The sequence below is a fragment of the Salinispora pacifica CNR114 genome, assembly GCF_000514775.1.
GTDB lineage: Bacteria > Actinomycetota > Actinomycetes > Mycobacteriales > Micromonosporaceae > Micromonospora > Micromonospora pacifica.
Window position 1 is genome coordinate 114,374 of the sequence record NZ_AZWO01000007.1, and the last position, 56,167, is coordinate 170,540.

General features: G+C 70.5%; 51 protein-coding genes, 1 tRNA gene and 3 pseudogenes (2 of these 55 cut by a window edge). 34 read left to right on the forward strand and 21 right to left on the reverse strand.

The window, feature by feature from the left end:
- Positions 1–547 carry the 3' portion of a type III polyketide synthase gene (locus B118_RS0106135; protein WP_033660422.1) on the forward strand. 515 nt of this gene lie to the left of the window's left edge, so only the last 547 of its 1,062 coding nucleotides appear in the window; its start codon lies beyond the left edge, outside the window; the stop codon is at positions 545–547.
- Here B118_RS0106135 and B118_RS0106140 read toward each other — a convergent pair.
- Positions 527–1,189, reverse strand: a complete 663-nt coding sequence (locus tag B118_RS0106140; protein WP_018222263.1) for a hypothetical protein — start codon at positions 1,187–1,189, stop codon at positions 527–529. The two genes, B118_RS0106135 and B118_RS0106140, sit on opposite strands and share 21 nt — an antisense overlap.
- A 320-nt stretch (positions 1,190–1,509) precedes the next feature.
- Here B118_RS0106140 and B118_RS0106145 point away from each other — a divergent pair, with 320 nt between their 5' ends.
- Genes B118_RS0106145 through B118_RS0106160 form a run of 4 tightly spaced genes read left to right on the forward strand, consistent with a single transcriptional unit; the run spans position 1,510 to position 4,282 of the window.
- A complete protein-coding gene (locus tag B118_RS0106145) occupies positions 1,510–1,995 on the forward strand; it encodes a CarD family transcriptional regulator (RefSeq protein WP_012015454.1) in 486 nt (161 codons plus the stop codon).
- A 56-nt stretch (positions 1,996–2,051) separates the two neighbouring features.
- Positions 2,052–2,747 carry a 2-C-methyl-D-erythritol 4-phosphate cytidylyltransferase gene (gene ispD, locus B118_RS0106150; protein ID WP_018222264.1) on the forward strand — a complete coding sequence of 232 codons (696 nt, stop codon included), beginning with the start codon at positions 2,052–2,054 and terminating at the stop codon, positions 2,745–2,747.
- Between the two features lie 13 nt (positions 2,748–2,760).
- Complete coding sequence (gene ispF, locus B118_RS0106155) at positions 2,761–3,246, forward strand: 2-C-methyl-D-erythritol 2,4-cyclodiphosphate synthase (RefSeq protein WP_018222265.1); 486 nt, start codon at positions 2,761–2,763, stop codon at positions 3,244–3,246.
- 10 nt (positions 3,247–3,256) lie between these two features.
- The gene (locus B118_RS0106160) at positions 3,257–4,282 is read left to right on the forward strand and encodes a tetratricopeptide repeat protein (RefSeq protein ID WP_018222266.1); all 1,026 of its coding nucleotides are present in this window, start codon (positions 3,257–3,259) and stop codon (positions 4,280–4,282) included.
- 3 nt (positions 4,283–4,285) lie between these two features.
- On the opposite strand, the gene B118_RS0106165 is transcribed toward B118_RS0106160, so the two are convergent.
- On the reverse strand, positions 4,286–5,452 hold the full coding sequence (locus B118_RS0106165) for a homogentisate 1,2-dioxygenase (RefSeq protein ID WP_028192512.1): 1,167 nt from the start codon (positions 5,450–5,452) through the stop codon (positions 4,286–4,288).
- Positions 5,453–5,538: 86 nt separating this feature from the next.
- On the opposite strand from B118_RS0106165, the gene B118_RS0106170 reads away from it, so the two are divergent.
- The 5 genes from B118_RS0106170 (at position 5,539) to B118_RS0106190 (ending at position 9,927) form a co-directional block, all read left to right on the forward strand.
- The gene (locus tag B118_RS0106170; protein ID WP_028192513.1) at positions 5,539–6,402 is read left to right on the forward strand and encodes a hypothetical protein; all 864 of its coding nucleotides are present in this window, start codon (positions 5,539–5,541) and stop codon (positions 6,400–6,402) included.
- Positions 6,399–7,595 carry a fumarylacetoacetase gene (gene fahA, locus B118_RS0106175; RefSeq protein ID WP_018222269.1) on the forward strand — a complete coding sequence of 399 codons (1,197 nt, stop codon included), beginning with the start codon at positions 6,399–6,401 and terminating at the stop codon, positions 7,593–7,595. Before B118_RS0106170 ends, fahA begins: the two co-directional genes overlap by 4 nt.
- Before the next feature lie 251 nt (positions 7,596–7,846).
- On the forward strand, positions 7,847–8,056 hold the full coding sequence (locus B118_RS0106180) for a DUF397 domain-containing protein (protein WP_018222270.1): 210 nt from the start codon (positions 7,847–7,849) through the stop codon (positions 8,054–8,056).
- A gap of 99 nt (positions 8,057–8,155) precedes the next feature.
- A complete protein-coding gene (locus B118_RS0106185) occupies positions 8,156–8,653 on the forward strand; it encodes an SRPBCC family protein (RefSeq protein ID WP_018222271.1) in 498 nt (165 codons plus the stop codon).
- 20 nt (positions 8,654–8,673) lie between these two features.
- Positions 8,674–9,927 (forward strand): outer membrane protein assembly factor BamB family protein, encoded by a 1,254-nt coding sequence (locus tag B118_RS0106190; protein ID WP_028192514.1) that lies wholly within the window; start codon positions 8,674–8,676, stop codon positions 9,925–9,927.
- A gap of 39 nt (positions 9,928–9,966) precedes the next feature.
- Here B118_RS0106190 and hisC read toward each other — a convergent pair whose 3' ends face one another.
- From hisC to hppD, 3 genes are all read right to left on the reverse strand, one after another.
- Positions 9,967–11,070, reverse strand: a complete 1,104-nt coding sequence (hisC, locus tag B118_RS0106195; RefSeq protein WP_018222273.1) for a histidinol-phosphate transaminase — start codon at positions 11,068–11,070, stop codon at positions 9,967–9,969.
- On the reverse strand, positions 11,067–11,993 hold the full coding sequence (locus tag B118_RS0106200) for an RDD family protein (protein WP_028188155.1): 927 nt from the start codon (positions 11,991–11,993) through the stop codon (positions 11,067–11,069). Before B118_RS0106200 ends, hisC begins: the two co-directional genes overlap by 4 nt.
- 94 nt (positions 11,994–12,087) lie before the next feature.
- The gene (gene hppD, locus B118_RS0106205; RefSeq protein ID WP_028192515.1) at positions 12,088–13,293 is read right to left on the reverse strand and encodes a 4-hydroxyphenylpyruvate dioxygenase; all 1,206 of its coding nucleotides are present in this window, start codon (positions 13,291–13,293) and stop codon (positions 12,088–12,090) included.
- A 154-nt stretch (positions 13,294–13,447) separates the two neighbouring features.
- On the opposite strand from hppD, the gene B118_RS0106210 reads away from it, so the two are divergent.
- Positions 13,448–14,014, forward strand: a complete 567-nt coding sequence (locus B118_RS0106210) for an Lrp/AsnC family transcriptional regulator (protein WP_027657591.1) — start codon at positions 13,448–13,450, stop codon at positions 14,012–14,014.
- Here the strand turns inward: B118_RS0106210 and B118_RS0106215 are convergent.
- On the reverse strand, positions 13,969–14,958 hold the full coding sequence (locus B118_RS0106215) for an ArsR/SmtB family transcription factor (RefSeq protein WP_028192516.1): 990 nt from the start codon (positions 14,956–14,958) through the stop codon (positions 13,969–13,971). The two genes, B118_RS0106210 and B118_RS0106215, sit on opposite strands and share 46 nt — an antisense overlap.
- A 64-nt stretch (positions 14,959–15,022) precedes the next feature.
- Here B118_RS0106215 and B118_RS0106220 point away from each other — a divergent pair, with 64 nt between their 5' ends.
- From B118_RS0106220 to B118_RS0106245, 6 genes are all read left to right on the forward strand, one after another.
- Positions 15,023–16,294: an MFS transporter gene (locus B118_RS0106220; RefSeq protein WP_028192517.1), complete on the forward strand. Its 1,272-nt coding sequence runs from the start codon at positions 15,023–15,025 to the stop codon at positions 16,292–16,294.
- Positions 16,218–17,591 (forward strand): PQQ-binding-like beta-propeller repeat protein, encoded by a 1,374-nt coding sequence (locus B118_RS0106225; protein WP_043541054.1) that lies wholly within the window; start codon positions 16,218–16,220, stop codon positions 17,589–17,591. The genes B118_RS0106220 and B118_RS0106225 overlap by 77 nt, the downstream gene beginning before the upstream one ends.
- Before the next feature lie 67 nt (positions 17,592–17,658).
- Positions 17,659–19,326 carry a fumarate hydratase gene (locus B118_RS0106230; RefSeq protein WP_028192519.1) on the forward strand — a complete coding sequence of 556 codons (1,668 nt, stop codon included), beginning with the start codon at positions 17,659–17,661 and terminating at the stop codon, positions 19,324–19,326.
- A 189-nt stretch (positions 19,327–19,515) separates the two neighbouring features.
- A complete protein-coding gene (locus B118_RS0106235) occupies positions 19,516–22,488 on the forward strand; it encodes an AfsR/SARP family transcriptional regulator (protein ID WP_018811547.1) in 2,973 nt (990 codons plus the stop codon).
- Positions 22,489–22,541: 53 nt separating this feature from the next.
- The gene (locus B118_RS0106240) at positions 22,542–23,942 is read left to right on the forward strand and encodes a class II fumarate hydratase (protein ID WP_028192520.1); all 1,401 of its coding nucleotides are present in this window, start codon (positions 22,542–22,544) and stop codon (positions 23,940–23,942) included.
- A 554-nt stretch (positions 23,943–24,496) separates the two neighbouring features.
- On the forward strand, positions 24,497–25,834 hold the full coding sequence (locus B118_RS0106245; RefSeq protein WP_028192521.1) for a CAP domain-containing protein: 1,338 nt from the start codon (positions 24,497–24,499) through the stop codon (positions 25,832–25,834).
- A 454-nt stretch (positions 25,835–26,288) separates the two neighbouring features.
- Here B118_RS0106245 and B118_RS0106250 read toward each other — a convergent pair whose 3' ends face one another.
- Positions 26,289–26,909 carry a TetR/AcrR family transcriptional regulator gene (locus B118_RS0106250; RefSeq protein ID WP_196231355.1) on the reverse strand — a complete coding sequence of 207 codons (621 nt, stop codon included), beginning with the start codon at positions 26,907–26,909 and terminating at the stop codon, positions 26,289–26,291.
- A gap of 181 nt (positions 26,910–27,090) precedes the next feature.
- Here B118_RS0106250 and glsA point away from each other — a divergent pair, with 181 nt between their 5' ends.
- Positions 27,091–28,731: a glutaminase A gene (gene glsA / locus B118_RS0106255; protein ID WP_018222286.1), complete on the forward strand. Its 1,641-nt coding sequence runs from the start codon at positions 27,091–27,093 to the stop codon at positions 28,729–28,731.
- A 96-nt stretch (positions 28,732–28,827) separates the two neighbouring features.
- The gene (glnII, locus tag B118_RS0106260; RefSeq protein WP_018810339.1) at positions 28,828–29,847 is read left to right on the forward strand and encodes a glutamine synthetase; all 1,020 of its coding nucleotides are present in this window, start codon (positions 28,828–28,830) and stop codon (positions 29,845–29,847) included.
- 278 nt (positions 29,848–30,125) lie between these two features.
- On the opposite strand, the gene B118_RS0106270 is transcribed toward glnII, so the two are convergent.
- The 3 genes from B118_RS0106270 to B118_RS0106280 form a co-directional block, all read right to left on the reverse strand.
- Positions 30,126–30,416, reverse strand: coding sequence for a putative quinol monooxygenase (locus B118_RS0106270; protein WP_018222288.1), 291 nt, complete (start codon positions 30,414–30,416; stop codon positions 30,126–30,128).
- Between the two features lie 211 nt (positions 30,417–30,627).
- Complete coding sequence (locus B118_RS0106275) at positions 30,628–31,170, reverse strand: dihydrofolate reductase family protein (RefSeq protein WP_272945069.1); 543 nt, start codon at positions 31,168–31,170, stop codon at positions 30,628–30,630.
- Positions 31,171–31,346: 176 nt separating this feature from the next.
- Positions 31,347–31,646 (reverse strand): hypothetical protein, encoded by a 300-nt coding sequence (locus tag B118_RS0106280; protein WP_018810336.1) that lies wholly within the window; start codon positions 31,644–31,646, stop codon positions 31,347–31,349.
- A gap of 548 nt (positions 31,647–32,194) precedes the next feature.
- Between B118_RS0106280 and B118_RS0106285 the strand changes: the two genes are divergently transcribed.
- From B118_RS0106285 to B118_RS0106295, 3 genes are all read left to right on the forward strand, one after another.
- On the forward strand, positions 32,195–33,007 hold the full coding sequence (locus tag B118_RS0106285; protein WP_028192523.1) for a helix-turn-helix domain-containing protein: 813 nt from the start codon (positions 32,195–32,197) through the stop codon (positions 33,005–33,007).
- The gene (locus B118_RS0106290) at positions 32,998–33,180 is read left to right on the forward strand and encodes a DUF397 domain-containing protein (RefSeq protein WP_018810334.1); all 183 of its coding nucleotides are present in this window, start codon (positions 32,998–33,000) and stop codon (positions 33,178–33,180) included. The genes B118_RS0106285 and B118_RS0106290 overlap by 10 nt, the downstream gene beginning before the upstream one ends.
- A gap of 284 nt (positions 33,181–33,464) precedes the next feature.
- Entirely contained in the window at positions 33,465–33,653 is a 189-nt protein-coding gene (locus B118_RS0106295; RefSeq protein WP_026270476.1) for a DUF397 domain-containing protein, read from the forward strand.
- Between the two features lie 24 nt (positions 33,654–33,677).
- On the opposite strand, the gene B118_RS0106300 is transcribed toward B118_RS0106295, so the two are convergent.
- From B118_RS0106300 to B118_RS0106335, 8 genes are all read right to left on the reverse strand, one after another.
- Positions 33,678–34,715, reverse strand: a complete 1,038-nt coding sequence (locus tag B118_RS0106300; protein WP_028192524.1) for an ABC transporter ATP-binding protein — start codon at positions 34,713–34,715, stop codon at positions 33,678–33,680.
- Entirely contained in the window at positions 34,712–35,548 is an 837-nt protein-coding gene (locus tag B118_RS0106305) for an ABC transporter permease (protein WP_028192525.1), read from the reverse strand. The genes B118_RS0106300 and B118_RS0106305 overlap by 4 nt, the downstream gene beginning before the upstream one ends.
- Positions 35,545–36,402 (reverse strand): ABC transporter permease, encoded by an 858-nt coding sequence (locus B118_RS0106310; protein ID WP_018810330.1) that lies wholly within the window; start codon positions 36,400–36,402, stop codon positions 35,545–35,547. The genes B118_RS0106305 and B118_RS0106310 overlap by 4 nt, the downstream gene beginning before the upstream one ends.
- Complete coding sequence (locus tag B118_RS0106315; RefSeq protein ID WP_028192526.1) at positions 36,399–37,610, reverse strand: ABC transporter substrate-binding protein; 1,212 nt, start codon at positions 37,608–37,610, stop codon at positions 36,399–36,401. Before B118_RS0106315 ends, B118_RS0106310 begins: the two co-directional genes overlap by 4 nt.
- A gap of 17 nt (positions 37,611–37,627) precedes the next feature.
- The gene (locus B118_RS0106320) at positions 37,628–38,251 is read right to left on the reverse strand and encodes a CDP-alcohol phosphatidyltransferase family protein (protein ID WP_028192527.1); all 624 of its coding nucleotides are present in this window, start codon (positions 38,249–38,251) and stop codon (positions 37,628–37,630) included.
- Positions 38,251–38,970, reverse strand: coding sequence for a TVP38/TMEM64 family protein (locus B118_RS0106325; RefSeq protein ID WP_028192528.1), 720 nt, complete (start codon positions 38,968–38,970; stop codon positions 38,251–38,253). The genes B118_RS0106320 and B118_RS0106325 overlap by 1 nt, the downstream gene beginning before the upstream one ends.
- On the reverse strand, positions 38,967–40,415 hold the full coding sequence (locus tag B118_RS0106330; protein ID WP_028192529.1) for a dihydrolipoyl dehydrogenase family protein: 1,449 nt from the start codon (positions 40,413–40,415) through the stop codon (positions 38,967–38,969). The genes B118_RS0106325 and B118_RS0106330 overlap by 4 nt, the downstream gene beginning before the upstream one ends.
- A gap of 123 nt (positions 40,416–40,538) precedes the next feature.
- Positions 40,539–41,084 carry a CGNR zinc finger domain-containing protein gene (locus B118_RS0106335; protein ID WP_026185640.1) on the reverse strand — a complete coding sequence of 182 codons (546 nt, stop codon included), beginning with the start codon at positions 41,082–41,084 and terminating at the stop codon, positions 40,539–40,541.
- A gap of 83 nt (positions 41,085–41,167) precedes the next feature.
- On the opposite strand from B118_RS0106335, the gene B118_RS0106340 reads away from it, so the two are divergent.
- The 3 genes from B118_RS0106340 to B118_RS0106350 are packed head-to-tail and all read left to right on the forward strand — an operon-like array spanning position 41,168 to position 44,626.
- Positions 41,168–42,130, forward strand: a complete 963-nt coding sequence (locus B118_RS0106340; protein WP_018222302.1) for an EamA family transporter — start codon at positions 41,168–41,170, stop codon at positions 42,128–42,130.
- Between the two features lie 19 nt (positions 42,131–42,149).
- Positions 42,150–42,869: an HAD family hydrolase gene (locus B118_RS0106345; RefSeq protein ID WP_027646593.1), complete on the forward strand. Its 720-nt coding sequence runs from the start codon at positions 42,150–42,152 to the stop codon at positions 42,867–42,869.
- Positions 42,870–42,922: 53 nt separating this feature from the next.
- On the forward strand, positions 42,923–44,626 hold the full coding sequence (locus B118_RS0106350; protein WP_018810324.1) for a S8 family serine peptidase: 1,704 nt from the start codon (positions 42,923–42,925) through the stop codon (positions 44,624–44,626).
- A 123-nt stretch (positions 44,627–44,749) separates the two neighbouring features.
- On the opposite strand, the gene B118_RS0106355 is transcribed toward B118_RS0106350, so the two are convergent.
- Positions 44,750–45,421, reverse strand: a complete 672-nt coding sequence (locus tag B118_RS0106355; RefSeq protein ID WP_027657580.1) for an IclR family transcriptional regulator — start codon at positions 45,419–45,421, stop codon at positions 44,750–44,752.
- A gap of 62 nt (positions 45,422–45,483) precedes the next feature.
- On the opposite strand from B118_RS0106355, the gene cysS reads away from it, so the two are divergent.
- Positions 45,484–46,899, forward strand: coding sequence for a cysteine--tRNA ligase (cysS, locus tag B118_RS0106360; RefSeq protein ID WP_018222306.1), 1,416 nt, complete (start codon positions 45,484–45,486; stop codon positions 46,897–46,899).
- Positions 46,899–48,044, forward strand: coding sequence for a 23S rRNA (guanosine(2251)-2'-O)-methyltransferase RlmB (rlmB, locus tag B118_RS0106365; protein WP_018810322.1), 1,146 nt, complete (start codon positions 46,899–46,901; stop codon positions 48,042–48,044). The genes cysS and rlmB overlap by 1 nt, the downstream gene beginning before the upstream one ends.
- 72 nt (positions 48,045–48,116) lie before the next feature.
- Here rlmB and B118_RS0106370 read toward each other — a convergent pair whose 3' ends face one another.
- Complete coding sequence (locus tag B118_RS0106370; RefSeq protein ID WP_018222308.1) at positions 48,117–49,214, reverse strand: ABC transporter ATP-binding protein; 1,098 nt, start codon at positions 49,212–49,214, stop codon at positions 48,117–48,119.
- Positions 49,215–49,521: 307 nt separating this feature from the next.
- Here B118_RS0106370 and B118_RS0106375 point away from each other — a divergent pair.
- The 6 genes and pseudogenes from B118_RS0106375 to B118_RS33840 form a co-directional block, all read left to right on the forward strand.
- Positions 49,522–49,595 (forward strand) — tRNA-Thr (locus tag B118_RS0106375).
- 131 nt (positions 49,596–49,726) lie between these two features.
- Positions 49,727–49,915: a hypothetical protein gene (locus B118_RS32690; protein WP_238323867.1), complete on the forward strand. Its 189-nt coding sequence runs from the start codon at positions 49,727–49,729 to the stop codon at positions 49,913–49,915.
- Between the two features lie 393 nt (positions 49,916–50,308).
- Positions 50,309–50,599, forward strand: coding sequence for a tyrosine-type recombinase/integrase (locus tag B118_RS32695; RefSeq protein WP_028185586.1), 291 nt, complete (start codon positions 50,309–50,311; stop codon positions 50,597–50,599).
- A gap of 523 nt (positions 50,600–51,122) precedes the next feature.
- Positions 51,123–51,299 carry a hypothetical protein gene (locus tag B118_RS32340; RefSeq protein WP_196235208.1) on the forward strand — a complete coding sequence of 59 codons (177 nt, stop codon included), beginning with the start codon at positions 51,123–51,125 and terminating at the stop codon, positions 51,297–51,299.
- Positions 51,300–51,559: 260 nt separating this feature from the next.
- Positions 51,560–52,549, forward strand: coding sequence for a hypothetical protein (locus tag B118_RS0106395; protein ID WP_028192530.1), 990 nt, complete (start codon positions 51,560–51,562; stop codon positions 52,547–52,549).
- A gap of 80 nt (positions 52,550–52,629) precedes the next feature.
- Positions 52,630–53,061 (forward strand): annotated as a pseudogene (locus B118_RS33840) (transposase); the annotation flags it as partial.
- Between the two features lie 177 nt (positions 53,062–53,238).
- On the opposite strand, the pseudogene B118_RS33845 reads toward B118_RS33840, so the two are convergent.
- A pseudogene (locus B118_RS33845) lies at positions 53,239–55,780 on the reverse strand (RCC1 domain-containing protein).
- A 360-nt stretch (positions 55,781–56,140) separates the two neighbouring features.
- Here B118_RS33845 and B118_RS27985 point away from each other — a divergent pair.
- A pseudogene (locus tag B118_RS27985) lies at positions 56,141–56,167 on the forward strand (IS110 family transposase) (its annotated part continues 636 nt past the right edge of the window); the annotation flags it as partial.

A 56,167-nucleotide genomic window follows, 5' to 3' on the forward strand; every position in this document is an offset into this window, starting at 1 on the left:
CATTCAGCCCGCCACCGCCCGGGTGGACACCCAGCAGATCGTCTCGCACGCGCTCTTCTCCGACGCCGCGGTGGCCGCCGTGGTCGTGCCCGGTGGTCCCGGGTACGCGGTGCGGGCGGTCACCTCGGTGACCGACACCTCCACCGCCGATCACATGACCTGGGATGTCACCGACACCGGGTTCCGGATGGGGCTGTCGCCGAAGGTGCCGCAGGTGCTCTCGACGCAGGTACGGGCGCTGGTGGACGGCTTGCTCGCCCAGCATGACCTGCGGCGGTCGGAGGTGGACGGCTGGGCGGTGCACCCGGGCGGCCCCCGCATCCTCAACGTGGTGGAGCGGGAACTCGCCCTGCCGTCGTCCGCCCTGGCGGCGTCCCGGGAGACGTTGGCCGAGCGGGGCAACTGTTCGTCGCCGACGGTGCTGTTGGTGCTGGACCGACTACACCGATCGGTCGTGCCGGCGCGACGGGTGGTGATGTTGGCCTTCGGCCCGGGCCTGACCCTGTACGCGGGCCTCCTCGAACGGTCAGCTGGCGAGGCGGGCTAGCTCGGGTTCGTAGTCGGCGGTGGAGCGGAGCTCGGGGAGCACCTTCCGTACCGTCCCGGAGCGGTCCACGAGCAGCGCGCTGGCCACGCCGGCCCGGGGCGGCAGGCGAAGGAAAGCGCGTAACCCGTCGGCCGGGTCGTCGAGCGCGTGCAGGGCGGTCTCCGGAGCGGGGGGCGACTCGCGTACGGCGGGGGCGGGGTTGACGATGATCACGGTGACCCGGGGTGGCGCGACGGCGACGGTGTTGGCCACCTCGGCCGGGCAGGCGCACGCGTCGGTGAGGACGATCACGGCGGGCAGCAGGCCCCGCAGCGGCACCGGTTTACCGTTGTCCACCAGGTCGAACGCGGGCAGGGTTCGCCCGATCAGGTCCGCGGGGGTGGCCGGGGTTGACGCCGGTGGGGTGGGGGCGGGTTGGGCCCAGAGGGTCGCGTTCAGCCCGGCCAACACGGTGACCATGGCGATTAAAAGTGTCAGCAGCGCCGGCAGTATCGAACGAGATCGGGCCGGCCGGTTCAGTTCCCGGCGGAGCTGTTCGGCCTCGGCCGAGAGCTCTGCGGCGTTGTCCGGTACGACCACCCGGCCCCATTCGGGTGGCAGGTCTGGCAGTCCGGAGTCGTCGTCCGCGGCGGGCCTGCCCATCGAACCCCCTGGATTTTTGGCGAGCCTGAGGCGGGCTCTTGTTCAGCCTGCCGTACCGGGACCGCTCCCGCCAGGCATGGGCGAGCGCCCGGGTGCGGGCTACCATGAGTCGAGCGCATCGCCTTGGATCCGGGTTCCGCCCCTCAGCCGTGGTGGCATAGTGCCGTCACGGAGCGTGTTCAATACTTCGGTCTGACGGCCTGTCAAGCTGAAGAAATCCCTCTCACAGGGCCCCTGAGCTGCGCCAACGGTCAGGGCAGCGGTGAGACACCGGTGTCTGAGCGTGTTACCCTAGACACAGCGAAAGGGGTTTCGAACCTATGGTTTTCAGTGTCGGCGAGACCGTTGTTTACCCCCACCACGGGGCCGCACTCATCGAGGCAATCGAGACTCGGGTCATTAAGGGCGAGGAGAAGCAGTACCTCGTTCTCAGGGTCGCGCAGGGTGACCTCACGGTCCGGGTTCCTGCGGAGAATGCCGAGATCGTGGGTGTGCGCGAGGTGGTCGGCGAAGAGGGCCTCGGCAAGGTCTTCGACGTTCTCCGGGCTCCGCACACCGAGGAGCCGACCAACTGGTCACGGCGTTACAAGGCAAATCTTGAGAAGTTGGCCTCCGGTAATCCGCTGAAGGTGGCCGAGGTCGTTCGCGACCTGTGGCGGCGGGAGCGGGAGCGGGGGCTGTCCGCAGGCGAGAAGCGCATGCTCGCCAAGGCCCGCGACATTCTCGTCGGCGAGGTCGCACTGGCCGAAAAGAGCACCAAGGACGAGGCGGAGACGTTGCTCGACAAGGTGCTGACCGAAGCCTGATCCGCACCTGATCGTCGTACCCGATCTGCCATGAGTAAATCACCGAGGACCGCGACGTGACCGCGCAGCTCGATCCGCGCGGTGACGTCGCGGTCCTCGTGCCTGCGGCCGGTGCCGGCGTACGACTGGGCCCTGGCCGGCCGAAGGCGCTTCGGCTGCTCGGTGGGGAGCCGCTACTGGTGCACGCGGTCCGCCGGCTCGCCGCCGCCGCATCGGTGCACACCGTGGTGGTGGCCGCTCCGGCGCCCGATCTCGTCGCGGTCCGCGAACTGTTGGCCCCGGTGGCGCCGGTCACCGTGGTGTCGGGCGGAGCGCAACGGCAGGCCTCGGTCGCTGCCGCGCTCGCCGCGGTCCCTGCCGGCCCGGAGATCGTGCTGGTGCACGACGCGGCCCGAGCGCTCACCCCGCCCGGGCTGGTCGAGTCGGTCGCCGCGGCGGTCCGCTCCGGTCACGACGCGGTGATCCCGGTGCTGCCGGTGGTCGACACCATCAAAGAGGTCGGCGTCAGCGAGGAGGTCCTCGGCACGGTCGATCGCTCCGCGCTGCGGGCGGTGCAGACGCCGCAGGGGTTCCGGCGGGCGGTGCTGACCACCGCGCACGCCGCCGCCACCGACCCGCTCACCGACGATGCCGGCCTGGTCGAGAAGCTCGGGGTGCCGGTGGTCTGCGTACCCGGCTCCGAATACGCCCTGAAGGTCACCCGCCCGTTCGACCTGGCGTTGGCCGAGCACCTGCTGGCGACTGACCGCTGACACGTACCCTCGGATGGTGATCGTTCCGCGGGTTGCCATCGGCGTTGACATGCACGCTTTCGAATCCGGCCGGCCTTGTTGGGTCGCCGGCCTGCACTGGCCCGGGCAGGACGGCCTGGCCGGGCATTCGGATGCGGATGTCGCCGCCCACGCCGCGTGCAACGCGTTGCTCTCCGCCGCCGACCTGGGCGATCTCGGCGCCAACTTCGGGGTGGGGCAGCCGGAGTGGTCCGGTGCCTCCGGTGCGGCCCTGCTCGGCGAGAGCGCCCGCCGGGTGCGCGCGGCCGGCTACACGATCGGCAACGTTTCGGTGCAGGTGATCGGGAACCGCCCCAAGATCGGGCCGCGTCGGGCCGAGGCGCAGCAGGTGCTCTCGGCGGCGGTGGGCGCCCCGGTGAGTGTCTCCGCCGCCACCACCGACGGGCTCGGCTTTCCCGGCCGGGACGAGGGTCTGACCGGCATCGCGGTGGCCTTGGTTTACGCAGCCCCGGCCGCTTAGGCTCGCAGCGATGTCCAGCGAACCCACCTCTGACCGCTCCGCCGCCGACGGGTACCTGCAGCGGGCCCAGCTCCTCGCCGAGCTCGGCCGCTACGACGAGGCCATCACCGAGTTGGGGTTCGCCCTAGCCCTTGATCCCGCCCACGCGGCGGTGTCGACCGAGCTCTCCCGGGTGCAGCTCGCGGCGGGGCGGCCCGCCGACGCGCTCACCGCCGCCGACAACGCGTTGGCGGTCGCGCCGGACTCGGTCTCCGCCCTGGTCGCCCGGGGGATGGCCCTGGCCGACCTGGCCGACCACGGGGAGGCGGCCCGGACCGCGGATCGGATTCTCGCGCTGGGGCCGGCGGACGCGTACGCCCAGCGCAACGGCGCGGCGATCCTGGCTGGGTCCCGTAATGGTCAGCCCGCGTTGAACGCGGCGTGGCGGGGGGTGGAGTTGGCCCCACAGGAGCCGGCGGGGCACCTGGCGCTCGGGTTGGTCGCGGCGAACCTGCAGCTGTACGACTTGGCCGAGCGGGCGTACACCGAGGCGCTGCGGCTCGACCCGCAGCTCGCCGAGGCGCGGCACGACATCGGGGTGCTGCGGCTGGAGCAGCGCCGGTGGAGTGAGGCGCTGGAGCACCTCGCCGAGGCGGCGGCGATCAGCCCTGGTCGGATCAATTCGGTGCGGACGATCTCGGTCGGCCTTCGTCAGCTCGTAGTGTTTGGTGCCGGTTGGTCCATGGTCGCCGCGGTGGTGATCGCCTGCTTCGCGGTGGGCAGCCCGGGGCTGTCCCGGGCTGTCGCGGCGGCGGCCGCCCTCGGTGCCGGGCTGCTGGTGTGGCGGTACGCGGCGAAGCTGCCCGGGGTGGCCCGCACGATCCTGCCGGAGCTGCTGCGCTCCGACCGGCCGTTGGCGCTGGCCGGATATGCGACTGCCGCGGCGCCGGTGCTGCTCCTGCTCTACACCCTCGTCGGCACGGTCTGGCCGCTGGTCCTGGCGATCGCGGTGGCGGCCTTCGCCGTCGTTACCGCGCTCGCCCGTTCGGTGCGCTGAGGGCTACCCGCGCCGCGCCCAGGTCCAGGCGTACGCGTCGTCTTCGCAGGCGGCGGCGGCGTCGCAGAGCTCCAGCGGGCGGAAGGTGTCGACCATGACGGCGAGCTCGTCGAAGTAGTCAACGCCGATCGACCGTTCGGCGGCGCCGGGCTGCGGCCCGTGGGTGAAGCCCGACGGGTGTAGGGAGATCGACCCCTGGCCGATGCCGGAGCCGCGCCGCGCCTCGTAGTTGCCCCCGGTGTAGAAGAGCACCTCGTCGGAGTCGACGTTGTGGTGGTTGTACGGCACCGGGATCGCGTCGGGGTGGTAGTCCACCTTGCGGGGGACGAACGAGCAGATCACGAAGTTCGGGCCCTGGAATGTCTGGTGCACCGGCGGGGGCTGGTGGACCCGGCCGGTGATCGGCTCAAAGTCGTGGATGGAGAAGGCCCACGGGTAGAGGTGCCCGTCCCAGCCGACCACGTCGAACGGGTGATTGGCGTAGACGTGCCGGGTCCAGCCGCGTCGGTGCCGGACCAGAACCTCGACGTTCTCGCCGGCAACGAGCAGCGGTGTGTCCGGTCCGCGGACGTCCCGCTCGCAGTACGGCGAGTGTTCCAGGAACTGACCGCGCACCGACAGGTAGCGCTTGGGTGGGCCGATGTGGCCGGCCGCCTCGACCGCCAGCAGCCGGACGGGCTCGGTGCCGGTGGGTACGAGCCGGTGGATGGTCGAGGTCGGGATGATCACGTAGTCGCCGGCGACGACGTCGAGGGGGCCGAAGGGGGACTCGACCCGCAGGGTGCCGGATTCGACGTAGAGGCAGTGGTCACCGGTGGCGTCGCGGAACAGCGGGGAGGGCTGGTCGGCCAGCACGTACGCGATCCGGACGTCGTCGTTGCCGAGCAGGTGGCGCCGGCCGAGCACCGGGTCGGCGCCGGGCCGGTCGAGTTGGTGGGTGCGCAGGTGGCGGGGCTTGAGTGGGAGGTTCGGCAGGCAGGTGACCGCCGGTGGGGTGAACTCCTCGGCGGCCGCGATCGCGGTCGGCGCGTGCCGGTGGTAGAGCAGCGAGGAGTCGTCGGAGAAGCCTTCCTGGCCCACCAACTCCTCGGCGTAGAGGCGGCCGTCGGGCTGACGGAACTGGGTGTGGCGCTTGCGCGGCACCTCGCCGACGCGGCGGTAGAACGGCATCTCGCCCTCCCCGAGCAGATCATCCAGGGTGTCCGAAAATCGGACGCTATTGTCCGCTCCTTTAGCGTCCCGTAGATTGTTGTCTCGTGTCAACGAAGCTGCCCCGACTCCTCGCCGGCCTCGTCGACGACGCCGCCGTCTTCCCGCCCGGCAGTGCGTCGCTGCCCGACGCCGTTCCGGCGCACCGGCAGCACCGCTCGTCCTGGTATGCCGAGCTCGTCGGCCCGCTCCTGGTCCCCGCCTCCACAGTGCTTAATCGGGAGCTGCATGCCCTGGTCGATCCAGCCGAGGAGCTCGTGGTCGGGCTGATCGGAGACACCGGAACAGCCGGCCTCCCGGCTGCCCTCGCCGCAGTGCCCACCGGCGTCACGATCCAGCAGGTCGAGGTCGCCGTCGCCGCCCGCGGCGCGGACCCGCAGCCGGGCCTGGCCAGGCTTTTCCCGGTGGCGGAGCAGCTCGCCGGCCGCACCGTCTACGCCGAGATTCCGCTGACCTTCGGCTTGATGGAGGCGCTGGACCGGCTCGTTGAGGCCCGCGCCGCCGGGCTGTCAGTGGCCGCGAAGTTCCGGACCGGCGGGCTCGCCGCCGAGCTCTTTCCCACCCCCGCCGAGCTGGCCGCGGTGATCCACGGATGTCAGCAGCGGGGGCTGCCGTTCAAGCTGACCGCCGGGCTGCACCACGCGGTGCGACACCTGGACCGGGAGACCGGCTTCACCCACCACGGCTTCGCGAACGTACTCGCCGCCGCGCTCGTCGCGGCCGGGGGCGCCGAGGTGGAGCGGGTCACCGAGCTGCTTCGCGCCACCGACCCGCGGCCGTTGCTCGCGCCGATCGAGCAGCGGCTGGACGCGGCGCGTCCGCTCTGGGTCGGCTACGGCTCGTGCAGCATTCTGGAACCACTGACCGATCTGATCCAGCTGGGGCTGGTGAACGGGGGTACCGACGCATGACCTGGGTGACCGGCCTGGAGGGCTCGCCGTACGGGCTGCACAACCTGCCGTACGGGGTGTTCCGCACCGCCGACGGCGAGCCGCGGGTGGGCGTACGCGTCGGCACCCACCTGCTGGACCTCGGCGGCGCGGAGCAGGCCGGCCTGGTGCTGGCCGCCGGTACGCTGAGCCGTCCGCGGCTGAACGACTTCATGGCCCTCGGTCGTCCGCAGTGGACGGTAGTGCGGCAGCGGATAGTCGAGCTGCTCACCGACAGCTCCCACCGGACGGCGGTCGAGCCGCTGCTCCGGCCGCTGTCGAGCGTAGAGCTCCTGCTCCCCTTCGACGTGGCGGACTACGTCGACTTCTACTCCTCAGAGCAGCACGCCAGCAACGTCGGTCAGATCTTCCGGCCGGGCCAGCCGCCGTTGCTGCCCAACTGGAAGCACCTGCCGATCGGCTACCACGGTCGGGCCGGCACCGTGGTGGTCTCCGGCACCCCGATTGTCCGGCCGTGCGGGCAGCGGGCTACCCCGCAGGGTCCGGTCACCGGCCCCTCGGTTCGCCTCGACATCGAGGCGGAGGTGGGCTTTGTGGTGGGTGTGCCCAGTCCGCTGGGCAGCCGCGTCCCGGTCGGTGACTTCGCCGACCACGTGTTCGGTGTGGTCCTGGTCAACGACTGGTCGGCCCGGGACATCCAGGCCTGGGAGTACCAACCCCTGGGACCGTTCCTCGGTAAGTCCTTCGCCACCTCGGTCGCGGCCTGGGTGACGCCGCTGGAGGCGCTCGGCGCGGCGTTCGTGCCGGCGCCGGAGCAGGATCCACCGGTCGCTGACTACCTGCGCGACGAGCCCCATCTCGGGCTTGATCTGCGCCTGTCGGTGGAGTGGAACGGTGAGCGGGTGAGTGAGCCGCCGTTCGCCACCATGTACTGGACCCCGGCGCAGCAGCTGGCCCATTTGACTGTCAACGGAGCCGCGCTGCGCACCGGCGACCTCTACGCCTCCGGCACCGTCTCCGGCGCCGAGCGCGGTCAGGTCGGTTCGTTCCTGGAGCTGACCTGGGGCGGGGCGGAGCCGGTTCGGGTCGGTGGCAGCGAACGTACTTTCCTGGCCGACGGCGACACCATCACCATCACCGGCACCGCGCCCGGCCCGGACGGCACGGCTGTCGGCCTCGGCGAGGTCACCGGCACCATCGTCGCTCCCCGCTGACCAGCGAAGCCCCTTCCGTCCGGTCGGCGCCACCCCGGTTGCGCCGCGCGGCCGGAGCGATACCACCGGTGCGCCCACGTCCGCCCGTACCGAGCGAGAAACCTCCACCGGTACGGGCGGATCGCACAGGTCGTCCGATCAGGCTCCCGTCCTGTCACGTTGATCGACCGGATCCGTCGCCACGCGGTACGGGCCTGCTCCCCGGGTCGGGCTCGCGGCCGGTTGGCGGCACGGCGACAGGAGGGTGAAGGATGAACGACTTCCCAGGTGCGGTCTGGCGATCCAGCAGCCGCTCCAACGACCAGGGGCTCTGTGTGGAGGTGGCCGACAACCTGGTCCAGGCGCTCGGCGTGGTGGCCGTACGTGACTCGAAGGACAAATCTGGTCCGGCCCTCGCGGTGGGGGCTCCGGGATGGGCGAGGTTCATCCGAGCGGTCCGGGCCGGAGAGCTCGGGAGCTGAGTGGTGCGGGGGCCGTGCGGGGCAGCTGTCAAGCAATAGCCGGCGGCGGGACCCCGCGCGGCGGTCACGGCGCGTACCGTCGACGCCACGGGAGGTGGTATGTCGCGGGTGACGGTCATGCGGTCTATCCAGGCGCAGCCGAACGACGTGTGGCGCCTGCTCACCGACCTGACCATGCGCACCCACGCCGCCCCGGGTCGGGTGGTCCTGACCCACGGCGAGTTCGGCCCGGGCACCGCCTGGCGGGAGGTCCGCTCCCAGCCGGACGGGGCGGCGCTGGTTGAGGAGTTCGTCGTGGTCGAGGCCGTGCCGCCACACCGGCTGGTACTCGCCTCACCCGGCCGGGGGGTGGACTATCGGACCACCTGGGCGCTGCGTCCGGCCCGGTGCCGAGGCGAACGCAACACGGTGGTCACGGTCACCCAGGAGGCGATCCCCGCCGGTACCCGCGGCCGGATCGTCGCGTTCTTCCTCGGCGGGCTGGCCGCTCGGGCGGTCGCCGGTGCGCTGCGCCGCGATCTCGCCGAGCTCGCCGCCGCCGGTCGGGCCGCGCCGGCCCGGCAACCACGCCGCAGCCGGGCGCCGCGTGCTGGGTAGGGTTCCGGGCGGAGGTGCGCATGGTTTTCCCGACAGGCCGCCGGCTGTTCGCAGTGGCGGCGGTGGTCGTGGTGGTGGTGCTGATGGCGGTGGCGGCCACGGTTTACCGGGTGCTGGCCCCGGCCGAGGTCAGCACCGCGGCGGCCGGCGCATACCCGACGGCGGCGACTCCGTCCCCCGGCCTCGTCGCGCGGCTGCCGGTGGCGCCACTGGTGGTGGACGGCCGAATCCGGGTGTACGCGGCCGAGCGCCAGGTTTACGCCGACGAGCCGGTCGAGTTCAAGCATCGAAGTACCCCGTACTGGTCCTTCCGTCGCTGGCCCGCCCAGCTGGAGGGCGTGGTGGCGAGCGGCCACACCGTGGTGACCCAGTGGTCGGACGGCCAGGTGGTGGCGTTGGACGGGCGTACCGGCCAGGTCGCCTGGCGGGCGGAGGGGCCGGTGCCGGAGCACGACACCGAGTCCCGGCGAACCGGTGCGGAGACCGTGTGGAACCCGGCGGGGCTCTTCGTCGCTTCGGCTGCCGACACCTCGGTGGTACTCGCTGCCGGCGGGGATGCGTTGGCCGGTTGGAACCTGGCCGATGGGCAGCGACTCTGGCAATCCGACGTCCGGCCGGGGTGTCAGCAGGCGATCGGCACCACCACGGCGGGTGGTCTGGTGAGCGTCGACTCCTGCGGCTCGGTGGCGACCATCGACTTCCGGGACGCGGTCACCGGCGCCGTTACCCGCTGGAGCCCGCCGGGCGGCGGGGAGACGCTGGTCGTCACCCCGCTCGGCTGCCACTCGGGTCGATCCGGCTGCGCCGGCCTCCGTACGGCTGTCGGACCGGGTGACGACGCGGCTCGGGGCTGGCTCTTCGGCTCGGGAGAGCCGGTGGCGGCCCCGGTGCTGGACGCGCCCGACACCCGGCTCGCCGGTGACGTCGCCGTCGGCGTACGAGACGGTGCTTTGGTGGCCCGCGAGCCGCGGACCGGGAGCGAGCAGTGGCGGCACGAGGATATGGGCGGGGCTCGGGTACTCGCGGTGGAGCCGGACCGGGTGCATCTGGTCACTGACAGCAATAACCTGATCACGTTTGATGCGGGCAGTGGGGTCCAGCGGTCCCGGTTCCAGCTTTCGCTCGGCACCGACAGCACCTCGTGGGCCCCCGGCACCGCGTACGCGGTCGATGGCTACCTGGCGGTGGAGTGCCTCCGCCTCCCGGTCGACGCGGCGGCGGACGATCAGCGTTACTTCCTCACCTCGCGACCGGTTCTGCTCGCCGCGACCTGAGCGGGCCGTCAGCTCGCGGCGAGCAGAAACCGCCGTGGCTCAGCCGAGCGCGGCCTCGGCCGCGGCCAGGAAGGCGTCGTTCTCGGCCGGGGTGCCGATGGTGACCCGGACTCCGTCGCCGGGGAAGGGTCGGACGATCACGCCGCGCGACTCGCAGGCCCGACCGAACTCCACCGCCTGGTCGCCCAGGGGTAGCCAGACGAAGTTGGCCTGGCTGGTCGGTACGTCCGGGACCAGCTTCCGTACCGCCTCGGTGACCCGGCCCCGCTCGGCCACGACCAGGGCGCAGCGCCGCCGCACCTCGTCGGCCTGGGCGAGGGCCGCCAGCGCGCCGGCCTGGGCGGCCGCGCTGGCGGAGAAGGGCGTGACCACCTTTCGGATGGCCGCGGCCACCTCCGGCTGGGCGACCAGGAAGCCGATCCGCAGCCCGGCCAGGCCCCAGGCCTTCGACAGGGTCCGCAGCACCGCCACGTTCGGTCGGTCCAGATAGCTGAGGCCGTCCGGCACCTCCGGGTCGGTGACGAACTCCCGGTAGGCCTCGTCGATGACCACCAGCACGTCGTCCGGGACCTGGTCGAGGAAGTGCTCCAACTCGGCTCGGCGTACCGCGGTGCCGGTGGGATTGTTCGGGTTACAGACCAGGACCATTCGGGTGCGGTCGGTTATCGCGGCGGCCATCGCGGTCAGGTCGTGCCCGTGCCCGGCGTCGTTGCTGACCCGTACGCTGGTCGCCCCGTTGGTCGCCGCGATGATCGGGTACGCCTCGAACGAGCGCCAGGAGTAGAGCAACTCGTCACCGGGCATGCAGGTGGCCCGGACCAGGTGATCGGCGAGCGCCACCGAGCCACAGCCGGTGGCGATCCGCTCGGCGTCCACCCCGTACTGCTCGGCGAGGGCCGCGCGCAGCGCCACCACGCCCATGTCCGGGTACCGGTGGGCGCCGGCGGCGGCTTCGGTGACCGCCGCCACCACCCCGGGCAGCGGTCCGTACGGCACCTCGTTGCTGGCCAGTTTGATCGCCTCGGGCAGGCCCAACTCGCGGGCCAGGTCGGCCGGGCTGCGCCCCGGCACGTAGCTGGGCAGGACGTCCAGGTCGGCGCGGGTGAGCCGGGGCGCTGGCCGGCGTTGTCCGGTGTCGGTCATGCGGTGTCTCCCGGGGGTGCGGGGCGGTCGTTCGGGACGGGGGTACGGGGTAGCTGAACCACCACGGTCTGCGCCCGCTTGTCGTGCAGGGCCTGCCGGAGCGGACGGTCGAACAGTGGGGAGAGGGAGTCGATGAGCTGTAGCAGGAAGCCGACGCAGCAGAACCAGAGCAGGGTGGGCAGGCCGAGCGTGTTCCAGCGGCGCAGCGCCCGCCCGAAGCCCAGCGGGGCGACGGCGCTCACCGGTAGCACCTGCAGGCCCATCACCCGTTTGCCGAAGGTCTGCCCGCGGTTGGCCATCGACGGTACCTCGTAGGCCATCCAGAGCGCCGTGGCGATCAACAGAATCGCGATCTGGAGGCCGCCGGCCTGGTCACCCGCCGCCGGCAGCTGCTCGGTGGTGGTGTCCTGGTCAACGACCCGGCGCCAGGCCTCGGCGATGGGCGGGGACATCTGCTGGATGTACTGCCACACGAACCAGAAGTTCACCACCACGTTCAGCGCGAGGACGACCGCGATGTCGATGAGGCGGGCTACCAGCCGGGCCCCCAACCCGGCCAGCGGCAGCCCGTGCGGACGAGGCTCGGGCTGCTGGCCGGGCCAGGTCGGGTACGGCGCGCCCGGTGATGGCCCGCCGGGTGTCCCCGGGTATGGCGCGCCCGGTGGGGGCCCGTAGCCCGGTGGTGGGGTGCCGGACCCGGACGTGGCGGGCTGGCCCGCCACGGCGCCCGGCTGGCCGGCGGGTGGGCCGGGCTCGTCGGGCCGGGTTGCCGGTTTCGGCTCGGGCTTGGGCTCGGGCGGCGGCGGGCCCGCCGGGGGTGTGGCCTCGGCCGGGATGGGTGCACCGAGCCAACCCTCGCCGTCCCAGTACCGCCGGGTGCCCGGGTCAGCGGGGTCCAGGTACCAACCGGGTGCGACGCTCACCGCGCCACCTCGTTCTGCTCGCTCACCTGGACACCTTAACGACGGCGGTTGGCGGTTCGGGGGTTGGCGGCCACCGGGCCGCCAACTCCGACCGTCACAGGTTGCCGCGCTTCTCCTGTTCCCGCTCGATGGCCTCGAAGAGCGCCTTGAAGTTGCCCTTGCCGAAGCCGAGCGAGCCGTGTCGCTCGATCAGCTCGAAGAAGACGGTCGGGCGGTCCTGCACCGGGTTGGTGAAGATTTGGAGCAGGTAGCCGTCCTCGTCCCGGTCGACCAGGATCCGGCGCGCCTTCAGCTCCTCGATCGGCACCCGGACCTCGCCGATCCGGGCCCGTAGCTCCGGGTCGTCGTAGTACGAATCCGGGGTCTCCAGGAAGTCCACGCCCGCCGCACGCATCGCGTCCACGCTGGCCAGGATGTCGTTGGTGGCCACCGCGATGTGCTGGGCGCCGGGGCCCTGGTAGAAGTCCAGGTACTCGTCGATCTGCGACTTCTTCCGGGCGACTGCCGGCTCGTTGAGCGGGAACTTCACCTTCCGGGTGCCGTTGGCGACCACCTTGCTCATCAGCGCCGAGTAGTCGGTGGCGATGTCGTCGCCGACGAACTCCGCCATGTTGGTGAAGCCCATCACCCGCTGGTAGAACTCGACCCACTCGTCCATCCGGCCCAGCTCGACGTTGCCGACGACGTGGTCGATCGCCTGGAAGAAGCGCTTCGGCTGGACGCCGGCGTCGATCATCGGCTGGCGGTCGACGATCGGTCGGCGGGCGACGTAGCCGGGCAGGAACGGACCGTGGTAGCGGGAGCGGTCCAGCAGGGTGTGGCGGGTGTCGCCGTAGGTGGCGATGGCGGCGAGCCGGACCGAGCCGTGTTCGTCGCTGACCTCGTGCGGCTCGGCCAGGCTGGTCGCGCCCTGGGCCACGGCGTGCGCATGCGCCGCGTCCACGTCGGGGACCTCCAGCGCGATGTCGCAGACCCCGTCGCTGTGCCGGGCGACCTGCTCGGCGCCGGGCGCGTCCGGTCGGACCGCGCCGGTGAGGACGAACCGGGCCGAACCGCTGGTCAGCACGTACTGGGCGTGATCCCGGTAGCCCTGCTCCGGCCCCCGGTAGGCCACGCAGGTCATGCCGAACGCGGTGGAGTAGTAGTGCGCGGCCTGTTTGGCGTTGCCGACCAGGAACTGCACGTGGTCCAGGCCCCGGACCGGGAACGGGTCGCGGCTGATGTCGTGGTCAACGGCGCCGACCAGCAGGTCGGCGTTGATCTCGTCGTTCGACTGGGGTCGGTCGATCGCCTGGGTCATGGTGGCCCTCCCTCGCGTACCGGCCGGCCTGGTGGGCCGCGGCCGTGGTTCCGTCAGTGCCGGTTCTTCCCGTGAATATCGCTGTGCTTCCGGTCACTGGGCAACTGTTGTTGAACTGGCTGGTCAGCTTGTACAAGCAGTAGGGTCCTTACCTATGAACCCTGGTCATGCTGTCCAGCTGGACAGCCTCGACGTTGGCCTGATCGAGCTCTTCGCCGAGGAGCCGCGGATCGGAGTGCTGGAGTGCTCCCGTCGCCTCGGGGTGGCCCGGGGCACCGTGCAGGCGCGGCTGGACAAGCTGGTCGCCCGCGGGGTGATCGAGGGGTTCGGCCCCGCGGTGTCCCCGGCCGCCGTCGGGTTCGGGGTGACCAGCTTCGTCACCCTGGAGATCAGCCAACGACACGGGCGCGATCCGGTCGTCGCCCACCTGGCGGCGATCCCGGAGGTGCTCGAGGCGCACACCATCACCGGCTCCGGTGACCTGCTCTGCCGAATCGTGGCCCGTTCCAACGCCGACCTGCAACGGGTGATCGACCAGATCGTGTCCCACGAGAGCATCCGACGAACCTCGACGATCATCGCCCTGGCCGAGCAGATCCCGCACCGGGTCCTGCCCCTGCTCCGCTCCGCGCTGCCGACGACGTCACCGCCGGCGGCGGAGGGCGCCGGGGCCGGTCAGCCGTTCTCGGCGAGCGCGTCCCCCAGCGAGGTGCGGCGGTAGCGGACCGTCCGGCCGACGCGGGCGCGGGTCACCAGGCCCGCCTCGCGCAGCACCGCCAGATGGTCGCCGACGCCGCCCAGGCTCAGACCGAGTTGGGCGACGAGCTGACTGGTCGTCGCGGGGGCCGTCAGGGCGCGCAGCACCGTGGCGCGGCCCCGACCGACCAGCCGGTCCAGCGCGTCCACCGGCCGCGCCGGGTCCGGGGGTCCGAGTAGTTCGGCGACCCCGGCGGCCCGGTAGACGATCGCGTACGGCCCGGGCTGCTCGACGTAGCACATCAGGGAGCCGAACACGGTGGGAACGAACAGCATCCCGCGCCCGCTCAGCGGGTACGTCCGCGGGTCCCGGTCGTCGATGTCGAGATAGCCGACGCCCGGGCCGGGCACCCAGCGCAGCCGGGGGTCCAGGTCCGCGACCGCCGCGCCCCAGCCGTACGCGAGCAGCCGCCCCGCCCGGTGCAGCAGGTCCCGCTCCAGGACGGCCCGCAGTCGCGGCCAGTCCGGCTCGACCAGCGTGACCCAGGCCGCTTCGATCCCGTCGGCGAGTTGGTCCACCACCGTCGGCGACTCGTAGATCCGACGGGCGTTCGCCGGTGGGGTGCGGTGGCCGGCGAGGTTGCGGGCCAACTCGGCGCGGGCCCGCGCCAGTGGAGTAGACCGGACCAGGGCGAGTTCGTCGGCGAACTCCCGTGCCGTGCCGTCCGGCGGCGGTTGGAAGAAGTCCGCGTTGTACGCGTCCCGGCGCTGCAACGCCAACAGCGCGTCGATCGCCGGCACGCTTCGCCGCAGCTGCTCGAAGACGGGGCGGGCCCGGGTCACCCACGGGGTCAGCCCGGTGGCCTCGCTCTGCCCGGCGCAGAGCCGCAGCGCCGACACCGCCTCCCCGAGCGGCGAGATGGCGTAGCGGCTCACCGCCACATCCGCCGAGGTCACCTCGATCCACATGCTGCTCCTTTCGCTGGTGAACGAAAGGATAGGTCGTCGGCGGTTCACTCCCCACACTTGCTCGGTGATCGTTACCGACTCCCGTCCCGTCACCTTCCGGGACGTCTTCGCCGTCGCCGAGTTCCGGGCGCTCTTCGGCGGCTACAGCGTCTTCGTGATCGGCGAGACGGTGAAGATGCTCGCCCTGTCCATGCTGATCTACGAGCGCACCGGCTCCGGGCTGCTCGCCGCGTTGGCGTACGTGACCGGGTTCCTGCCGCACGCGGTCGGCGGGGTGTTCCTGCTCGCCCTCGCCGACCGGTGGCCGCCGCGGCGGCTCATCGTCGGCTACGACCTGCTCCGGCTCGCCATGGTGGTGGTGCTCGCGCTCGGCGTGCTCTCCCCGGCGGCCATGCTCGGCCTGGTCGCGGTCGTCGGACTCCTCGCCCCGGTCAGCAGCGCCGCCCGCAGCGCGCTGCTGCCGGAGATACTGCGCGGCGACGCGTACGTGTTGGGGCGGTCGGTGCTCACCGTGGCGGCCGGGGGTACCCAGGTGGCCGGGTTCGCCCTCGGTGGCCTGCTGCTCGGGCTGGTCGGCCCGTACGGGGCGCTCTGGCTCACGGCGGCCACCTGCCTCCTCGCCGCCCTGCTGGCCCGGGTCGGGCTGACGTCCCGAGCGCCCCGGGCGGCGGACGCCGGAAACGCCGTCGGGGAGACCTGGCGGGTCAACCGGACACTCCTCGCCGACCGGCGGATACGCAGCCTGCTCCTGGCACAGTGGATTCCCGGCTCGCTGCTGGTCGGGGCCGATGGCGTGCTCGTGCCGTACGCGGCCCAGCTCGACCCGGCGGCCAGTGCCGGCCTGCTGCTGATGGCCGGCGCCTTCGGGATGCTCCTCGGTGACCTGCTGGTAGGACGGTTCGTCGGGCCCGCCCGCCGGGAGGCGTTGACTCCGTGGCTGGCGCTGCTGCTCGGCGTGCCGATGCTGGCTTTCGTGGCCGAGCCGAGCCAGTGGCCGGCGGTGGTGCTGCTCACGGTCGCGACCGCCGGTTTCGCCTACCACCTCGGGCTGGCCCGGCGGTTTCTCGACGCGGTGCCGGAAGCCCGCCGGGGGCAGGCGTTCGGGCTGCTGGGCACCGGCATGATGGCGGGGCAGGGATTGGCCGCCGCGGCCGGCGGGGCGTTGAGCGAGGTGGTCGCCCCCGGCACCGTGATGGCGCTGGCGGGGGTGGCGTCGATCACCGCGACGGTGGTGCTCTGGCGGACGCTGGCCCCGCCGGGTGCGGGCGCGGCGGGATGCGGCGGTCCGGGCAGGCGGCTACCGTGTCCCGGTGGTGAAGGGGCGCGGCCTTGGTAAGCCTGGTTGGTTGCTGCTCGGGCTCGTGACGGTCGTCGTGCTCTCGGTGAGCGGTGTCTGGAACCCGTTCCCCGGCGTGTGGGACTGGGTCAACCGCAGTGCCCCGATCGGCGGGCCGGGCGTGGTCTGGCAGCAACGCGTCGGTGGCACCCCGCGCAGCGTCACCATCGCCGGCGAGGCCGTCGTGGTCGAGCAGCGCACCCGGGTGGAGGCGGTACGGCTCGGTGACGGCACCCCGCTCTGGAAGCGCAAGGCCGACTGGTCGGCGGTCGCCGGTGCGGGGCAGGACGCCGTCGTCGTGGTGGGCAAGCTCCTCACCCGGGGCTACGAGGTGCTCGACCCGGTCACCGGTGCGACCCGGCGCCGGGATGATGCCGCGGTCGCGGTCTGGACCTGGCAAAATCTGCTGATCGACGCGCGCTGCCCGGCCCCCACCGACTGCACGTTGCACGCCTGGGATCCGCGCGGGGACACGCCGCTGTGGACGGCCTATCTGCCGGGCGTCCAAAGTGGCCTGCTCGGCGACAACCCGGGGCTGCTCGACACCCGTCGAATCGAGGCCGTCCGGATCGACAACGGGGTCTCCGGCCCGGAGCCGGTACCCGGGCTGCTCGGGTTTCCGGTCGACGGTCGCGTGCACGTGTTGGACACCGCGACCGGACGGGTGCTGGTCGACATCGAGCCCGGCCGGGACGAGCGGCTGTCGGTGGTCGGTGGCCGGATGCTGCGGCTCACCGCCCGCTCCGAGGAGGGCAACTGTCGCTACGCCGTCTCTGGATGGGACCCGTTGTCCGGGCAGGAGATCTGGCAGCGGGCGGGCGTCAACTTCGGCACCGCCGACGCCATCGGCTGTGCCCAGCGCCGGGATCCGCTGGGCGCCCGCAGCGTGCTGGTCGGGGTGTCGCCGGACGGCAAGCAGGCGGTCCTCGACGCCTACGACGGCCGGCTGCTGCTGGTCACCGACGTGGGCACGAAGATCGTCGCCGTTGACGATCGGCATGCCCTGGTCCGCGGGGCCGACCAGCGCTCGGTCTCGGTCCGCGAACTGGGCGGTGGCGAAACCCGGTGGACCCGTCCCGCTGAGGAGGAGCCGAGGGCGTCGCTCACCCCGGCCGCGGCGATCTTCGCCGAACGGGAGCCGTCCCGGCTCGTCGCGCTCGATCCGGGTACCGGCGCTGAGCTGGCGAACCTCCGGACGGCGGCGAACGCGCTCGCGGTCGGAGCGAACGGCATGGTCATCGGCGAGGGCCGGCAGATCGGGTACGTCTCCTTCCAGTCGACCGACCCGGCGGGGTGAGAGCGCTGTCCCAGGACCTACCCGCCGGGTGGGACCGGAGGGCTCTTCTGCCCTAGGCTTTCCGCTCATGAGCAGTGCCGCCTCCTTCTCGTACGCACCCCTGCTGCCGACCGGTTCGGACCAGACGGAGTACCGCCTGATCACCGACGAGGGCGTTGACGTCGTCAACGGCCCCGGTGGTCGCCGCTTCCTTACTGTGGAGCCGGCCGTGCTCACCGCGCTGACCGCCGAGGCGATGCACGACATCGCGCATTTTCTGCGGCCCGCGCACCTGGCGCAGCTACGGTCGATCATCGATGACCCGGCGGCCTCGCCGAACGACCGCTTCGTCGCGCTGGACCTGCTGCGCAACGCCAACATCGCCGCCGGTGGGGTGCTTCCGATGTGCCAGGACACCGGTACGGCGATCGTGCTGGGCAAGCGGGGCCGGCACGTACTCACCGACGGGGCGGACGCAAAGTCGATCTCCCGGGGGGTCTGGCAGGCGTACACCCGGCTGAACCTGCGTTACTCGCAGCTCGCCCCACTGACCATGTGGGAGGAGCGCAACACCGGCAGCAACCTGCCGGCGCAGGTGGAGCTCTACGCCGAAGACCCGGACGGGCAGCCGGACGCGTACAAGTTCCTCTTCATGGCCAAGGGCGGCGGCTCGGCCAACAAGTCGTACCTGTACCAGGAGACCAAGGCGTTGCTGAATCCGACTCGGATGATGCAGTTCCTGGAGGAGAAGCTGCGGTTGATCGGCACGGCGGCCTGCCCGCCGTACCATCTGGCCGTCGTCATCGGCGGCACCAGCGCCGAATACGCGCTGAAGACCGCCAAGCTGGCCTCGGCGAAGTACCTCGACGGGCTGCCGACCGCGGGTTCGCTGACCGCGCACGGCTTCCGCGACCTGGAGCTGGAGGCCGAGGTGCTGGAGCTGACCCGGGACTTTGGCATCGGCGCGCAGTTCGGTGGCCGGTACTTCTGTCACGACGTGCGGGTGGTCCGGCTGCCCCGGCACGGCGCGTCGTGCCCGGTCGCGATCGCCGTGTCCTGCTCGGCGGACCGGCAGGCGGTCGCGAAGATCACCCCCTCGGGGGTGTGGCTGGAGCGACTGGAGACGGACCCGGCCCGCTACCTGCCCGACGTGACCGAGTCCCAGTTGGAGTCGTCGGAGGTGATCCGGGTCGACCTCAACCGGCCGATGGCCGAGATCCGCGCCGAGTTGAGCAGGTACCCGGTCAAGACCCGGCTGTCGCTGAGTGGTCCGCTGGTCGTCGCCCGGGACATCGCCCATGCCAAGATCGCCGAGCGGCTGGATGCCGGCGAGTCGATGCCGGCCTACCTGCGGGACCACGCGGTCTACTACGCCGGGCCGGCGAAGACCCCCGAGGGCTATGCCTCCGGCTCGTTCGGCCCGACCACGGCGGGTCGGATGGACGCGTACGTGGAGAAGTTCCAGGCCGCCGGCGGCTCGATGGTGATGCTGGCCAAGGGCAACCGTTCCACCCAGGTCACCCGCTCCTGCCAGGAGCACGGCGGCTTCTACCTCGGCTCGATCGGCGGCCCGGCGGCCCGGTTGGCCCAGGACTGCATCAAGCACGTCGAGGTGCTTGAGTACGCCGAGCTCGGCATGGAGGCGGTCTGGCGGATCGAGGTGGAGGACTTCCCGGCCTTCATCGTGGTCGACGACAAGGGCAACGACTTCTTCGCCGAGGTGACCAAGCCGGTCCTCACCGTGGGCCGCCGCTGACATCGGTGCGCCCGCTCGGCTGCAGCGGAACGGGCGCACCGCCCCCGTCACATGTTTCATCAACTGCGCGTCCTGGATTGTCGGACGCCCCTCTCTTGATCCACTCTCACCGCGCTATCGCTGTAGCCAAAACAGTTTTAGGCCGACAGCTACCCTGCTGGAAGTTGCAAGAACGGCAGAGGCGGAAGTATGCGGTTTGGGATCCTGGGCCCGCTACGGGTCGGTGGCGAGGCCACCGTTACCGCGGGTCGGGATCGGACCATCCTCGCGATGCTGCTACTGCAGGCTGGTCGGATCGTGCCAGCGGAGGAGTTGGTCGACGCGGTCTGGGAGGAGCAGCCACCGGCTACTGCCCGAGCCCAGCTGCAGACCTGTGTGTCCCGGCTGCGGCGCCGGTTCGTCACCCTCGGGTTACCCCCGGAGCTCATCGTCACCGACCCGGTTGGCTACGGCGTCCGTACCGCGCCCGGTGACCTCGACGCCGAGGTGTTCGGCGACGAGGTTGTTGCCGCGCGGGCGGCGGTCGCCGCTGACCAACTGGCTGACGCCCGCCGGCGGTTCCGTACCGCGCTCGCGCTTTGGCGGGGGCCGGCGCTGGGCGGCGTCGCCGGGCGGAGCATACGCGGCCGGGCGCAGACGCTCGATGAGCAACGGGTGACGGCGCTGGAGGAGTGCGTCGACGTCGAGCTGCGGCTCGGCAACGCCGTCGACCTGATCGACGAACTGACCGAGGCGGTCGCGCGACACCCGCTGCGGGATCGCCTGCGGGGCCAACTGATGCTGGCTCTCTCCGCCATCGGTCGCCAGGCCGATGCCCTCGCCGTCTACCGGGACGGGCGCCGGCACTACGCCGACGAGTTGGGCATCGAGCCCGGCGTGGAGCTGCAGGAGCTGCACCAGCGGGTGCTGGCCGGGGACCTGGTCACCACTGGATCGCGGCGCAGCACCGCCCCGGTCCGGGGCCTACCGAGGGCGATCAGCGACTTCACCGGCCGACAGGAGATCGTCGCGAACCTGTTCCAGCAGTTCCACGAGGGAGACACCCAGGTTCAACTGATCGACGGGATGGCGGGTAGCGGCAAGACCACCCTCGCGGTGCACCTCGCCACCCGCCTCGCCGACCGCTACCCGGACGCGCAGCTCTTCATCGACCTGCATGGCCACAGCGACCGCACCCCGTTGACCCCGGCCGCCGCGGTGGCGACATTGCTGCGGCAGCTCGGGATACCGGCGGAGCAGGTTCCGGTGGACCTGGAGGATCGTCTCGCCCGGTGGCGCACCGAACTCTCCGACCGGCGGGCGCTGGTGTTGCTGGACAACGCGGCGAGCGTCGATCAGGTCGCACCCCTGCTGCCGACCGGGCGTTCCTGCCTCACCCTGGTGACCAGTCGATGGCGGTTGGCCGGGCTGGACGCGGGTCACCCCGTGTCGCTGCCCGTTCTCGATCTGGACGAGGCCGTCACGATGTTGGGGCGGGTGGCCGGTCCGGAGCGGGTCGCCGCCGAACCGGAGGCGGCGGCGGAGGTGATTCGTCGCTGCGGCTTCCTGCCGTTGGCGATCCGACTCGCGGGTGCCCGGTTGGCGCACCGGCCGAGCTGGCAGATTGCTGACCTTGTCGAGCGGCTGGCCGGAGCCCGTGACCCGTTGGCCGAGTTCACGGCCGGGCCGCGTTCGGTTGGCGGCGCCTTCGCCCTGTCGTACGCGCAGGTCTCACCGCCCGCGCGGCGGCTCTTTCGGCTGCTCGGCGTGCATCCGGCCTGCGACTTCGACAACGCGGTCGCCGCCGCGTTGGCTGAGCTGGCCCTACCCGACACCCGGGACCTGCTCGACGAGTTGATCGACGCGAACCTGGTCGAGGAGCCGAGGCCGGGCCGGTTCCGCCTACACGACCTGGTCCAGGAGTACGCTCGCCGCCTGTTGGCCGAGCCCGGCCGGAGGGCGGAGCGCTCCGCCGCCCTGGAACGGCTCCTCGATCATCACCTGTACGTGGCGGCGGCGATCGCCCGTTCGCTCGAAGCATCCAGTCGGGCCGCCTTCGTACTGCCGGATCCGCCACGGGCCGACCTGGTCGAGGCATGCCTACCGCAGGGGACGACCTGGTTCGAAAGCAACCGCGTGGTGTTGACCGTGCTGCCCCGAATCGCCGAGGCGGAGGGATTGCTCCAGCACTGTTGGCGGCTTGCCCGCGCCTGCTGGTGGGCGAGCTACCAAGGCGGCCACTTCAGCGAGCTGATCGAAATGCACACCGTGGGGCTCCGCGCGGCGGAGCGTCTCGACGATCAGGCTGCGGTGGCGCTGACCCTGAACTACCTGGCCTCGGCGCACTATCGGCTGGCGCAGTTCCCCGAGGCGATCACCCTGACGTCGCGGTGCCTCCAGGTGTGCCGCCGGCTCGGGCTGCGCCGACAGGTGGTGAGCGCACTGATGAACCTCGGAATCGCCTACTCCAACTATGGCGACTACCGGCGCGGCTTGGAGTTTTTCGACGAGGCGATCAGGTCCGCCGATGCTGGAACCGGGCGGGGTGCGCTTGTTGAGCTGACGAGCAACAGGGGCTGCGCGCTCGCCTACTGGGGCCGGTACGAGGAAGCCCTGCGCACGATCCGGATGCACATGCTGCTGGCCCGAGAGCTCGATGATCTTTGGGAACTGGGCCGGGCGTTCGCGCACACCGGCATGATCCGGCACCGGATGGGGGACATCGAGCCCGCCCGGCGGCTGCTCCAGGCGGCACTACGGCTTACCCGGCGGGTCGGCAACAGCTACGGCGAGGGCGAGGTCCTCAACGAGTTTGGCGTGTTGGCGCGGGAGGCTGGGCGGCCCGGGGAAGCCGCGCGACTGCACCGGGAGGCGCTGATCGCGATCAACAAGTCCGGCGACCGGGTTGGTGCGTGTGGCTCCCGCAACCTGCTGGCTCGGGCGATCGCCGATCAGGGGGACCGGCCAAGCGCGTTGGATCTCTTCCGCCGGGTGCTGCAGGACGCCCAGAAGATCAACCATCGGTACGAGCAGGCGCGGGCCCTGGACGGCATGGCCCGCTGCCTGCGGTCGACGGACGTGCGTGCGGCGCGAGCGTACTGGGTCCAGGCGCTTGCCCTGCTCGACCAGGTCGATGTGCCGGAGCGGCACGAGGTGCGGCGGCTGTTGGCCGAGCTTGGTTGAGCGGCTCGGGGTGAATATCGGCGCGGGGCGGTCGTGCGCGGCAGGATGGTGGGGTGACGAAACCTGAGGTGACGGGCTACCGGATCGAACGCGACTCGATGGGCGAGGTGGAGGTGCCGGCCGCGGCGCTGTGGCGGGCGCAGACCCAGCGCGCGGTGCAGAACTTCCCGATCTCCGGGCGGGGGATGGAGCCGGCCCAGATCCGGGCGCTGGCCCAGATCAAGGGAGCCGCGGCCGAGGTCAACGGTGAGCTGGGGGTGATCGACGCGAACGTGGCCGCCGCGATCGTCGCCGCCGCGGCGCACGTTGCCGACAGCGGGTACGACGACCAGTTCCCCGTCGATGTCTTCCAGACCGGTTCTGGCACGTCGTCGAACATGAACACCAACGAGGTGATCGCCACCCTGGCCGGTCGCGAGCTCGGTGCCGACGTGCACCCCAACGACGACGTGAACGCGTCCCAGTCGAGTAACGACGTCTTCCCGTCCTCGATCCACCTGGCCGCCACCGAGTTCGTGACCCGGGACCTGTTGCCCTCCCTGGTGCATCTGGCGGAGGCGTTGGAGGGCAAGGCCACCGAGTTCGGGGATGTGGTCAAGGCGGGGCGTACCCACCTGATGGACGCCACGCCGGTCACGCTCGGCCAGGAGTTCGGCGGGTACGCCGCGCAGGTCCGCTACGGCATCGAGCGGCTGGAGTCGGCCCTGCCCCGCCTGGCTGAGCTGCCGTTGGGTGGGACCGCCGTCGGCACCGGCATCAACACTCCGCTGGGCTTCGCGGCGCGGGTGGTCGAGCGGCTGCGCGACTCGACGGGGCTGCCGTTGACCGAGGCGCGGAACCACTTCGAGGCGCAGGGCGCGCGGGACGCGCTGGTGGAGACCTCCGGGCAGCTGCGGACGATCGCGGTTGGTCTCTACAAGATGGCCAACGACATCCGTTGGATGGGCTCTGGCCCCCGCGCCGGGCTGCGGGAGTTGCGTATCCCGGATCTCCAGCCCGGTTCGTCGATCATGCCCGGCAAGGTGAACCCGGTGGTCTGCGAGGCGGTCCGCCAGGTCTGTGCGCAGGTGATCGGTAACGATGCGGCGGTCGCTTTCGCCGGTTCCCAGGGCGACTTCGAGTTGAACGTCATGCTCCCGGTGATGGCCCGCAACCTGCTGGAGTCGATCAAATTGCTGGCCGCGTCGGGGCGGCTGTTGGCGGACCGGTGCGTGGTCGGCCTGGTCGCGGACGTCGAGGTCTGTTTGGCGTACGCGGAGGGCTCGCCGTCCATCGTCACCCCGCTGAACCGGCATCTCGGGTACGACGAGGCCGCTTCGATCGCGAAGGAGGCCCTCGCGAAGCAGGTTCCGATCCGGGAGGTGGTGGTCTCCCGGGGGCACCTGGAGTCCGGCAAGCTCACCGGGGAGCAGCTCGACGAGGCGCTCGACCTGCTCCGGATGACGCACCCCTGACCGGTGTGGGGTGCCGCGGCACTTCGGTCAGCTCGCCAGGACCTGGTTCCAGTACGTCATCGTGGCCCGTCCCCCCGCCTGACCACGGAGGGCCGCATCCAATGGGTGTTGGTCGGTTGGCGCGTGCGGTTCGTGATCAGTAAGGCGGGGATATCGGCGCCGGTAGGTAGCGTTTAGTTATTACTGTGTAACTGGATCGGGCCGGAAACGGGAGCTACGCGTGCCCAACTGTGCTTGATGTCTGGTCTCAGTCGACTGTTAGGCGGTGTCGTTGGCGCGTTCGGCAAGTAGCGTCGCCCGCTGTCTGTTGACGAATGCGGGAGGGTACGTGTCATGGCCGCTGCCCACGCCGGGCCTGGTGCGGTCAGCAGGCCACCGTCGCCGGAACCTTGCCACGACGCGGTAAACGTTAGTGGCCCACATCAGTGCCCGCGTCTCGGGGAACCGCTTCCTTTAACTCCTTCTTAGTCATTTCTTAGGCACGTTGCCGCAGGAAATATCTGGCCCGTAGCGTCGCCTCGACCCCGCAGTTTTAAACCGAGGAGGCTACCGGCGTGTACGGCTGGAGCGAATCGATGGAACCGGATGATAATCGCCGGCGATCCGAACCGGCGGCCGATGGCTGGGACCAGCCTGTCGACGAATGGGACCGCCCTGTCGACGAATGGGACCGCCCTGCCGACGAGTGGGACCGGCGGCAACAGACCGCGCACTGGCGGGCGGAGTCCGAGACCCCACAAGGCTGGGCAGCCGCGGGTAGCTCGTACCATGACCAGCCCTCGCGGGGTGGGCAAGCCGCCCCCACCTGGCAGCACACCGGCGGCTGGCAGCAGGAATCAGCGGGCGGCTGGCGCCGGCAGCCCACGGGCTGGCGAGACGAGCCCTCCGGAGGTGGGCGTCACGCGGCTGGTGCCACCGGAGGACCCGAGGTCACCGGCGGTTGGCGGCCTGAGGAGACGGCCACCAGGCGGACCGCTGGGTACGCAGACGGAGTGACCAGCACGCGGCCGGTCGCTGGCGCCGCTCCGGCCGACGCTAGATCCGCCAGCGAGGGCCCTCGGGCCGGCCACCGGAACCGGCGGCCCGTGCTTATCGGGGCCGCGGCGGCTGCCACGCTGGTCGTGAGCCTCGGAGCCGGTGCCGCCGCACTGTCCGACGGTGGCAACACCGTCCCCACCTCCGCACACAAGGACATTGTGGCCACGAATCCGACGTCGGATGAGGGGGGCGTGACGTCGTCCTCAACCAGTCCCAGCACCGCGTGGAGCAACGCCTCACAGTCGCGGTCGGAAGACGCGCGCCGGAAGTCAGCCTCGGCGTCGCGTCATTCCGCCAGGTCCCGCTTCGACCGGGAACGCCACAGGGGCAGTCACCGCTCCAAGCCGCCACATACCACCACCGCGCCCAGCCCCACTCGGGTGCCCACCACCGCACCCAGCCCCACTCGGGTGCCCACCACCGCACCCAGCCCCACTCAGGTACCCACCACTCCACCCTCCAACGGCGGGGTGAGCACCGAGGCCAGCGAGGTGGTCCGGCTAGCCAACGCCGAGCGCGCGAAGGCCGGCTGTGCGGCACTGAGTATCGACGAGAAGCTGATGACCGCCGCCCAGCGGCACAGCCAGGACCAGGCCGACCACCAGAAGATGTCGCACACGGGCAGCGACGGCAGTAGCCCCGGCGACCGGATCAACGCTGTCGGCTACCAGTGGCGCACCTACGGGGAAAACGTCGCCTGGAACCAGCAGTCCCCCGAAGCCGTGATGACCGCGTGGATGAACAGCCCCGGCCACCGGGCGAATATCCTGAACTGCTCCTTCACCGAGATCGGGGTTGGCGTCGCGAGTAGCAACGGACCGTACTGGACACAGGTCTTCGCCGCGCCTCGCTGACCGCGATCGGTATCGTTTGCCGAGTCGTCCACAACGAACCCTGGTCTTTGCCCATGGCCGCTCGGCTGTGTGCGTGTTGACGCAGAACTGACGTCGCCCGGGTGCCCGACAGCGTTACGACGTGTCGGGCACCCGGACCGGGGATTGCCATCCCAAACCCACTGTCACCGCCCGCTCGCGCCCACCCTTGCTCGCCGGCGTCTTCGTCGAACGGGCTGGGTCTCCACCCGGGGAAACAGAACCTCGCTCGCCAGCCGGTCGCGTTCACCGCGGCCGGCTTTGCCGCGCTTCTCGAGAAGGCCAGCGGGAGGGTCCGCAGAGCCGTCAACCCCCGCCCAGCGCTGTTTTGCGGCCGAGAACCCTCCGGAGCGTGGCTCCTCGCCGGTGATACTTACGCGTCTCCCTGGCCCGCTGCGGACGGCGTACTCCCTGAAGCGGGCGTGCGCCTGATCGGTCATTCGCCGGCCAGGCGCGGCTGCCAGCCGCTCTCCACCGACCGGGCACACCGGTCGGGGTCGTCTCCGGTGGCGGTGAAGAGTGCGGTCAGCAGGAGGGGGCCGTGGGCGAGGGTCGGCCGGGGTAGGGGGCCGGTGGCGACCAGGGAGACCAGCCCGTGGGCGACGGCCCAGCTCTGGGTGGCCAGTTCGAGGGGGTTGGTGTCGGCGCGGTAGCGGCCGGCTCGGCGGCCTCGTTCGGCGGCTTGGACCAGGTATTCCAGGGTGTCATCCGCAGCCTGGGCGTCTTCCAGGTCGAAGTTGGCGTCGAACATGACCCGGTACAGGTCGGGGTGGTCGAGGGCGTTGCCCAGGTAGGCGGCGATGAGGGCGGTCAGGTCCCGGACCGGGTCCGTCGAGGGGGTTACCTGGGCGAGGCGGGTGGCGAGGCGGGTGAAGCCCTCCTGCCGGAGGGCCTTCCACATGCCGTCCATCCCGCCGAAGTGGGTGTAGACGGCCATGGTTGACACGCTCGTGCCGGCCACCAGCGAGCGGAGGGTGATGGGCTCCCGGGTGCGGAGCATCTGCGCTGCCCGCTCGATGAGTTGGGTACGGACCGCTGGATCTTTCCTCCTGGCCACACCTCCAGGATACATAACATAGCTGTGCTATGTTTAGATGGTCTCCGAGACCGCTCCGTCAGGACGTTTCCGGAGCACGCCTCGTACGAAGCACCCACACGACAAGCCGCCTCGAACGGCTGGCGGTCGGGCGCGTCGATATGTCTGTCGTCCCCGGTCAGAGAGAAGTAGGAACCCCATCATGGCTGCGACCAAGAAGAAGTCCGGTACCCGGCTGCACGATTCCGGCCAGCCGGCGGCCGGAATCGTGGGCGGTGGAACGGCGAGGGCCGACGAGTTCGCGGTCAGGCACTACGGCAAGCTCCACAAGTCCTTCAGCCTCGACGCGGAGGGCAGGATCTCCACGGCGGAGCTCAGCGCGCGCCTCCGGGAGTCCGGCATTTCGGACTCGGATCCTCGCGTCTCCGAGGTGTGGGCCGAGCTGCGGCAGGCCGCGGAGGGCGGGGGAGACTCCCGGATCGACCTCGACAATTTCATCGCCCTGTGCAAGAAGGGTGGTGGTGTCGTCGAGCGGGCGATCCTGGGGGACTTCGTCATCCCGGACTTCGCCGCGCTCCAGGCTGAGATCACGACGGTCTTCGAGGGCCTCAAGAGCGTCGACGGCGGGCATGTCGCCGACTACATCCCGCAGCTGGGCCGTGTCGATCCGGAGAAGTTCGCGGTCGCTCTCTGCACCGTGGACGGGCAGCGTTTCGCGGTCGGGGACGCGGACGACATGTTCTGCGTCCAGTCGATGTGCAAGCCGATCAACTACTGCCTCACGCTGGAGGAGCACGGCGCCGACCTCGTGCACCAGCACGTCGGTCGGGAGCCGAGCGGCCGCGGGTTCAACGAGTTGACGCTCAACAGCGACGGGCTGCCGCACAACCCGATGATCAACTCCGGGGCGATCATGTGCTGTTCCCTGGTGCGTCCCGCTTGGGAAACGGCCGACCGCTTCGACCACGTTGCCGAGACCTGGCGCCGGCTCGCCGGGGGTGGGGCGATCGGCTTCAACAACGCCGTCTACCTCTCGGAGCGCCGGACGGCTGACCGCAACTTCGCTCTCGGCTACTTCATGCGCGAACACCAGTCGTTCCCTGCCAACACCGACCTGATGGAGACGCTGGAGTTCTACTTCCAGTGCTGCTCGATCGAGATCGACGCCCGGTCGCTCTCGGTCGTGGCCGCCTCGCTGGCCAATGGGGGAGTGAACCCGCTGACCGGCGAGAGGATCTTCTCGGCCGACACGGTACGCAAGTGCCTGTCGCTGATGTCCTCCTGCGGGATGTACGACTACTCCGGCGAGTTCGCCTTCGTCATCGGCCTGCCCACGAAGAGCGGCGTCGCCGGCGGCCTCATGATCGTGGTTCCCGGCGTGATGGGCATCTGCGTCTGGTCCCCGCGCCTCGACGCGTTGGGCAACTCCGTACGTGGTGTCGCCTTCTGCAAGGAGTTGGTGAGCCGCTTCAACTTCCACGTGTACGACTCCTTCGCCCCAGGCGAGGTCTCCGGCAAGCGTGATCCTCGGCGCGGGAAGAACGAGGAAGAGGTCGCCTCGACCTTGCGGTTGCTGTGGGCGGCCACCCAGGGAGACCTGGACCTCGTCCGGATCTCGTTGGCCACGGGCAAGGACCCGAACTCCATGGACTACGACAAGCGGACGGCGCTTCACCTGGCTGCTTCCGAGGGGCACGTCGAGGTGGTCCGGTACCTCCTGGACCGGGGGGCCTCCCCGGAGGTGCAGGACCGCTGGGGAGGTACTCCGCTCTCCGACGCCGAGCGGGGAGCGCACGACAGCGTCGTAGCGCTGCTCACCTCGGCGCCGGCACCCGTGCGCTAGGCGACGCCAGCCACCTCGTTCCGGCGGATCCGCGGCCTGCGGCTTCCGTCCACATTTTACGGGCCAACCAGCGCCCATTCACAGGAAGAGAGAGACATGGTCTACAAGGCTGAGTACATCTGGATCGACGGCACCGAGCCGGTCGCGAAGCTGCGGTCGAAGACGAAGATCATCGCCGATGGCGTCGAGCCGGGCCTCTGGGGCTTCGACGGTTCCAGCACCAGCCAGGCTGAGGGACACAGCTCCGACCGCGTGCTCCAGCCGGTCGCTAGCTATCCCGACCCGATCCGCGGCGGCGACAACCTGCTGGTGCTGTGTGAGGTCCTCAATATCGACGGTACGCCGCACAGCTCCAACACCCGTGCCCTGCTGCGCCCGATCGCCGAACGGTTCGCGGCCCAGGAGCCGCTGTTCGGCATCGAGCAGGAGTACACGTTCTTCCAGGGCGACCGCCCCCTGGGCTTCCCCGACGGCGGATACCCGGCCCCGCAGGGCAGCTACTACTGCGGCGTCGGCGCCGGTGACATCCATGGCCGTGCCGTGGTCGAGGAGCACCTGGACAACTGCCTGGCTGCCGGTCTGTCGATCTCCGGTATCAACGCGGAGGTCATGCCCGGCCAGTGGGAGTTCCAGGTCGGCCCGCTGTCCCCGCTGGAAGTCGCCGACCAGCTCTGGGTCGCGCGCTGGCTGCTGCACCGCACCGCCGAGGACGCGGGCATCACCGTCACGCTGGATGCAAAGCCGGCCAAGGGCGACTGGAACGGCGCTGGCGCGCACACCAACTTCTCGACCCGGGCGATGCGCGAGGGTTACGACGCGATCATCGAGGCCTGCGAGTCCCTCGGTCGTGACGACAAGCCGCTGGAGCACATCCGCAACTACGGCGCCGGTGTCGAGTCCCGCCTGACCGGCGCGCACGAGACCGCCCCGTGGAACGAGTACAGCTACGGCGTCTCCAACCGCGGCGCCTCCGTGCGTATCCCATGGCAGGTCGAGGTCGACAAGAAGGGCTACATCGAGGACCGGCGACCCAACGCCAACGTTGACCCGTATGTCGTCACCGCTCTCATGGTCGACACCTGCTGCGCCGCGCTCGAGAAGGCCAACCTCGGCTGAGCGTGACGAGCGGGTGCACTATGACGAGGCGCTAGGCAAGTCCGTCGACCTGGACTGCTATCGGCAGGATCCCGACGACGTGGTGACATTGTCGCGTGAGGCTAGCTCTCACCTGTGGTCCACGATAGTCAAGCAGCCCGAGGCCGGGGACAAGCCCCTGCAAGGGATCGTCTTGGCGACCAAGCCCGCGGCATCGGTTGCGCAGTCACAGTCCGATGCCCACTGACAGTGGGTGTGGTGTCGGGGCGCACCCCAACACCACACCCACGGCGCCGGACTCAATCAATGTGAGTCATCTCGTACCGCGTGCATTCAGCGATCTTGTCGGCGGTGGCTTTCCCATGATCTTGCACATGTGAGCGGTTCATGTGCACCTGCCAGAGTTCATGGGACTCCCAGTTCTCGTAAACGAGAAAACGGGTGGGGTCGCTGTTGTCCTGGTGGAGGTAGTAGTTAATACACCCGTTCTCCTGTCGGATGATCGGGACAACCCTCCTGAGCTCGGCCTTGAGCGGTTCCACCTGGTCCGGCTTGGCGCGAACGTCGACAACAATGGTCAGGTGTGGCATTCGGCGCTCCAGGGTTCCTCGTCAGATGCGCTTAACCTCCTCAAACTAGCGGCTGAGATCACGCGGAGTCCCGGCAAGCCATCAACTGAAGCACCGAGGGGTCGGGGCTGAGGTGGCGAGGGCAGGGGCACGGGCGGTGGCGCAGTCGGGCGTCATCCTGGCCGCCTGGTGCTCCCTGGGACGCGGCCCCCGCGCCGCAGGGAGCACCAGCTCAGCGCAGAATCTGGAACCGCAGGTGGGTCGCCTGGGGTGTATCGATCACACCCACGTTCTCCAACCGCAGGGCGGTATCGTCGAACAGCTTTATCCCGTCACCGATCACCAGGGGCCGTACCGCCAGCCGGATCTCGTCAACGAGCCCCGCGGCCAGGCACTGCTGGGCGAGCTGGGCGCCGCCGCCGATGATGACCTCACGCTCCCCCGCAACGGCCTGCGCACGGCGTACGGCCTCGGCCACGTCCGGGATGAAATGGAAGACGGTATCCCCTTTGGCCACCTGCTCCGGCGTGCTGTGCGAGACGACGAAGTGCTCGACCGGGAACGGGTTGTCCACGAACCCGTCCTGGCTGGCGCCCTGGTCGTAGGTGCGTCGCCCCATGACCATCGCGCCCATGTTGCGCTGTAGCTCCTCGACGATCGCCTGGCTCTCTGGCGAGGGTGCGAAAAACCAGTCATGCAGCCCGGCGGGCCCACCGTCCGCGGCGGCGATGCAGCCATCTACCGACATCGTCATATCCAAGACCACTTTTCCCATGAAACCTCCACCGGTTGCTGGCATCCTGTTTCGCGAGCCGGGAACCGCGCTCCTGACCACCTCTCCGGGGTCGCTGAGGTGTCATGAGCACGAGAAGCTCGCTTCCACCGATGCCACCATCACCCACCGACATTCCGGTGACCCGCCGACTCACCGGGTGCCCCGCCGTGGCGGTGCTATCCAACCCCGTCATCCTGATCTGGATTCGCTGTCGGGCTGCTTCGGGGTGTCCAGGCAAGGAAGCGGTCGAAGAGGGTCTTTGGATCTGGGTCCTTCTGTGGGTGGAGTTTGTGCAGGTCGGCTGCGGCGTCGTGGAGTTGGTTGCAGAGGTAGATCCGGAGCGCGACGAGGTCCTTGGCGTACTCGTGGCACAGGGTGAGTCGGGCGGTGGCGCAGGGCCAGGGTGCGGCGCAGGTACGGCAGATCCAGAGTGGGCGTAGTGGCAGGTGTGGTCGGGCGGCGGGAGGGGTCACCATTTGCCGCCGTTGGCGCGCCAGGTTTGGGCGGGGGTGAGCCAGCCGACGCGGCCAACCTGGGGGTTGGCGACGGTGGGGGCGTTCCACGCGGGGCGGTTCGGTGGGGGCGCGGCGGTGGTGGGTTCGGTTGGCACGGTGGTGTGGCGGTCCGGGCAGGTTCGCCAGCGTAGGCCGCAGGAGCACCGGGGGCGGGGCCCGCGCCAGACCGGGTGGTGTCGGGGTGCGAGCGGGATGGGGCGTTGGTTGTGGGGCCACCGGAACGGGTGGAGAAGCCAGCTTCGGATAGATCGAGACATAGCGCTGCCCTTCTTGAATCCACTGTGAGTGTCACGCCCCCGGCGGTGGAGGTCGCCCGGCCGGGGGAGCGGGCGACCCACCGCGACGCTGCGTTCGGAAATGGAAGCGAGCGTCGTGCTTCACAGTGTGCTGATGGCGCGGCTACGGTCGGAAGGGTTTGGCCGTGTTGTGCGAGGGCCTTTGGGTGGGGCTGGGGTTGCGGGTGGCGCGGTACTGGAGTCGATCAACCGGTTCGTGGAGGGCGGTTGGAGATGGCGACTGGAGAGATGACCGCTGCGGCGTTTTTGGTGGCGGAGTTGCGGCGGGCGCGGGTTCGGCGGGGCTGGAGTCAGGAGGAGTTGGCCAGGGCCATCAACTATTCGCCGTCGATGGTCAGTGCGGTGGAGTTGGGGCAGGCGCCGCCGACCAGCAAGTATCTCGAGCAGTTCGACAAGGCGCTGGACACCGGCGGCCTCTTCACCCGCATGCTGACGAACCTGGTCAGTCTGGATCGTGCCCAACCCTGGCTACGCGGCGGTGGCGAGATCGTTTCGCAGGCGCGGGTGCTGCGGTGGTTCGAACCGCTCTACGTTCCCGGTCTGCTCCAGACCGAGGCGTACGCGCGTGCCGTCTTCGAGGCAGGTGGCCTGCTTGAGGCAGCGGAGGTGGAGGCGCGGCTCAACGAGCGGATGGAAGGCCAGCGCATACTCTACGACGAGGAGCAGCCGCGCCTGGTGGCGGTGGTAGACGAGGCCGCTCTGCGTCGACAGGTCGGGACCCGTAAGACCATGTATGACCAGACTGCTCACCTCGCCCGGGTGGCGACCGAGCATCCCCGTGTTCGGCTGTATGTCGTGCCACTGTCAGGGCAGGAGTATCCGGGGATGGGCGGGCCGTTCATCCTCGCGACCCTCCGTGAGGAGACGGAGTTGGCGTTCCTCGCGACGCAGGTGGGTGGGCAGGAAGTCGATCAGCCGTCGGATCTCGGGCGGCTGCAACGGGTCTGGGAAGCTACCCTTGGCGAGGCATTGCCTCCACAGGAGTCGATCGAACTGGTGAGGAAAGTGACGGAGTCATGGACTTGACGGGTGCTACCTGGCGGAAGAGCAGTCGCAGTGCTCAGACCAACGACTGTGTCGAAGTGGCCACGAACCTGCCGGGTGTGGTGGGGCTGCGGGACAGTAAGGACCCGGCGGGGCCGGCGCTGACGATCGACCCGGGTTCCTGGCGGTCCTTCCTGGTCTCGCTGCAACGCTAGGACCCCTCGTCCAGGATCTGCTGCCGACCGGCGCTGGGCGGATTCAACTTGGCGCTGCCCCTCTTTCTTGAATCGACCGTGCCACCGCGACGCCGCGTTCGGGACAGGCGTTGTGCTTCACAGTGTGCTGATCGCGCGGCTACGGCCGAAGGGTTCGGCTGCGCTGCGTGAGAGCCTTTGGCCGGGCTGAGGTTTGCTGGTGGCGCGGTACTGGAGTCGATCAACCGGTTCATGGAGGGCGGTTGGAGATGGCGACACGAGATGACCGGAGAGGTCGCGGAGCCATGGGCCTGATGGGTGCTACCTGGCGTAAGAGCAGCCGGAGTGGTTCCAACGACCAATGTGTTGAGGTGGCGACGAACCTGCCGGGTGTGGTGGGGGTGCGGGACAGTAAGGATCCGGCGGGGCCGGCGCTGACGATCGACCGGGGTTCCTGGCGGTCTTTCCTGGCTGCGCTACGCGTCGGCGAGTAGCCAGCGCGGCGCGGCCTGTCCTGGCTACGGGGTGACCACGCTGAGGTGGGCCGGGGGCAGCCAGAGGTGGGTGTCGTCGCCGGGGCGCAGCGGTGCTGCCGGCCCGGTGGTGAGCTGCAGGGTGACTCCCGCGCTGGTGGCCTGGATGTCGAGGTGGGTGCCCCGGTCGGTGACGGCGGTGATGGTCGCCGACACCACGTTCTCCCCCTGCTGGTCGCCGACCACGATGGCTGCCGGGCGAATGAGGAGCAGGCCCGCTCCTCGGTGGTCGGTGTCGAGGCGGAGCCGGCCGAGGGGGCAGTCGAAGTGGCCGGCGGAAGCGGTGCCGGGGATGGCGTTGCCGGCGCCGCCCAGGAATCGGGCGACGGCCAGGGTCGCGGGCCGGCGAAACAGGTCGGCGGGCGGGGCGTGCTGCGCGACCCGGCCGCCGAGGAGCACGGTGACCGTGTCGGCCACGTCGGTGGCCTCGTCGCGGTCGTGGGTGACGAAGAGGGTGGTGCTGCCCTCCCGCCGGTGCAGCTCGGTGAGGAGCGCCCGCATGTCGCCGCGTAGCTGTGGGTCGAGGGCGCTGAACGGCTCGTCGAGTAGCAGGACACCGGGGCGGGCGGCCAGGGCGCGGGCGAGGGCGACGCGCTGCTGCTGGCCGCCGGAGAGTTCGCCGCTGCGCCGCTCGCCGTAGCCCGGGAGCGCGACGGCGTCGAGCAGCTCGGCGACCCGCCGTTGGATGGCAGCGCGGTCGGTGCCGCGCATCCGCAGGCCGAAGGCGACGTTCTCGGCCACGGTGAGGTGCGGGAAGAGCAGGGGGCGTTGGAAGACGACGCCGAGGTCGCGCCGGTGCGGGGGCTGGCGCAGGACACTGTGGCCGGCGAGCCGGACGTCGCCGCCGGTGGGGGTGCTCAGCCCGGCGACGATCGACAGGAGGGTGGACTTGCCGCTGCCGGAGGGCCCGAGGACGGCGGTACGGGTGCCCGCCGGCACCTCCAGGGTGACCCGGCGCAGCGTCGGCGTGGTGGCACCCGGGTAGGTGTGGTCCAGGTCGGCGATGGTGATGTCGGTGGTCATCGGCCGACTCCGAGTAGGGCGGTGTCTCGGCCGGCGAGTCGCCGGGCGGCGAGGGCGGTCAGCAGCAGGGGCGGGGCGACGGCGACCAGCGCGATGGCTGCGGTGGCGGCCTGATTGCCACTGCCGGCGGCGGTGGCGAAGAGCAGCAGCGGCACGGTGGTGACGACGCCGCCCCCGATGAGCAGGGTCAACAAATAGTCGCTCCAGGAGATGAGGAAGGCGAACATGGCGGCGACGAGCAGGCCGCCGCGCAGCTGGGGGAGGCTGACCTCGCGGAACGCCCGCCACGCCCCGGCGCCGAGGGTGCGGGCCTGCCGCTCCAGGGCGGGGTCGACCCCGGCCCACACCCCGGACATCAGCAGCGTGGCGTACGCGGTGGCCGCCGGTAGCTGGGCCAGGATCACGCCGGTGAGCGAGTCGGCGAGCCCGGCACGCAGGTAGACGATCTGCGCGCCCATGGCGACGGCGAACGGGGGCACCAGTACCGGGGCGAGCAGGACCAGCTCGATCAGCCGTCTTCCCGGCAGCCGGTACCAGGCCAGCGCGCGTCCGGCGGCGGCTCCGAGGGCGGTGGCGAGGACGGCGACGGCGGCGCCGATGCCGATGGAGGTGGCGACGGCCTCGGCGAGGCGGGACTGCGGGCCGAGGGCCTGCTCCCAGCCGGCCAGCGACCAGCGGTTCGGCCACAGGTCGGGGTAGAACCACTGGTCGGTGAAGGCCTGCACGGCCAGCGGCAGCAGCGGCCCCGCCACCCAGAGCCCGGTGAGGACCAGCACCGTGGGGCGGGTCAGCGCCGCGCCGAGCGGCCGGCGGGGTCGCCGCGCTTCCGTCATCGCCGCGCTCCCGTCACCCGGCCGACGGCCCGCCGGCTGGCCCCGGTGTACGCGAGTGCCGCCGCGACGGCGATGACCGCGATCAGCAGGGCGATGGCGACGCCCTCGGCCCGGCCGGAGAGTTCGGCGGCGGTGAACCGCTGGTAGGCGAGGACCGGTAGCGGCTGCGGGTAGGCCCGGCCGAGCAGTGCGGGCACCTCGTACGCGCCGAGGGTGAAGGCGAAGATCAGCACCGCCACGGCCAGGATCGACGGGGCGAGCAGGGGCAGGGTCACGTGCCGCAGCACCTGCCGGGGGCGGGCACCGAGGGTGGCGGCGATCCGTTCGTGCTCGGCGACCGGCCCGCCGAGCGCGGCGAGGACGACGATCAGCACGAACGGTGCCTCCTTCCACACGTACTCGGCGATCACGGCGACCGCGTGCGGGTCGGCGACCAGGGCGGGCAGCGCGACGCCGACGGTACGGGCGACGCGGGCCAGCAGGCCGGAGTCGGCCAGCAGCAGCCCGATCGCGACCGCGCCGATCAGGTGCGGCACCGGCAGCCCGAGCTGGGCCAGGAAGGTGGCCGTGCGTCGGCCCGCGGCGGTGCGGCGCAGGGCCAGGGCGGCGGCGACCCCGATGGCGACGGCGAGCCCGGTGGCGACGGTGGAGATCCAGAGGCTCAGCAGCAGCCCGTCGGTGAACGCCGGACCCTCGGTCACCCGCTGGTAGGCGGCCAGGCCGACCGGTGTGTCGGTGAACCCGGCCAGGCCGAGGCTCTGTGCGAACCCGTAGCCGAGCCCGCCGCCGAAGAGCAGCACCACGGTGGCCAGCGCCGGCAGGATCAGCAGGAGGCCGGTGCGGCGGTGGTTCACTGTTGCAGTACCTCGCGCCGCCAGCCCTCCTCCAACGGCGGCAGCCACTCCGCCCGCAGCTCCGGTTGACTGTTGCGCGACAGCTGGTCGTAGCTCGGCACCTGGGCCGAGGCGGGCAGGGCGGCGAAGCGGTCCCGCCACTCGACGTCGAGCGTGTCGAGGTCCACGGCCGGATACTGGCCCCACCCGTCGGGGCGGGCCTTCTCGTACTGCAACTCGGGGGAGAGCATCAGGTCGGCCAGGGCGAGGGCGGCGGAGCGGTTGGCGGCGTTGGCCGGTATGGCGAGATAGTTGGTGTTGCCGATGGTGCCCTCGTCCAGCAGCAGGGTACGGGTGGTGGCCGGGAACTGTCCCCTTTCGACCAGGCTGGTCACCTGCGCCGGCCCGTACGTCATGGTGAAGTCGACCTGCCCGTTGGCGTACAGGTCGTTGAGCTCCTTCTCGTTGGCCGGGTACGTCTCACCCGCGCGCCACAGGGCGGGCCGCAGCTCGCGCAGGGTCTGCCACAGTGGCGGGGTGAGCCGGTCGTAGGCGGCCTGGTCGAAGTCGTCCGGGATCTGGCCGACCCCGCCGGCCTGGGTGTAGAGGGCGTGCCGGACGAAGACCGAGCCGGTGAAGTCCGGCGGGGCCGGGTAGGTGAACCGGCCCGGGTGGGCGCGGATCCAGTCCAGTAGCCCGGCGAGGCTGGTCGGCGGGTCGCTGACCCGGGCGGAGTCGTAGCTGAACGCGAACTGGGCGCGACTCCACGGCACCTCGCACCCCTCGACCGGGGTGCCGAAGTCGTTGGCGACGGTCGGCTCGGACCAGTCGACGTAGCGCATGTTCGGCAACAGCTCGACCAGCCCGCACTGCCACAGCCCGGCCTGCTTGCCGGTGCGGAAGTTCTCCCCGTTGATCCACACCAGATCCACCGACCCGCCCGAGCCGCGGCCGGCCTGTTTCTCGCCGAGGACCTTGTTGACCGCCAGGGCGGTGTCGGTGATCGGTACCCGGTTGATCCGGACGTCGAGGCGCTCGCGGGCGGCCGGGGCGACGACCTCGTCGAGGTAGCGGTTGGCGCCGTCGTCGCCGCCGTACATGAAGAGGTTGACCGTCTGCCCGCGGGCCTCCCGCAGCACCTGGGCGAAGTCGCGGGGGGCGGGGTCGGCGTCGCCGGTGCCGGCGGTGCAGCCGGCGGCGAGTAGGCCGGCCGCGGTCAGCGCCGCCACCGCGCGCCATCGTCGGTTCATCGGGTGGGCCTCCCGGCGGGCTCGGACAGGGTACGGACAGCGTGCACGACGCGTTGCCCGGCGGTGATGGCCACCACGGCGGCCCACCCCCAGGCGAGCTGCCCGGCGAGATCGGGCAGCAGGCAGAACAGGGCGTGTACGGCGATGGTCTCGGCGCCCTCGGCCAGTCCACCGAGGAAGTGCAGCGACCGCTCGTCACCGCGTTCCCGGCCGACGCGTTCGGCGATCGACGAGTACGCGAGCAGCGTCGCCCCGTTGACGTAGTAGGTCACCAGCAGGACCAGGAACGGGGTGGCGGGCCCGTCGACGCCGACGGCGACCCCGGCGACGAACGCCCCGTACACGGTGAAGTCCGCGACGATGTCGAGGAAGCCGCCCAACGGGGAGGCGGTGCCACGGCGGCGGGCGAGGGGCCCGTCGAGGCCGTCGGCGAGCCGGGACACCAGCCACGCGACCAGCGCCGGCCACCACCAGCCGGCCGCCGCGGCGGCGCTCGCGGCCAGGCCCAGGGTCAGGCCGGCGGCGGTCAACCGGCCGGGCGTCACCCACGGCCGGTCCACGGCGGCGGCGACCCGGTCCAGGGTCTTGGCGAGGACCGGCCGCAGACGTGCGTCGATCATCAGGTGGTGCCCTCGGCGGTCGGCGTCCGGCGGGAGTCCCGGCGGCGAGCCCGGCGGGCCGCTGCCGCACCGGCCAGGGTCAGCGCGGCCAGACCGGCCACGGCGGCGAGGAACTGCGGCGAGGTGGGGTGAGTCAGCGAGCCACCGACCGCGGTGTAGGCGACGATTCCCGGCGTCATGCCGATCGCCGAGCCGAGGGCGTAGTCGCGCAGCCGCACGGCGGTCACCCCGGAGCCGTAGTTGAGCAGCGCGAACGGGACCAGCGGCACGAGGCGCAGCCCGATCACCGCGATCAGCCCGCGGCGGGCCAGGAACCGGTCCAGGCGGTGCAGCCGGCCGCCGACGAGCCGCTCCACGGCCGGGCGGCCCAGCAGCCGACCGAGCAGGAACGACGCCACCGCCCCGGTGGTCGCCCCCAGCAGCACCACCACTGACCCGCCGACCACTCCGAACAGCGCCCCGGCGGCCGCGGTGAGCAGCACCCCGGGGACCAGCAGCACGGTGCCCAGCGCATACCCGGCGATGTACAGCAGCGGCGCCCACGGCCCGGTGGCGGCCACCCGGTCCCGCAACACTGTCACGTCCGGGGTGCCCTGGGTGGCCAGCAGGGTCGCCGCACCGGCCAGTAGCACCACCAGGAAGACCAGCCTCGGCCACGGTGAGCCGACGATCCGGACGAGCCGGGACGCCGCCGCGGGCTGGACCGATTCGTCGGTCATCGGTTCCCACCCCGGATCGGGTGCAGGGCGCGGCGCAGGGTGCGGAGCGCGGTCATCGCCCGGGCCGGCAGCGGCGCGGTCAGGTCGGCGCGAAGCTGGGCGAGACTGGCGTTCCACGGCCCGTCCGCGTACGTCGGGTAGGGGTGCACGGTGCTGGCGACGTCGCGTACCTTCGCGCCACGCCGGATCGCGGCGGCGAGCTCGGCGATCGACTCACCGGCCCGGGGCGAGACGACGGTGGCGCCGAGGAGCCGGCCGCCCGGCCCGCTCACCAGCTGGGTGAATCCGTCGGTACGACCGTCGGTGATCGCCCGGTCGACGTGGTCGTGGGAGAGCCGCTCCGCGCGGGCGCGGGTGCCGTGCCGCTGGCGGGCCTGGGCGAGGGTCGCCCCGACACGCGCCACCTCCGGGTCGGTGAAGGTCACCCACGGTACGGCGGCGTAGTCGATGCGGCGGCGCAGCCCGAGCAGCGCGTTGGTGGCGGCGTACCCGCCCTGCACCCCGGCGACGTGGGTGAACGGGAGGGTGCCGGTGACGTCACCGGCGGCGTAGATCCGCCGGTTGCTGGTCCGCATCAGGCCGTCGATCATGACGTGCCCCGGTTCGGCGCAGCGCACGCCGGCGGCGGCCAGGCCCAGGTCGGTGCTGCGCGGTCGGCGTCCGGTGGCGACCAGGATCCGGTCGAACTCGACCGTCTCGCCGCTGCTGAGGTGGAGCGTGCCGGCGGTGACCCGGTTGACGGCGGTCCCGGTCACCACGGTCACCCCCTCGGCCCGCAGCCGCTCGGCGATCAGCGCGCCGGCCTCCGGCTCCTCCTTGCCCAGCAGCCGGTCGGCCACCTCCACGACGGTGACCTCGACGCCGAGCCGGGCAAGGGCCTGGCCCAGCTCGCAGCCGATCGGGCCGCCACCGAGGATCGCCAGTCGCTGAGGTAGCTCGGTGAGGTCCCAGAGCGTGTCGGTGGTCAGCGGGTCGGCCTCGGCCAGGCCGGGCACGGTGGGTAGGGCCGGTGCGGCACCGGTGGCGATCAGTGCCCAGCGGAATCGCGCCGGTCGGGTGCCCACGTCGTCGGTGATCCGCAGCGTCGCCGGGCCGGTGAACTCCGCCCGGCCGGCCACCACCGTCGCCCCCGTCGCGCTGATAGCGGCGGGGGAGTCCACCGGTTCGATCCGGCTGATCGCCGACCGTACGTGGGCGAGCACGGCGGCGTCGTCGATCTTCGGCGGGCCGGCCTGCACCCCGTACCGGTCGGCGGTGCGGACGGCGTGCGCGGCGTGCGCGGCGGCGATCAGCGACTTGCTGGGCACGCAGCCGGTCCAGAGGCAGTCACCACCGGTGCGGGCGGATTCGACCAGCAGCACCCGGGCACCGAACCGGCCGGCGGTCTTGGCCGCCACGAGCCCCGCGGTGCCGCCACCGAGGACCACCAGATCCCACTCTTCCACCCCACCAGCCTTCCTCGCTGCGCCGCCCGTGCGACCGCGCCTGTCCAGGATGCCCGGTCGGGGCCGGGGTTACCGAGCTCCGTAATGCAACGGTCAGAACTGGGGTCGCGGCACCACGGCCGGTCAGGGCCGGCTGGCGGTCTTGCGCGCGCGGTAGGCGGTGACGGCGGCCCGGTTGCCGCAGCCGGCGTCGCAGAAGCGGCGGGATCGGTTCCGCGACAGGTCGACCAGAACGTTGCCGCACCCGGGGTGGTCGCAGCTTCGTAGCCGGCCCAGCTCGCCGCTGCGGACGAGGTCGGCCATCGCCATCGCGGCCTCCACCGCCATCCGGGTCGCCAGCGGCGCGTCCCGGGGCACCGCGTGCAGGTGGTACGGCTCGTCGTCGTGCGTGATGAGCTGGGGCAGGGCGGCGTTCTCCCGGAGCAGCCCGTTGACGATGGACACGATCTCGTCGGTGTCGCCGTGCCAGAGGCGGCGCAGCCGGGGGCGCAGCTCGCGTACCGCCCGGAGCTCGCTGTCGGTGTGCTCGTGCCGTCCGCTGTACGCGTGGGCGATGAAGAAGTTGTCCAGCGCGGTCGTGTCGGGCAGACCGTCGCCGGCGCTGCCGTCGGTGTTCACCAGGGCTGCGGCGGCGATCAATGAATGCTCGGTGTCATGGGCAAAAAGCAATTTGACTCCTATCCTGGTAACGCTACCGTCATCGACGTAAGCGCATCTTGCCCATTACATGGTGTTGTTGCCAAGGAGAACCCATGCGTCAACCCCCGCGCGGCAGCGCCGGCCTCCTGCTGGCGGTGCTCTCGGCACTGACCTTCGCGACCTCCGGGACGTTCGCCCGCTCGTTGATCGACGCCGGGTGGTCCGCCGAGGCGGCGGTGGTCGTCCGGGTCGGCCTCGCCGCCCTGGTGTTGCTGGCGCCCGCGGTGCTGGCGCTGCGCGGTCGCTGGTCGCTGCTCCGGCGCAACGCCGCCTCGATCACCGCGTTCGGGCTGCTCGGCGTCGCCCTCGCCCAGGTGTGCTTCTTCAACGCGGTGCGCTATCTGCCGGTCGGCGTCGCGCTGATGCTGGAGTACCTGGCCGTCGTGGTGGTCGTCGGCTGGATGTGGCTGGCCCACGGGCAACGACCCCGCCGGCTCACCGTCGCCGGGTCGATCGTCGCCCTGGCCGGGCTCGGCCTCGTGCTCGACCTCGCCGGGGCCGGGCGGCTCGACCCGGTGGGGGTGCTCTGGGGGCTCGGCGCGGCCGTCGGGCTGGCCGGGTACTTCGTGCTCGCCGGCCGGATGGACGCGAACCTCCCGTCGGTGGTGCTGGCCTCCGGTGGAATGGCGGTCGGCGCCGGCGTGCTGCTCCTTCTCGGGCTGGTCGGGCTGTTGCCGCTGCGGGCGTACACCGGCCCGGTCGACTTCGCCGGGCAGCGCACCAGCTGGCTGGTGCCGGTGGCGGGGCTGGTGCTGGTGGCGGCCGTGCTCGCATACCTCACCGGGGTCGTCTCGACCCGTCTCCTCGGTGCCCGGCTGGCCTCCTTCGTCGGCCTGACCGAGGTGATGTTCGCCGTGCTCATCGCCTGGCTGGTGCTGGCCGAGCTGCCCACCGTGGTCCAACTCGCCGGTGGGGCCCTGATCGTCGCCGGGGTGGCCCTGGTCCGCCTCGACGAGCCACGCGAGACCCCAACGGTGGAGCAGGACCAGAAACCGGCACTCGCCACCCGCGGTTGACCCTGGCAAGCTCGACGCCATGCTGAGGACGGTGGTGTTCGACGCGGACGAAACCCTGCTCGACCTGCGCCCAGCGATGACCGGCGGGCTGCTGGCCGTCCTCGACGAGATGCGCCGGTTTGACCCGGCGGCGGCTGCGGTCTCGCTCGCTGACCTGGAGCACGACTGGTCCGTAACCTTCGCCGCGAACCCTGCTTGGCCGACGCCGGAGCTGCGACGGACGGCGCTCTCCCGTTCGCTGTCCCGGGTCGGGCTCAACGCGCACCTGGATGACCTGCTGGCGCACTACTTCGCCCGGCGGTTCGCGCTGACCCGCCCCTTCCCGGATGTGCTGCCCGCCCTCGTAGCCCTGGCGGAGAGGTGGGCGGTGGGTTATGCCACCAACGGCAACAGCCGCGCGGAGCGGTGCGGGCTCGCCGGGAGGTTCGCCTTCGAGGTGTACGCGCACGACAACGGGCTGCCGAAGAAGCCGGCACCGGAGTTCTACGCGGCGGTGGTCCAGGCGGCCGGGGTGCCGGCCGAGCAGGTGGTGTACGTCGGCGATTCGATTGCCCACGACGTGGTCGGGGCGCAGACCGCCGGGCTGCGTGGAGTCTGGCTCAACCGCGATGGCCGAACCTGCCCGCCGGGGGTGCGGCCAGACGCGGAGCTGTCCACTTTGACGGATCTTCCTGCCGTTCTGGCTGCTCTTGCGGACGAAGGCGATCTTCGGGCGCAATCGGAACGACCCCTGGTGTAAATGCCGATGGTGCTGTTCGATGACTGCCACGTCCCGCAACGAGAGGATCCGATGTGAGCAGACGCTTCACCGCTGGCGCCGTCGCTACCGTGACGGGCCTGGCGTTGACGGTCACGGGGCTCAGCGTCCCCGCTGGCGCCGCACCGAGCAGCAGCGAAACCTTCACTGTGGTCGCAGAGGACGGCGTCAGCGCCGAGGCGGCCCTGGCGGAGATCAAGGCAGCCGGGGGCGCCGTCGTAACCCGGATCGACGATGTCGGCGTGTTCCAGGTGACCAGCGACCAGGCGGACTTCACCGATCGGATCGCCGAGGCCGACACCCTGATCGGTGCCGTCGAGCAGAAAGCCATCGGCCGTAAACCGAAGCTGGACCCGGTTGAGCAGGAGGCGCTGCTGACCGCCATCAACGGAAAGGGCTCCGGCAAGGGCAAGGGGTCCGGCGGCAAGGGCAAGAAGATGGACCCGCTGGACGACAAGCTGTGGGGCCTGGACATGATCCGCGCCGACAAGGCCCGGAAGAAGGAGCCCGGCGACCAGCGCGTCACCGTCGGCGTGCTGGACACCGGCGTCGACGCCAGCCACCCCGACATCGCGCCGAACTTCAACTGGGCGTTGTCCCGCAACTTCGCGCCGGACCTGCCCGAGGTCGACGGCGAGTGCGAGGTGGCGAGCTGCCTCGACCCGGTCGGCACCGATGACGGCGGCCACGGCACCCACGTGGCGGGCACCATCGGCGCCGCTGCCAACGGCTTCGGCCTCTCCGGTGTCGCGCCGAACGTCTCGCTGGTGGAGCTGAAGGGCGGCCAGGACTCCGGCTACTTCTTCCTGGAGCCGGTGGTGCAGTCGTTGCTGCACGCCGGGCGGGCCGGGCTCGACGTGGTGAACATGTCCTTCTACGTCGACCCGTGGCTCTACAACTGCACCGCCAACCCGGCCGACTCGCCCGAACACCAGGCCGAGCAGCGGGCCATCATCAAGGCGATGAAGCGGGCGCTGAACTTCGCCCACCGACAGGGCGTCACCCTGGTCGGCTCCCTCGGCAACAACCACGAGGACCTGGGCGACCCGCGGATCGACACCTCCAGCCCGGACTTCGGTGACACCCCGCCGTACCCGCGTGAGATCGACAACGACAGCTGCTGGGACCTTCCGGTCGAAGGGCCGCACGTGATCGGCGTCTCCGCCGTCGGCCCGTCCGGCAAGAAGGCCGCCTACTCCAACTACGGCACCGAGCGGATCGGCATCGCCGCGCCCGGCGGTTGGTACCGCGACGGTTTCGGCACCGACACCTTCAGCACCTACCCCAACCTGATCCTCTCCACCTACCCGGAGAAGGTGCTCAAGGAAGACGGCCTGGTGGACGCGGACGGCAACATCGATCCGAGCGTCGAAGGGCTCGTCTTCAAGGACTGCAAGAGCAACGGTGAGTGCGGCTACTACCGCTACCTGCAGGGCACCTCGATGGCATCGCCGCACGCCTCGGGCGTGGCCGCGCTGATCGTCAGCAAGCACGGGAAGAAGCAGGGCCGCGGCGGCTACGGCCTGGCCCCGGACCTGGTCGAGCAGCACCTCTACCGCACCGCCACCGAGAAGGCGTGCCCGAACCCGCGGCTGCAGCAGTACCGCGACGAGGGCCGCGACGAGACCTACGACGCGTACTGCGCCGGTGGACGTAGCTTCAACGGCTTCTACGGGCACGGCATCATCGACGCGTACACGGCGGTAACCACCCCGCTCAAGTCGCACGGCCGGCCGTAGGGCGGACCGAGCACAAGGCCCGGCCGACCCGACAGGTCGGCCGGGCCTTCCGCTTCAGCACCGCTCGTCGGCGCCAACTGTCAGCGCGGCCCGTCGGCCGCATCCGTCGGTGGCCCGTCGGTTTCAGCGCAGCGCGTCGGCGACGGTGCCGGCGGCCGTGCGGACCTGGCCGCCGACCACCTCGGTGTCCAGCGGCGTCAGGGAGACCACCCCGACGCTCGCCTCCAGTCCGGGCACGCCCAACACGGCCGCGGCCACCCCGTGCGCCCCGGACTGCAACTCCCCAGCCGTGTTTACCGGCTCGGCCACGCCGGCTCGGCCGGCGAGAATCGCCCGCCCCGCCGCCCCGCGCTCCAGCGGATGCCGCGCCCCCGTCCGGTACGCCACGTGCAGGGCGGTCCAACTCGGCTCGACCACCGCCAGCGCGACGCCCTCACCGCCCTCGACCACGGTCAGGTGCGCGGTCGCGCCGGTCTGCTCGGCGAGTTGCCGCAGCGCCGGCAGCGCCCCCTCGGCCAGCAGCGGCTGGGCCCGCCGGGCCAGATTCAGCACCCCCACGCCGAGGCGGAGCCGGCCATCGGTGTCCCGGCGCAGCAGCGCGTGCGCGCTCAACGGCGCGACCAACCGGTACACGGCGGCGCGCCCGATCCGCAGCTGGCCCGCCAGCTCGGTGACGGTCAACCCGCCGGGCGCGTCGGCGACCAGGTGCAGCAAACGCAACCCCCGGTCCAGCGTCTGTGCGCTCTCGCCACCCCGCGGGGCCGGCGGGTCGCTGCGTCGGGGGGTCGTGTCCACGCCAGCAGCGTACGACCCGGCTCCCGGCGGCCTGGGGAAGCGGGGACGGATACCCTTGTCCGGTGACCCTACGCCTGTATGACACCGCCACCCGTTCGGTGCGGGACTTCGTCCCGCGGGAAGCCGGCAAGGTGGGGATCTACCTGTGTGGTCTCACCCTCCAGGCGCCGCCGCACATCGGGCACCTTCGCTCCGGCGTCAACTACGACGTGCTCCGGCGGTGGCTGCTGGCGCGCGGGTTCGAGGTCCGCTTCATTCGCAATCTTACCGATATCGACGACAAGATCCTGGTCAAGGCGGTGGAGCAGGACCGACCGTACTGGTCGATCGCCTACGCCAACGAGCTGAAGCTGACCGCCGCGTACCGAGCGTTGAACGTGCTGCCCCCGACCTACGAGCCCCGGGCCACCGGGCACATCCCGGAGATGCAGCAGCTGATCACGAAACTGATCGACGCCGGCCACGCCTACCCGGCCCCCGACGGCTCCGGCGACGTCTACTTCGACGTGCACTCCTGGCCCGCGTACGGGGCGCTGTCCAACCAGTCCCCGAGCGACATGCAGCCCGCCGGCGACGCCCCCGACCGGTGCAAACATGACCCGCGCGACTTCGCCCTCTGGAAGGGCGCCAAGCCCGGCGAGCCCGCCGACGCGTACTGGCCGTCGCCGTGGGGTCGGGGCCGGCCCGGCTGGCACATCGAGTGCTCGGCGATGTGCTGGCGCTACCTCGGCAGCGAGTTCGACATCCACGGCGGCGGGCTGGACCTGACCTTCCCGCACCACGAGAACGAACTCGCCCAGTCACAGGCCGCCGGCCTGCCGTTCGCCCGCTACTGGGTGCATCACGGCCTGCTCAACATCGGCGGCGCGAAGATGGGCAAGTCCTGCGGCAACTCGCTCGACCTGACGTACGTGGACTCGCTCGGGGTACGTCCGGTGGAGCTGCGCTACTACTACGCCGCCGCCCACTACCGGTCGATGATCGACTACTCGGAGGACGCGCTGCGGGAGGCAGCCGTCGCGTACCGGCGGATCGAGGGCTTCGTGCAGCGCTCCGCCGAGCGGGTCGGCGCCGGCCAACCCGCGGTGGTGCCCGCGGCGTTCGCCGCCGCCATGGACGACGACCTGAACACCTCCGCGGCGCTCGCCGTGCTGCACGAGACGGTTCGGGACGGCAACACCGCGCTGACCGGCGGCGACGATGTGACCGTCCGCACCGCGCTCGGCCAGGTGCGGGCGATGCTGGATATCCTCGGGGTCGACCCACTCGACCCTGCCTGGAGTGCCGGCGGCGGCACCGACGACCTCTGCGCCGTGGTCGACTCGCTGGTGCAGCTGGCCCTGGAACAGCGGGCGCAGGCACGCAGCCGCAAGGACTGGTCCGCCGCCGACGCGATCCGCGACCAGCTCAAGCAGGCCGGTGTGGTGGTCGAGGACACCCCCCAGGGCCCCCGTTGGACTATTGGAGAGCAGGACTGATGGCCGGCAACTCGCAGCGCCGTAGCCGACGGCTGACCCCGAAGGCAGGCGCCCCGAAGGGCTCCGGCGGCAAGGGGCGGGACGCCCTCGCCGGCCGGGGCCGAACCCTGCCCGCCGACGAGCGGCCGTGGCACAAGGCGTACTCGGGCACCGAGAAGCTGCCCCAGCGCACCGCCTGGAAGCAGGAGAAGGAGCGGCGGAGCGCGGCCGAGGAGGGACGCGCCCCGAAGATCGGTAAACCCGGCACGAAGGACACCACCTGGGGTAAGGGTGGCGGTCGGGGCGTCCCCACCAACAAGAGCGGCCGGGGCGTCCCCACCAGCGGCGGCCGGGGTCGGCCGGAGAGCCGCAGCGGTGGCCCGCGGGTCGCCCCCGGTCGTCGGACGAACCCGGCGAAGGACGCTCCCGAGCTGTTGGTCGGCCGCAATCCCGTCCTTGAGTCACTGCGTGCGAACGTGCCGGCCACCGCCCTCTACGTGGCGCAGGGACTCAACACCGACGACCGGATCAGCGAGATCGTCCGGACCGCGGCGGACCGGGGCATCGCGATGCTGGAGGTCAGCCGCGCCGAGCTGGACCGGATGACCGGCGGCGTGCTGCACCAGGGCGTGGGCCTGCAGGTGCCGCCGTTCCGGTACGAGCCGTTCGAGGAGCTGACGGCGGCGGCGCTGGAACAGCCCGCCCCGCTGCTGGTGGCGCTCGACGGCGTTACCGACCCGCGGAACCTGGGTGCGGTGATCCGATCGGCCGCCGCGTTCGGCGCGCAGGGAGTCTTCGTCCCCGAACGGCGGGCCGCTGGGATCACCGCGACCGCCTGGCGGACCAGCGCCGGTGCCGCCGCGCGGGTTCCGGTCGCCCAGGTCACCAACCTGACCCGGGCACTGAAGGCGTGCAAGGACGCCGGCTTCCTCGTGGTCGGCCTGGACGCCGACGGGGAGACCGACCTGTACCACCTGGAAGCCGCCGTTGGCCCGCTCGTGGTGGTGGTGGGCTCCGAGGGGCGCGGCCTGTCTCGGCTGGTAGGCCAGACCTGTGACCTGACCGTTGGAATCCCGATGGTCTCCGACGTCGAGTCGCTGAACGCCAGCGTCGCGGCGGCGGTGACGCTGGCCGAGGTGGCTCGCCGCCGGGCCGCCGAGGGCTGAACTCCGCACCCGAAAAGGGGGCGGTCCGCATCAGCGGACCGCCCCCTTTTCTCGTAGCTCAGGATTCGTAGCTCAGGACGGGATCCGGAGGCCGGTCTTCGAGTTGAAGATGTGGCTGCGTCCGGGCTGCGGCCGGACGAACACGGTGCCGCCCATGTTCGGCATGGTGCGCCGGTCAGTGCGGACCACGAACCGCTCGTTGGTGCCCTCCATCGCGGCGTGACCGTAGATGTTCGCGTCCGACCCGAGGTCCTCGACCAGCTCAACGGTGACCGGCAGGCCGCCCTCGGTCGGGCTGACCAGCTCGCAGTCCTCCGGACGGAAGCCCACCACGACCTGGTCGCCGGCCCCCTCGGCGCGGGCCGCCTCGACCTGCTCGCGGGTCAGCGGGATGTGCATCTCGGCGAACTCGGCGCCCTTGTCGGTCAGCGGCACGGTCTTGATGTTCATCGCCGGCGAGCCCATGAAGCCGGCAACGAAGACGTTGGCCGGGGTGTCGTAGAGCGCCCGCGGCGTGTCGACCTGCTGGAGCTCGCCGTCGAGCAGGACCGCCACCCGGTGCCCCATCGTCATCGCCTCGACCTGGTCGTGGGTGACGTAGACCGTGGTCACACCGAGCTTGGACTGCAGCGACGCGATCTGCGTACGGGTCTGCACCCGAAGCTTGGCGTCGAGGTTCGACAGGGGCTCGTCCATCAGGAAGACCTGCGGCTCACGGACGATCGCCCGCCCCATCGCCACCCGCTGGCGCTGGCCGCCGGAGAGCGCCTTCGGCTTACGGCCGAGGTACTCCTCCAGCTGGAGCAGCGTCGCCGCCTCCTTGACCCGCCGGTCGATCTCCGCCTTCGGGGTCTTGCGCAGCTTGAGGGCGAACGCCATGTTCTCGTACACCGACATGTGCGGGTAGAGGGCGTAGTTCTGGAAGACCATCGCGATGTCGCGGGACTTCGGCGGCAGGTGGGTCACGTCCCGGCCGTCGATGGAGATCGAACCCTGGTCAACGTCCTCGAGGCCGGCGAGCATGCGCAGGCTGGTGGACTTACCACAACCGGAGGGGCCGACCAGGACCAGGAATTCGCCGTCGCCGATCTCCAGGTCGAGCTGGTTGACGGCGGGCCGCTCGGTGCCCGGGTAGATCCGGGACGCCTTGGCATAGGTAACCGTGGCCATGGGGGTGCTTCCTTTCACCGGCAGGAACGTGCCGGACGATCCGAGTGAAAGAGCGGACCGGCCCGCAGCTGCGACCCGGCCCACGGGCGACGGGCGTCGACCGCGTTCCTGAACGGTAGATCGGTTTTCTCCGCGTGCCAAGAACGGGAGTAGCTGGTGGGACCGGGACCATGCGCATAACGGTCAGGCGGGCAGTGCCGGGCATGAAACGACGGCAGTCCGGGCCTGCTGCCGACGGAGGTCGTGCTGACCGGGCCCGCCGCGCGGGAAAACTGGACGTCAGTCGCTATGCTGGCGTCGGCAACACGCCCCTGTAGCTCAGCTGGACAGAGCACTCGCCTTGTAAGCGAGATGTCGCCGGTTCGATCCCGGCCGGGGGCTCAAACCTGGCTCCACCTGCACAAGGTCGGTAAGCCTCCTGAGGAGGCGAACCGAACGATGCTTGGAAACCACTCGCTTGGCGACGTTGCGAGGATGCCGGGCTCCCAACATCCCGGGGCATGGTGATCCGTATGCCTGTCCAGCACGCCGAGACACCTCGCCCTGAGCCTGGCCACTATCGCGCCTGGCTCAACTCGTGGGCACTCGCCATGCGGTCCGACGGCCTCGGTATGCGCACCGTCGACATGTACGTAGACGCTGCTGTGCTGTTCTCCGGGCGGCTACTCGCGACCCAACCGATGGTTCATGATTGGGAGTAGGTCGGCCGGGACCACCTTCGGGAGTTCTTCGCCTGGCTTCGCGCCGGGTTAACCCTGTCCGCACCGTCTCCAGCCCGGCACCACGCCCAGCTGCAACGGCTATGGCAAGGGCTATGTATACAACGTCCGCCGGTGCCTTCAGCAGTACTTTGCCTGGTACGCCAACGAGGAAGATCGCCCCAACCCGTTCGAAACGGTAGCCGTACCCGCTGCGCCGAAGTCGGATGAGAATCCACCCCAGGTACTCACCGTTGACCAGCTTGCCACCCTTATCAAGGACGCTGAACGGAGCCGTGATTTCGAAAGCCGGTGGGACGTCGCGATTCTGCGGCTCCTCGCCGCTACAGGTGTCGACTGGGAGAGCTTGCACACCTTCAGCTCGACGATGTCGACGTGTATGGGCGTGAGGCTGTCGTTACCGGCAAGGGCGACCGGAAGCGAACCGTCAGGTTCGACGCCAAGGTGGCGCGGGCACCCGACCGGTACCTTCGCTCCCGCGCCAAGCGCGTCAAGGTAGCCACACCAGCGCTGTGGCTCGGCCACCGTGGGCCACTGACCGCCAATGGCATCTACCAGCTACTCACTCGGCGGGGTGAGCGACTCGGCATCCAGTTGTATCCACATTTAATGCGTCACACGTTCGCTCACCGGTGGTTCGACGAGGGTGGCGCCTCTTGGCCGTAGCGGGCTGGGAGTCGCCGCAGATGCTGCGCCACTACGGCCGTTCCGCCCGGTCCGCCAGAGCACGGCGAGCGTATGACCGGGTCGACCTAACGGGCGGAGTCTAGGAACGCGGTGGGGCCACCCAGGGGGCGCCACGCAGCGGATCATCGAACGACCTTGAGTCGTCGCCGGCGCCCGCGGTCCTTGTAGACCGGCGCTGTCAGGCCATCGGCGTACCCGTTTACATACCCAGCGTCGTAAACCTGTCGGCGAAAGTATCGAGCAGCTAGCAAGCTGGTACGGCTGACTGCTGTTAGGGCAACCGCAGTGGAGATCTGTCGGAACTGGGTGTCGTGGCCTGACGCATGGTGTGGTAAATGACCCTCCGCTGAGTGTCGGACAGGGAACGTGAGTCGAGCATATGTGCTACCCGGATGGCCAGGGTTCTCGTGACGTGTCGTGTGTGCCCTCCCCGTGACTGGGTAGGGGCGGCCGCAGCCGGAGAGTCGGCCATCTCGCCATCATCGAGGGTGGGGGTACGCACATGTTCCGGCTGTTCCGCCAACGCCGCCGTTCCGCGCGGTTGAACGCCACCGGTCCCACCACCGTGTACGTTGCGCGGGCCGGCGCCTACCGCCCGCTGCGGGACCAACCGACGGTCATCATCGACAGCCGGCCGTCGTTGACCCCGCTTGCCCGGCAGCGGACCTGCCGCCGGTGATGGCCACCCGAGCCCGGCCCAGCCCGGCCAGCCGGTCGGCGGTCCAGCTACGTAACCGGATGATCCTGATTAGCGACCCGAACCGCAGGTCACAGCCGCATTCCACGGCCAGATACAGACATGCTTTTGCAGCGGTCACCAAAGATCATGTACTTGACGCCTTATCCGCATCTGTGGTCCTAGCTGCGCAAACGCCGCCAACGGAAGTGCCGCTGGAATATTAATCTCGAGGTATGCCCAACCGTAGGTTTCACCGGTCATTGCCACCGCAGGCCGTGTCGGCGCCCTCCGACATTCTGACATTCGTCCTCTCCGGAGTGGCGGCTGTGCTGCTCACTCGGGCATATCTTCAGGCGACCGGCTTCCCGCAGTTCAACGCCGGAGGCCTACGCATCGCGCACGTGCTCTGGGGTGGTCTGTTGTTGACCGTCGGCTTTGGTGTTGTGCTGGTGTTCCTCGGCAGCAGGGCGCGCTTCGTCGGCGCGATCTTCGGCGGAATCGGGTTCGGGCTCTTTATCGACGAGGTCGGCAAGTTCGTCACCGCCCAAGCCGACTACTTCTACGCACCGGCGGCCGGGATCATCTACGCGGCATTCGCCCTCCTCCTGGTCATCACCCAGGCGCTCCGGGAACGGACCAGGTTGTCCCGCACGGAACGGACGGCGAACGCCCTCGACACGGTAATCGGGGGTCTCGACAAGGGATTGTCTGATCGGCGTAGAAGCGCGGTACTGCGGCTGGTCCGCGACTGTGGTCCGGACGTGACGGAGGCGGTGGCTCGGCTGCTGGCGACCGTACCCCGGCGAGAACCATCCCTAGCCCCACTCCGGCGAGCATGGGCACGACGTACCCGGCAGGCGATGGCCTGGGTGGTCAGAAGCCGGTGGATGGTCGGGTTGGTGGTGGTCTACCTGCTCGGCGAGCCGCTCGTCGTCGTGGCACGGGTCGGGGTGGAAATAGTCGTTGGAGATCTACCGAACCAGCAGGAGTGGGGTGCGGTGCTAGGGGTCGCGGCTTCCGCGCTGGCCACTGCGGTGCTCAGTATCCGCGGGGCGCTGCTGCTGCCTCGCGACGAGGTGGGCGCCTTCCGGTTGTTTAGGCTCGCAATCCTGGTGGACCTGCTGTTCGGTCAGGTATTCAGCTTTACCGTCCACCAGTTCGGGGCGCTCGTCGGGCTCGCCATCGACCTATTCCTACTTGCGGTGATTACCGTCAAGTATCGTGAGCTATACCGGAATGCATCAGCGTGAAACCTGAGGCGACAACGGCCATTGAGGAGTGCCCGAGCAGACGGTAGCGGTGGATCGGCCTTCGATGCCCCAACAGCCAGTTCCGCAGCGCCTTGGACGAACGCGGGATCGGCTACATCATGCAGGTCAAAGGCGATGGCCTCGCTCACAAGCCAGACGTGCGGCCAGCCGAGCGGGTGTGGTCCGGGCGGGGCCGACCGCCGACCCGCACTGAACCGCGCTACCCCAAGACCGCGGTCAGCCTGACCGAACACGTTCGCGCCGCCGGACCCGAGGCCACGGAGACGATCACTTGGCGGCAAGGCTCCAAAGGTACGATGAGCTGCCAGTTCGTCGTCCTGCGGGTCCGTCTGGCCGGGCACTACCGCGAACTAGAGCCCGGTCTCGGCCTGGACCACTTCGAAGGCCGCTCCTGGGCCGGCTGGCACCGCCACGTCACCCTGGTCGCCGTCGCGCACCTGTTCATCACCGAACCACGCCTGGGCCCAAAGGCGGCTGGCCGGCCTGACCCTTTACACGATCATCCGCGAGCTGCAACGACTCCTCGCGACCTGGGCCGGCGCCTGCATCACCTGCCACCAACCCGTGAAACCGCTACACCGCAACAAACGCTACCGAACCGGGCGTACGCCTCGATCGGCTCCGGCAGGGGCGGACGGGTGGCGATGTGGGCTGGTGGCACCTTGGTTCTACCTGGCCCGGTGTGGTGGGCGTCGGCGCGCGGCGTAGCTGAGGATGACACCGGCCAGGATGGAGAGGGCGGCGGCGCCGGTGGTGGTGGTGATGTTGGGGCCGGTGATGGGTAGGTCGGGTTCGTCGGGTGGTGGGGTGATGGTGAGGTTTACCGGTGTGGATTGGCTGTTGGGGCAGGTGTTGGTGCTGGTGTAGTGGGCGGTGAGGGTGTGGGTGCCGGGTGGGAGGGTGGTGGTGTGGGTGGCGGTGGCGGTGGTGGTGGTGGTCAGGGGTGTGGTGGTGAGGGTGGTGGTGTTGGTGGTGGTGGTGGTCAGGGGTGTGGTGGTGAGGGTGGTGGTGTTGGTGCGGAAGGTGATGGTTCCGGTGGGGGTGTCGATGTTGCAGGTGACGGTGGCGGTGAGGGTGGTGTCCTGATCCGCTGTCGGGTTGGCTGGGGTGACCTGCAGGGTGGTGGTGGATGTCGGTGGTGCGGTCAGGGCCAGGCTGTGGGCATCGCCGGCGGCGACAGCGGTGATGGTGGTCGCTGGCGGTAGGTCGACGTTGACGGGTGTGCTGCTGTTGGTGGTGGTGCCGTCGCCCAGCTGACCACTCGAGTTTTCGCCCCAGGCGAGGACGGTGCCGGTGGAGGTGACCGCCAGACTGTGGAGGTTGCCACCGGTGATGGCGGTGACGGTGACGCCGGTGGGCAGGTTGACGTCGACGGGTGTGCTGCGGTTGGTGTTGGTGCCGTCGCCCAACTGACCGTCGAAGTTGTCTCCCCAGGCGAGGACGGTGCCGGTGGAGGTCAGCGCCAGGCTGTGTTCGTCGCCGGCGGCGATCGCCGTGATGGTGACGCCGGCGGGCAGGTTGACGTTGACGGGTGTGCTCTTGCTGGTGGTGGTCCCATCGCCCAACTGCCCCCCGAAATTGGCACCCCAGGCGAGCATGGTATCGGTGGACGTCAGCGCCAGGTTGTGGTCGCCGTGGGCGGCGATAGCGGTGACTGCGACGCCGGCGGGCAGGTTGACGGTGATGGGTGTGCTTCTGTCGGTGGTGGTTCCGTCGCCCAACTCGCCGTCGTTGTTTTCGCCCCAGGCGAGGACGGTGTCGGCGGAGGTCAGCGCCAGGCTGTGGTCGTCGCCGCCGGCGATGGCGGTGACCTCGGTGCCCGGCGGCAGGTTGACGGTGACGGGTGTGCTGCGGTTGGTGTTGGTGCCGTCGCCCAACTGACCCTCGGAGTTGTCTCCCCAGGCGAGGACGGTGCCGGTNATCCGCTGTCGGGTTGGCTGGGGTGACCTGCAGGGTGGTGGTGGATGTCGGTGGTGCGGTCAGGGCCAGGCTGTGGGCATCGCCGGCGGCGACAGTGGTGATGGTGGTCGCTGGCGGTAGGTCGACGTTGACGGGTGTGCTGCTGTTGGTGGTGGTGCCGTCGCCCAACTGGCCGGACACGTTTTCGCCCCAGGCGAGGACGGTGCCGGTGGAGGTGACCGCCAGACTGTGGTGGTTGCCGCCGGCGATGGCGGTGACGGTGGGGCCTGCGGGCAGGCTGACGGCCACCGGCGTGGTGCGGTCGATCATGGTCCCGTCGCCCAACTCACCCTGGTCATTCTGGCCCCAGGCAAGGACGGCGCCGGTGGACGTCAACGCCAAACTGTGGTCGCTGCCGCCGGCGATGGCAGTGACCTCGGCACCCACCGGCAGGCTGACGGCCACCGGCGTGGTGCGGTTGGTGGTGGTCCCGTCACCCAGCTGACCACTCGAATTGACGCCCCACGCAAGGACGGCGCCGGTGGATGTCAACGCCAAACTGTGGTCGCCGTGGGCGGCGATGGCTGTGATGGTGACGCCTACGGGCAGGTTGACGTCGACGGGTGTGCTGCGGTCGATGATGGTCCCGTCGCCTAGCTGGCCCCCGAAATTAGAGCCCCACGCGAGGATAGTGCCGGTGGACGTCAACGCCAGACTGTGGTTGTTGCCGCCGGCGATGGCGGTGACCTCGGCGCCCACAGGCAGGCTGACGGCCACCGGCGTGGTGCGGTTGGTCATGGTCCCGTCGCCCAACTCACCCTGGTCGTTCTGGCCCCAGGCAAGGACGGCGCCGGTGGACGTTAACGCCAAACTGTGATCGTCGCCGGCGACGATGGCAGTGACCTCCGCGCCCACAGGCAGGCTGACGGCCACCGGCGTGGTGCGGTTGGTGGTGGTCCCGTCACCCAGCTGACCACTCGAATTCGACCCCCAGGCAAGGACGCCGCCGGTGGAGGTGAACGCCAGACTAAAGTCACCGACGGCGGAGATGGCCGTGATGGTGGTTCCCGCAGGCAGGTTGACTGCCACCGGCGCGGTGCGGTCGGTGCTGGTCCCATCGCCCAACTCACCCTGGTTGTTCTGGCCCCAGGCAAGGACGGTGTCCGACGCGACGGACAGTGATGGCGTGTCCTGCGCGGCCGCGGGCCACACTGCGACCAACTGCGTGACCATCACCGCCAACACCAGAAGGAGCCAGCCGGTGATGGCCCGGCCCGCGCCACCGCCTGCCCATCGACAGGGTCTCCCCATTGTTCCTACCTCCACGCCGGCAAATACCGCTAATAGGACATAGCAAATTTTCTACCAACTGTCACTGATGTATGCGGAGAAACACCCTCAAGGGGACATCTGGCTCCGCCGCCGGTCGCCCCCGTTACCTTGTTGATCGTCCCCAGCTGGGGACCCTCGGTTGCCCGGCCCGGTATGACTTTCTGCCCCTGTCGTTTGGATGATCCGGGGGGTGTTGTCGCCGGGTCGGGTGGCGTCGGTGGACCGCTGATAGGGACACGGCCACCCGTGTTGGGGTAGGTCTCTTCGTAACGTGACTGCCGGCAGTCCGACGCCCTGACTGCGGCCGAGGCCACGATCCGATACGTGGAGGCGGGTGCGGTGCACGACGGATACGGCGTCTACCTG

What these genes read in the sequence shown, in the direction of transcription:
- B118_RS0106275 (WP_272945069.1), bottom strand. Translation starts at nt 31,170, where the DNA reads ATGGGAAAAGTGGTCTTGGATATGACGATGTCGGTAGATGGCTGCATC.
- B118_RS0106340 (WP_018222302.1), top strand. Translation starts at nt 41,168, where the DNA reads ATGCGTCAACCCCCGCGCGGCAGCGCCGGCCTCCTGCTGGCGGTGCTC.
- glsA (WP_018222286.1), top strand. Translation starts at nt 27,091, where the DNA reads ATGGCTGCGACCAAGAAGAAGTCCGGTACCCGGCTGCACGATTCCGGC.
- B118_RS0106160 (WP_018222266.1), top strand. Translation starts at nt 3,257, where the DNA reads ATGTCCAGCGAACCCACCTCTGACCGCTCCGCCGCCGACGGGTACCTG.
- B118_RS0106140 (WP_018222263.1), bottom strand. Translation starts at nt 1,189, where the DNA reads ATGGGCAGGCCCGCCGCGGACGACGACTCCGGACTGCCAGACCTGCCA.
- B118_RS0106185 (WP_018222271.1), top strand. Translation starts at nt 8,156, where the DNA reads ATGTCGCGGGTGACGGTCATGCGGTCTATCCAGGCGCAGCCGAACGAC.
- B118_RS0106280 (WP_018810336.1), bottom strand. Translation starts at nt 31,646, where the DNA reads ATGGTGACCCCTCCCGCCGCCCGACCACACCTGCCACTACGCCCACTC.
- B118_RS0106285 (WP_028192523.1), top strand. Translation starts at nt 32,195, where the DNA reads ATGGCGACTGGAGAGATGACCGCTGCGGCGTTTTTGGTGGCGGAGTTG.
- B118_RS0106165 (WP_028192512.1), bottom strand. Translation starts at nt 5,452, where the DNA reads ATGCCGTTCTACCGCCGCGTCGGCGAGGTGCCGCGCAAGCGCCACACC.
- B118_RS0106305 (WP_028192525.1), bottom strand. Translation starts at nt 35,548, where the DNA reads ATGACGGAAGCGCGGCGACCCCGCCGGCCGCTCGGCGCGGCGCTGACC.
- B118_RS0106145 (WP_012015454.1), top strand. Translation starts at nt 1,510, where the DNA reads ATGGTTTTCAGTGTCGGCGAGACCGTTGTTTACCCCCACCACGGGGCC.
- B118_RS0106210 (WP_027657591.1), top strand. Translation starts at nt 13,448, where the DNA reads ATGAACCCTGGTCATGCTGTCCAGCTGGACAGCCTCGACGTTGGCCTG.
- rlmB (WP_018810322.1), top strand. Translation starts at nt 46,899, where the DNA reads ATGGCCGGCAACTCGCAGCGCCGTAGCCGACGGCTGACCCCGAAGGCA.
- B118_RS0106345 (WP_027646593.1), top strand. Translation starts at nt 42,150, where the DNA reads ATGCTGAGGACGGTGGTGTTCGACGCGGACGAAACCCTGCTCGACCTG.
- fahA (WP_018222269.1), top strand. Translation starts at nt 6,399, where the DNA reads ATGACCTGGGTGACCGGCCTGGAGGGCTCGCCGTACGGGCTGCACAAC.
- B118_RS0106320 (WP_028192527.1), bottom strand. Translation starts at nt 38,251, where the DNA reads ATGATCGACGCACGTCTGCGGCCGGTCCTCGCCAAGACCCTGGACCGG.
- B118_RS0106235 (WP_018811547.1), top strand. Translation starts at nt 19,516, where the DNA reads ATGCGGTTTGGGATCCTGGGCCCGCTACGGGTCGGTGGCGAGGCCACC.
- B118_RS0106290 (WP_018810334.1), top strand. Translation starts at nt 32,998, where the DNA reads ATGGACTTGACGGGTGCTACCTGGCGGAAGAGCAGTCGCAGTGCTCAG.
- B118_RS0106270 (WP_018222288.1), bottom strand. Translation starts at nt 30,416, where the DNA reads ATGCCACACCTGACCATTGTTGTCGACGTTCGCGCCAAGCCGGACCAG.
- ispF (WP_018222265.1), top strand. Translation starts at nt 2,761, where the DNA reads ATGGTGATCGTTCCGCGGGTTGCCATCGGCGTTGACATGCACGCTTTC.
- B118_RS0106370 (WP_018222308.1), bottom strand. Translation starts at nt 49,214, where the DNA reads ATGGCCACGGTTACCTATGCCAAGGCGTCCCGGATCTACCCGGGCACC.
- B118_RS0106300 (WP_028192524.1), bottom strand. Translation starts at nt 34,715, where the DNA reads ATGACCACCGACATCACCATCGCCGACCTGGACCACACCTACCCGGGT.
- hppD (WP_028192515.1), bottom strand. Translation starts at nt 13,293, where the DNA reads ATGACCCAGGCGATCGACCGACCCCAGTCGAACGACGAGATCAACGCC.
- B118_RS0106180 (WP_018222270.1), top strand. Translation starts at nt 7,847, where the DNA reads ATGAACGACTTCCCAGGTGCGGTCTGGCGATCCAGCAGCCGCTCCAAC.
- hisC (WP_018222273.1), bottom strand. Translation starts at nt 11,070, where the DNA reads ATGACCGACACCGGACAACGCCGGCCAGCGCCCCGGCTCACCCGCGCC.
- B118_RS32690 (WP_238323867.1), top strand. Translation starts at nt 49,727, where the DNA reads ATGCCTGTCCAGCACGCCGAGACACCTCGCCCTGAGCCTGGCCACTAT.
- glnII (WP_018810339.1), top strand. Translation starts at nt 28,828, where the DNA reads ATGGTCTACAAGGCTGAGTACATCTGGATCGACGGCACCGAGCCGGTC.
- B118_RS0106230 (WP_028192519.1), top strand. Translation starts at nt 17,659, where the DNA reads ATGAGCAGTGCCGCCTCCTTCTCGTACGCACCCCTGCTGCCGACCGGT.
- B118_RS32340 (WP_196235208.1), top strand. Translation starts at nt 51,123, where the DNA reads ATGTTCCGGCTGTTCCGCCAACGCCGCCGTTCCGCGCGGTTGAACGCC.
- B118_RS0106215 (WP_028192516.1), bottom strand. Translation starts at nt 14,958, where the DNA reads ATGTGGATCGAGGTGACCTCGGCGGATGTGGCGGTGAGCCGCTACGCC.
- B118_RS0106190 (WP_028192514.1), top strand. Translation starts at nt 8,674, where the DNA reads ATGGTTTTCCCGACAGGCCGCCGGCTGTTCGCAGTGGCGGCGGTGGTC.
- B118_RS0106295 (WP_026270476.1), top strand. Translation starts at nt 33,465, where the DNA reads ATGGGCCTGATGGGTGCTACCTGGCGTAAGAGCAGCCGGAGTGGTTCC.
- B118_RS0106325 (WP_028192528.1), bottom strand. Translation starts at nt 38,970, where the DNA reads ATGACCGACGAATCGGTCCAGCCCGCGGCGGCGTCCCGGCTCGTCCGG.